A 57671-nucleotide genomic window follows, 5' to 3' on the forward strand; every position below is an offset into this window, starting at 1 on the left:
CCCCCCCCCCTACCCCCAAAATGCAGTTATCCACAGGGGGCGAGGGACCCCCACAGCTTACGCTCACAGATTCTGACCCCTTAAAAGTACCTGGAGGCCGCCCACACCCGCATGTCAACCATGGAGAAGGCTAGAGGTGCTCCCCATCAATATGTTCAGTGTGGGCCTATATTAATCAATCAAATATGATTTATAATAGCTACATAACTTAACTGAAGGAGAAGTATTTATGCGTCTCATCACTGCGAAAGAATACATGAAACTAGACCGGTCACCGGGTTCACCCCTGCACAACAAACCGTTTGAACCGTATTGGAAACTGGTCAAAGGCTGTTTGAGTAAACGGGACCACTTAAAAGAGGTCGTGGTGGATGCGATGTTAAATGGCATCCCGCTCAACGATCCGGCCAAGCTTCGTAGGGCGGGGGAGTGGGAGGTCCGAGGATGGCTTACGTCTGAGGCCGTGCGTGAGTACTGCCGAGTGAACGGGTTCAGGCGTGTGTTCCCACAAGCGAAGGACACCTGGCATGTCACAGGCCAGATCGAATCCCCGTCCGTAAGGTCCTTGAACCCTTGCACGCATGGGGAGAGGCGTGGAGCGAGCAAAGACTGCACCGCTACCACTGTCGCCGAATAGGAGAAGGTACAGGGTGCCACCTTGAAGACGAATTATGATCCAGCTACTTGCTGCCGGTGCTTTTGCATGACCGGTGATCCTCTCCCGTGATCCTGCCCTGGACTACGAGCAGACCTAGGGTGAGCCGAACCCTGATCTGTGTCTAGGCCGACCACTCCCTGCACGCCGGTGCACCGTCACCGAACGATATGACGACATCTGCGCCAGAATGCGCTTCTTTGCTGGACCTGGTTCTGTGAATCAGCGCGACCGTAGCGGGCTTCAAGACGCGTTGTGACCCCGCAAGACGGCCTAGGCCAGCCAATCCCCCGCGAGAATACTCCCCCCCTTACTTCGTCCGGTTCGTTGGGTAAGGGAGGGCGTTGCATTGTCACGCCCCAGGAGGCCCACCGTCAGCCGTGATAGGGCAGTGCCCGGCACGTTGCATCACCAAGTGAATCAACGGTAATAGCGCATTTGTGATAAGTAAAAACCCTAAGACCTGTATAATGCTTGGGAGAGACGATTAGACGAAGCCTCCTGGGCAAGACGTGGACGCCTGGTTAAGGCTGAGCTTGGGGCAGGGGGGGGAAGGACACATGACTCGTGAGGCAATTCAATGACTTCCGATGATGCCGAGGTGGCCCACACAGGTTCCCCTGAAGGCCGCCAAGGTATGAGGAAAGGAGGGGAGATCTAGCTATGTCATACGCTGATCCGACATGTCCGAAGTGCGGGGCAACGCTTACGGGGGTTGGGGGTTCCGTAGACCCGCTGTTTGATTTGAAGGTAGCCGCAGCCTTGATTCCGATGCGGTACGCCTCGCTGAAGAAGTTCCTCTGTCGGCACAAGGCCATGTTCCCCGCCCGCTACCGGCTGGCAGGGGACCGGCGCCGTCGGCGGTTGTTGTCGGTGACGGGGATCAACAAGATCCGCGAGACGGTTATCCGAGGGCCGGACCGTCCGACGTTTGATGAGCTACTGGCACAATTCGACGCGACCCTGAAGTTTCAGGCGGGTGGGGGGCCTGCCGTGACAGGCGACCCCTGGTCCCTGCCTGAGTAGGCACGAGACGAGAGCACAACCTTTAACTATGAGGAGGCGATTCGATGCCAGTGTAAGAGTCCACATTCGATGAGCCGGTTGAACTCGGTGTGTCTGCGTCATATGTGACGCGCATTGTTGGCATAAACCATCAACCCCTTTACGAAAGGAGGAGCATCATGGAGTCATTCAGCAGTGGGAATGAGGTGCAGTCGGGATCTACGAACGGGACTGGTGGCAACACAGCGATTGCAGTCCCCGATCTGAAAACAGTCCGTCGCACGGTTCAGAAGCACTTCCCAAGCCTATGGGCAGCCGTGGAAGTATCGCTTTCCGCATGTGCCACGTTACTACTCAAGGACAATGTGAACCCTGTCACGATGATTATTGTGGGGCCTCCCTCAGCAGGCAAAACAACGGTGACGAATATGTTTGAGGAGGCCCAATGGAACGGTCAAACGCTCTGTTATCGCTCTGACGGGTTCACGCCTGCCTCATTTGTCAGCCACTCGGCCAAGGCTTCGAGAGGTGAACTGGAGAAAATTGATCTTCTTCCTAAGATCAAGAATCGAGTCTTGCTGACGCCGGAGTTGGCGCCGATTTTTCGAGGCGACCAGGATGAACTTACGAGGCGGTTTGCTACTTTAACCCGTGTGCTGGATGGCCAAGGCTTGAAGACTGATAGTGGCACCCATGGAGAACGCGGGTACGAGGGTGAGTACGTGTTCGTATGGATCGGCGCCACGACGCCATTTGACGGGCAGGTATGGAAGGTGATGGCGCAATTGGGGAGCCGATTGTTTTTCCTGCTCTTGGACACTGGAGGCCACTCAACATCGAAGGAGACGCTAGACGACCTTATTGCCTCTCATCAGGGCATTTCATATGCAGTGAAATTACAAGAATGTAAAAGTGTCACCGGAGCGTTTCTGACTGCCCTCTTCACGCACCATAGAGGGCCTCGCCAGGTCGAGTGGGAATCAAGTCACAATCCTCAAGTTGTTCTGGAAGGCATCGGGCGGTTCGCGATGTTAATAGCACAAATGCGGACACCCTATGAACCAGATAGCAAACCGGAGAAGGAGGACCCTAAACGGGCTAATTCGGTTCTCTATAACTTAGCCTGTGGTCATGCCCTCGTTCACGGGCGGACTGTCCTGACAGAGGCCGACCTTCCCATGGTGTCTCAAGTGGCCTTGTCTTCGCTGCCGAGGCAACGGCGGGCATTGTGGATTGCATTCGCTCAGCAGAATGGCAAGCCATTAACTGTGCAGCAAGCCATGACTGCTCTGAAAGTCTGTCGCCACACGGCAGAGACTCGCATGAAGGAGATGGAGTGGCTGGGGGTGGCGACATTCACTACCCCAGGTAACGGGCAGGCCTCCACATTACTCGTACATCCAGACTGGTCCTGGTTCGTTTCTGGCACAGGGCGCGAGTTCGTGCTTGGGACAACCTGGCAAAATTCCGGGGATGCGTGCGAGCCTGGCACCATTTCACCTAGTACAAGTCCAGAAAGAGAAGAAAGAAGAGGAGACGCACACGCACCCCCTAAGAATTGCCAGGTTCATCTATTGGCAGTGGGAACCCCGTCAACCCGAGCCCGCCTTGAGTGGGCAGCTTTGGGGAGTGAGGCGGCGACCTCAGCTTCACGCAACAATGACGAGATACAGCCAGAGGGTGTGTAAGAGGGGGTGCACAATGGACAACACAGAACACGCACAGATAGACCGTTATATCAATGCACCTGAATTAGGCACCTGCTACGGTGATAGCTCGTTCACTATTCACCGCCTTCGGACGCGAGAGTTGCCCTGTGTGGGGAGTGAGCGAGGGCGACGGCATCACGTGGGTTCAGTAGTTATCCCTGAACACCTGAGCGAGTCACAGTAGGTCACATCATGGCTGAAGTCGTCTCTCATACCGAACGAGATAGGGACCCCGCAACTGTCTCGTTCGTTGAGATACAACAAGAAGCTCCGCCACAGGCCATGGTAAAGCCTAAGCGGGGGGCGTCTGTGAAGCACAGAGCAACCAGGCCAGAAGGCTATAAGCGGCTCTATTCCATTACTGAGGCCGGTCACTACCTTGGCCGGTCCTCGTGGTCTGTGAGGCGATTAGTATGGGCGGGGGCATTACCCCAGGTTCGTGCCGGAGGTCGCGTGCATCTGGATATCCGGGACTTGGATGAGTTCATCGAACAGAACAAAGTACGGGAGGAGTCAGGGTGATACGCTGATCGTCGGCTTGACAAGGGGACAGAGTAGGTGTTATCTGATACGATAACATGAAGATCAAAGCTATTCGAGAGGAGCAAGGGCTGTCGCTCCGAGCACTGGCGGCCAAGGCCAAGATGGGGTATCCGTACCTGTGCAATGTGGAGAACGGGAAGGCGGACCCCTCACTGAGTACGCTCAGACGTTTGGCCAAGGCCTTAAGGGTCACCGTAGGGGAGCTGATAGACGAGTAAGGAGGCACTATGGGCATGCTGTATCGGCGAAAGAAGCGTGATTCAGTCACCGGTCTTCTCGTAGCGCAGGGGCCCTGGTGGATCAAGTTTTATGACAATGGCCGCCCCATTCGTGAAAGCACTGGGACCACTGATAGAACAGAAGCTCGCCGCCGATTGAAGGAGAAGGAAGGCAAGGTTTCTGAGGGGCTCTATCAAGGGCCACAGGTCGAGCGGACGAAGTTTGAGGATCTTGTACAGGGAATCAAGCAAGACTATACGTTGAACGAACGGAAATCATCACGGCGGCTCAATGACTACATTACGCATTTGTCTACCTCGTTCGGCCAGATGAGAGCGAGGGCCATCACAACAGACAAGATTACGGCATACATCGCAAAGCGGCGAGAACAGGGGGCCGCAAACGGAACGATCAACCGTGAGCTTGGATGCTTGAAACGAATGTTCAAGCTGGCTCATCAGCAGACCCCGCCGAAGGTAGCGCGTATTCCCCATATTCCCATGCTTGAAGAACACAACGTTCGTTCAGGATTTCTGGAGCATGAGGACTTTCTGGCCTTGAGAGGTGCATTGCCCGACTATGCCAAGGTTGCCGTGACGTTGGCCTACTATAGCGGCATGCGGATGGGGGAAGTATGTTCACTCGAATGGAAGCAGATCAATTGGACTGAGGGGAAGCTGTACCTTCGGGCACAGGAGACAAAAACGAATACTCCAAGAATTCTATATCTCACTGGCGACTTGCTGAAGGTTCTATCCGCCTGGAAGGGGCACTGTGAGAAGAAATGGCCGTCCTGCCAGTGGATTTGCCATAGGGGAGGGATACGGCTTGAAAGCCTAAAGCATTCCTGGCGTAACGCTTGTCAGCGTGTCGGATTAGGTACGATGGTCAAGGATGAGGAGACAGGTGAACTGGTTTGGAAGGGGCCTATCCCTCACGACTTCCGCCGAACTGCGGTTCGGAACATGGTGAGGGCGGGGATACCTGAGAAGATTGCTATGGCTATCTCAGGACACAAGACCCGTTCGGTTTTTGATCGATACAACATCGTAAATGAAACTGACCTGGCGAGAGCCGCAAAAAGCCTGTCTGACTACTTCGAGCGAGAAAAACAAATGAGTATGGGCACACTGGCGGGCACACTCATCGAAGCCGCTCAATTACCGACTAGTGATGAAGACCCTGAACTTGTTGGAATGTCAGCGGGAAGTATGGAGCTGGCGAGAGGAATCGAACCTCCAACCTGCGGTTTACAAAACCGCTGCTCTGCCGATTGAGCTACGCCAGCCTGCTTGCGAATTGAGTCCACACGTCGCATCGCACAGTACCAATGGGCTGGAGAATCTGTCAAGAAGTCTCCCACCCATCAGATCGCAGCCAAGTAACTGATATAACTTGCATTAGATACCATGGGTCATTATTCTAACCCCGCATCGAGGTTCGTATTCCAAATGGTATCACCTATGAGTCAAGCCCACGTGCTCGTTGTCGATGACGACCCTGCCGTCCGGGATGTTCTGCAGGAAGTCCTGAGGCAGGAGGAGTATTGCGTCTCTACAGCCGAGGACGGTGCGGCGGCAATCCAGGCGGTGAAGGACTCGGTGATTCACATCGTGATCACTGATTTTCAGCTGCCCGATATCGATGGACTTGAGATCATCGATCGCCTGGCGAAGCTCGACGCAAAGATCATTCCCATCATGATGACCGGATTCGGTACGATTGAAACCGCGGTCCGGGCCATGAAGTCTGGCGCATTTGACTTCATCACCAAGCCGTTTGACCTTGAAACTGTGGCCGTGGTGGTTCGGAAGGCGGCAGAGTTCCTTCGGCTTCGACAAGAAAACCATCTCTTGCGGAAGGCCGTACGCGATCAATATCGACTTGAACATCTGGTGGGCGCCAGCGAGCCGATCCAACAGGTGATGGAGTTTGTCCACAAAGTCGCCGACAGCGATAGCACGGTGATGATTCAAGGCGAAAGCGGTACCGGCAAGGAGTTGGTGGCGCGGATGCTCCACTTCAATAGTCTTCGCAAGGATCGTCCGTTGGTCCCGGTGAACTGTGGCGCGATCCCTGAAAATTTGTTGGAGTCGGAACTCTTTGGGCATGAAAAAGGCGCGTTCACAGGAGCCACGCACTCGCGAATGGGACGTTTTGAACTGGCAAACGGGGGGACCATCTTCCTCGATGAAATCGGCGAAATGAGCTTGCCCTTACAAGTGAAAATTCTTCGAGTGTTACAAGAACGGGAATTTGAACGCGTCGGCGGAAATCGGACGATTCATGTGGATGTGCGGATTATTGCCGCGACGAATCAGGATTTGGAAACGCTGGTTGAAGAAAAGCGATTTCGTAAAGATCTATTCTATCGGCTCAATGTGATCCCTATCGTGATTCCCCCTCTACGAGAACGCCGGAGCGATATTCCGCTCCTGATCGACCATTTCCTGACTCGCTTCAATCAGACCAAGCACACGCAGGTGTCAGGCCTTGCTCCCGATGTGCTGCACATGTTGACCGAGTACGACTGGCCTGGCAACATTCGGGAATTAGAGAACATGATCGAGCGATTGGTCGTGCTGAAGAAGCAGGGCGTCCTGTCCGTTGGAGATTTACCTGAGAAAATCTGTCGGAGGCCGCCGGTCCCTGAGCTCAAGGAGCAGTTCATCCGGTTCAGTGAGGACGGCATCAATCTTTCCAGAGAGGTTGAACAGTACGAAAAACATCTCATCATGGAAGCCCTGCGGAAAGCTAATGGCGTCACCTCGCGGGCAGCGCAGTTGCTCCACTTGAACCGGACGACGTTGGTTGAAAAGCTGAAACGTAAAGGGGTGGATCCACGATCTCAATTGGAAACCCTCCCGCTCTGGCCACGCTCTTCCAGTCAAAAGATTGACGACCTATCGACCTAGCCGATGCCAATCCTGACGCGATCTATCCAAGTTCTCGATTTGCCTCGATAACTCATCTGATTTCATGAGAGTTTTCGAACTGTCTCCAGGGCATGAGCTTTGCTGATGCCCTATCGCCGTGTATCGATACTATTTACGATATTGCCAACTCATCTTCTCGATTGCCGCTTGGACCGCGTGCTCTTCGCTGGCAATTGGGGCGGTTCCCTCGCAGCCGACTCCCTCACCCACCGCGGTCACCGAACAAGCAACGTCGATACGGAACCCGGTACCGATTGAGGGACTTGTGCAACCTTTGCCTGATGACGGGCCTCGTCAAGAAGGCCAATCGTCGGGCATTGAGGGACTCGCTTGGCAAGAAGGCCAGTCTGCGTATCGGAAGAACGCCTGGCCGGAGGCGCAACGGTTCTTTGGGAAAATCGTCAAGGAACATCCTGAAAGCCCGCTTGCCCCATCGGCGAAAGCCTTCTTGGTCGAGCTCTTGTTGCAGGATGAGGTCTCGGGGAAAACCCGATCCGAGGCGATTCAGGAGTACAAAACGCTGCTTCGGGATTATCCGCAGTCGCCGAACGCTCGGAGGGCAGAATGGCGGATCGCGGATTTGTATTTCGAGCAAGGTGCGTTTCAAGAAGCACAAGCATTTTACGAGAACGCGATGGCCCATTCCGTCAATCTTCCCTTCGATAGTAATCGGGCGTTGCTCGGTCTTGGGTATACGTTCATGGCCATGGGGAAATGGAGTGATGCCGAGCACGCATTTGCCAATGTGCGAAAGCGAAGTGAGGACGAGCAGTTGCTCCAAGGAGCGACGTTGGGATTGGCCCATGCACTGTTCAGAGAGCAACGATTTTCTGAAGCGCAGCCGATCTACCACCTCAGTTATCAGCGATGGCCGCACCTCCTACGAGGCGACCCGCTGTCGCTTCAGCGGTATGCTGTCACGCAGGTGAAACTACACCAGGAGGTCTCTGCACGAGAACTCATGTTGCTCTTTTACAATCTCTATCCCCGCCATGAGTATGCGCCTGCGGCCCTGCTGCATGTGGCTGAAGGGTTGCGGGCAGGTGCCAAACCGATGCTCGCCGAGTTTGTCTATGCGCTGATCCCTGTGCTCTATCCGTACAACGAGTCGGGTACAACGGCCAAACTGCGGCTGGCCGCACTCCGCGCAGAGACCATGTTGCCGGCTGGAAGCAATGCGATCGGGCTCACAGTCAGCGCCATGATCCACGGCGTGCCGGTTCCGGACCAGACCGATGCCTCCTACCGATCGCTGCTGGAAGAGATTGCGACTCGAGAGGGGAGCAATCCAATGGGCAGCGAGGCCCGATATTACCTTGGGAAGGGGTATGAACACGCAGGAGACACGAATCGTGCGCTTCAAACCTACAAGGAGATTACGCTTCGCGCGACCAATAAGAACGACCTATGGGCCATGAAATCCGCAGAGCGCCTGTCTGCTCTGTTGACACCCTGGATCGAGGCGGCGATCGCATCGCGCGACGATCTGACGGTTGTCAGTCTCTTTCACAGGCAGGGAGCCATGGCCGAACAGCAGTATGGGCGTTCCCCTCTGTTGCTGAACATCGCGGAATCCCATCGGCGTCTTGGCTTTTCACCGGAAGCCGTGCGGCTGTATCAGCAGATTCTTAAATCACACAATGAATCGGTGTTACTCGAAACGGCTTTGATCGGACTTGGAGGGATCTATCTGGATCAGCGAGATCCTGAGGCCGCCAGAAAAGTGCTGGAGCGATACCGGTTTCAATTCCCTATCGGTAAATACAACGCGGAGGTGCTGCATCTTTTGATTGAGACCATGAGGCAACAGCGGGATCTGCAAGGGCTTCTCCACCTGTGCCGGATGTGGTTGTTGCGCCACCCGGTTCATCCAGAACGACCAGCGATGTATGTCGAGTTAGCCAAGACACTGGGAGAACTGGATAAGCTGGATGAGTCTGCCCTGGCCTATGAAGAGGCCTTCAAGGCCGGCGCGGTGCAAGCATCCACTACGCTTGTCTCCTATGCCGATACGTTATCTCGATTGAATCGACATGAGCGGGCTATTACAGCCTATCAATTAGTGCTGGCCAAGAAACCAAATGTGTCTCACGCCGATTGGGCACGGCTGCAAACAGCCAATCATTGGGCGGCATTGAAGCAATATGATCGCGCCATTGTGGCGCTGGCCGAGCTCGATGGCATGGACGATCCAATCATCAATCGCCTTTCAGCGTCCCTGAAAACAAGTGTGCGAGCGGTCAGTCATTCGAGGAAGCAGGAGGGGCTATGACGAGTGCTATGACCAAACATCCGGAAGAACAGGCGCTGCTGCAAGCCGCCTTCAGAAGTTTTGATGAGGCGGCTCACACGTTGCAGCAGTCATACAGTGCGTTGACGACACGTGTGGAGCAGATGGATCTGGAGTTGGCACAGAGCAACGAGGCGCTCCGCCGTCAGCTGTGTGACAACGAGGCCATGCGTGTCCATCTGGACGGGATTCTTGAGTCCTTGTCTATGGGGGTCTTGGTGATGGACGACTGCGAAATGATCACTCGCAGCAATCGCGCCGCCGAGGCGCTCCTTGGCGTGACAGATGACGAACTGCGGAACCGTCGTGCGTCTGACTTATTGGCGGGTGCTGGTCTTGGCGTGTGTGATCGGCCTCAACGCATCGGTCAGGCCGTCGTCTCCATTAGCCAGGTTCCACTTCACAACGATTCCGGAGCGCACTCCGGACACCTCATCCTGTTTCAGGACGTCACGCGTATTTATCAACTGGAAGAACAGTTGCAGCGCAAGGAACGACTGGCGGCCATGGGAGAGCTGATCGGTCGGATCGCCCATGAGATCAGAAATCCATTGGGCAGCGTCGAGCTCTTCGCGTCCATGCTGCAGCGAGATCTCGGCGAGCAGTCGTCCGGCAAACGCTACGCGCAACAAATCTCGGAGGCCGTCCAGTCGATGGATCGCTTACTGACCAATCTGTTGCTGTATACGCGGCCGGTTCACTTGGCTCGTGGCTGGCACTTAGCCGAAGCATTGATCGGCGAATCGATCAAGTTGGCGGCCCATGCGATTACCAAAGTGCCGGTGGACATCCGAGTGGAGATCAGTCCAGACATTCATTCGATGTGGTGTCACGATGGCCAGTTGAAACAAGTGCTCGTGAATCTGGTGGTGAACGCAGTGCAGGCGATGCCAAATGGAGGGGTTCTGGCGATCAGTCTTTGCCAGGAGCCGTCGCGGACACTTGGTCTACCCGCTGTTCGACTCACTGTCCTGGATTCTGGGATTGGCATCCCTCCGGCCCATCAGTCACGCATATTCGATCCGTTCTTCTCGACGAAAGATGACGGGACCGGCCTTGGTCTGGCGATTGTCTATTCAATTGTGGATGCGCACCAGGGACGGATTGATGTCGACAGTACAGTCGGGCAGGGCACCGCATGCTCCATTATTCTGCCTCATCCAGCAATCGGTGGAGATCCCCATGCGGTGCAGACTCCAATTCGGAACGAGCTGGAATCGAGTCAATCCTACCCGAGTGAGCACACGATGGCGTTAGTGGAGGAGTGGTCTCATGAATGACCCCGAGAAGAGTAACCCTCTTTCTGACACTGGTGACGAGCGCGAGCGCATTCTCATCGTCGATGATGACTCATCGATGCGAACGGCACTGATGGAGACGGTCAAGCGACTCGGCTATTCCGTACAAGGGGCAGTCGATGGCATGGATGCCATTGAACGGATTCCCCATTTTCGCCCATGGATGGTGCTGACCGATCTCAAGATGCCGCGTCTGAATGGGCTCGAATTGATTAAGGAAGTCAAGGCGCGCGCGCCTCATGCGACGATCGTTCTGATGACGGCGTATGGGGCCATAGAGACCGCTGTCGAGGCCATGAAGTTGGGCGCCAGCGAGTATCTCTTGAAACCGTTTTCCATGGACTTGCTGGAGCGAGTCATCGTGAATCTCAAGTCGGGACGAGACGTAAGGACCATCACGGGTCACCCTTCTCACCCAACGGAAAACCGGGCTCTGCTAAGCCAGGACCCAGGCATGATCAGGCTCTTAAGCACGATCGAAGGGGTCGCGTCTAGTCAGGCCACAGTCTTGATCCAAGGAGAGAGTGGCACCGGAAAAGAGCTATTAGCCAGGTTTATCCATAATCGAAGCCCGCGGGCGCATCGCCCGTTCATCGCGGTGAATTGTGCGGCACTACCGGATGGGCTCCTCGAGAGTGAGCTCTTTGGCCACGAGCGTGGTGCGTTCACTGGGGCGGTGATCAAAAAAATCGGCAAGTTTGAGATGGCGCATATGGGCACATTGCTCCTGGACGAAATCAGTGAAATGAACCTGAGTTTGCAGGCCAAGTTACTGCGTGTCTTACAGGAGCGCGAAGTCGATCGGATCGGGGGGCGCGACCCTGTGTCAGTCAATATACGGGTGATCGCGACGACCAATCGAGCGCTCTATCGGGAAGTTGAGCAAGGACGTTTCCGAGAGGATCTCTACTATCGTCTGAACGTCTTTCCGGTCACCGTTCCACCGCTCCGTGAACGTACGATCGATATTCCATTGCTCGCGCGTCATTTTGTGAGTCAGTCGGCCACGAGGAACGGTCTCACGCCACCGGCATTGTCTGATAGCGCGTGTGCGCACTTACAACGGCTGGCATGGAAGGGAAATGTCCGTGAATTAGAGAATGTCATGGAACGGGGGGTGTTGCTGGCAGGGCCTGGTCCTATCCTTCCCGAACACTGTCCGCCTGAACTGAACGGAGAACAGCGAGTCCAGTCTGCCCATCCGCAACAACCGGCTAATGGATCGTTGTGGGAAATGGAACGAGAGCTCATTTTTAAGACATTGGCACGTGTGAAGGAGAATCGTACGCATGCGGCGAAAGAGTTGGGGATCAGCATTCGTACGTTACGAAATAAGCTGCGAGAGTATCGAGAAGGTGAACGACCCTGTTCGATTACCGGAGGACCATAAGAGCGGCAAGAATTGCCGACCGGCAAGTTTGTGCGATGGCGGCAAGAATCAAACGGAGGATCATAGGCGAGGGGTGAGAAAACCAATGGGCGTTGTAGGAGGCTACGTCCCGGGCTCTCACTCCGGCATTCGGGCAGGCATTATGGTTGCAATGATACCGTGCCGGGGATGGAAAGGAGTCTAGAGGCATGACAATCTTTGACAAGACCATGCGACTGCTACAGCGGAGTTTGGATCTTCGCAGCGCACGACAGCGTGTGATCACCTCAAATCTAGCCAATGAAGAAACGCCGGGCTATCGCGCATCCGAATTGACCTTTCTGGACCAATTGCAGTCGGCCCACAAGGGGCGCCTGCCAATCGTCATGGCGGCGACTCAGTCTCGACATTTCGGCATGCATGGGCCGCAGGGTGTACAGGCCGTGGCGGGAAAAATCGGTGAAGTTCCTGCCGGCGATCTGCCGCTTGATGCCAACTCCGTCAATCTTGAACTGGAGATGGCCAAATTGTCCGAGAACGCCATGCAGTACAACACAGCGGCCACGCTACTGGCCAAGAAGTTTCACGGATTGTTGAATGTAATTCGAGAAGGGAGATAACGCTTAGCCCGCTCGAATCGCCGACATCGGCATGCGGTTGACGGTTGACGCTTGATAGAGGAGGTTCATCATGGAAATGTCCGACAGTATGGCTGTATCGGTATCCGGTTTAGACGCCCAACGGCGGCGACTCAATGTCATTGCGAGCAATCTTGCGAACGCCCAATCAACGAAAACACCGACTGGGGGTCCGTACAAGCGGCGGGATGTCGTCTTTCGCTCAACAGCGGTGCCAAGCGCATTTCATGGGACGTTTCGACAAATCGCCGTTGGGCCGTCGGCACATGCGCTCGAAGGGGTCTCCGTCGCTCGAGTGGTGGAAGATTCCAAACCAGGTCAACTCATCTATGACCCTCATCATCCGGATGCCGATTCCAAAGGGTTTGTGCGTCTTCCCAATGTGAATGTCATGGAAGAAATGGTGAATATGATGGGCGCGTCACGTGCGTACGAAGCGAACGTTCAAGCCATCAACGCAACACGTGCCATGTGGAACAAGGCACTGGAAATTGGGAGGTAATGATGAATCCGATTTACGGTCCAACATCAGGTATCACTCCGATTCCCGATGTGGCCTCAGGCGGGTCGGCCGGAACGGCAGGTGCCTCGGGGTTCATGGATTCGCTCAAATCCGCAATCGGAAAGGTCAACGACACGCAAATGGAAGCCGGCCGAGCGGTAGGTGATCTTATGACAGGCGAGACGCAGGACCTTCACCGTACGATGGTCGCGTTGCAGCAAGCAGACGTGTCGTTCCAATTGATGATGCAAATCCGGAACAAACTGGTCACGGCCTATGAAGAGATTCAACGGATGCAAGTGTAAGCGGTCAGGCCCGATGAAGGAGCGTGGGTAGAATGTTTTCCAAGTTTTCCATCAATCAACGGATGATCATTCTCATTGCCCTGGCGGGGTCGGTGGCGGGCCTCATCGCGCTCACACTCTGGACGCAGCAGCCTGATATGCAGGTGTTGTTCACCAATCTTGGCGGCGAAGACGCGGCTGCGATCATCGATAAGTTGAAAGAGACGAAAGTACCATATGAAACAACCGGTGGTGGAGCGACGGTGCTGGTTCCTAGCGCCCAAGTCCACGATCTCCGATTGCAACTTGCGACTCAAGGGCTTCCCCATGGAGGTGGGGTCGGCTTCGAGATTTTCGATCGTACGTCGATCGGCATGTCCGAATTCGTGCAGAAGCTCAACTATCGGCGCGCCTTACAGGGCGAGTTGGCAAGAACCATCGCGCAGCTGCCGGAAGTCGAACGGGCGCGGGTTCATCTGGCGCTTCCTGAACGGCGACTCTTCGCCAACGAACAGGAGAAAGCGCGTGCGTCCGTGATCGTGTCACTGCGCAATGGCCAACAGCTCGCTCAGGCGCAGGTGCAAGGGGTCATCCATTTGGTGTCCAGCAGCGTGGAGGGCTTGCAGGCTCGCGATGTGACCGTGGTAGATGGGCATGGCCGTATGCTGTCGTCCACCATGACGGAGGAGACCGCCGGGTTATCGAATACCCAGCTCGAATATCAGCGGAGCATTGAAAAAGATGTCGAAACGCGTATCCAGACGATGCTCGAGCGGATTGTCGGTTCCAATAAAGCCGTGGTGCGTGTGTCCAGCGTCGTGGACTTTCGCAAGGTGGAAACCACCGAAGAGCGCTATGATCCGAACAGCCAGGTCGTGAGGAGCGAACAACGCGGGCAAGAAAAGGCGAATGGCACCAACGGCGTCAGCGGCGGTGTACCGGGTGTCCAGTCAAACGTTCCGCCTGGAACAGATCAGGAGCTCCCGCAAACTAGTTCGAACAATAGTCAGACGAAAAATGAAACAGTCAACTACGAGATCAGTCGAACCGTGTCAAAAATTACTGAGCCCGTAGGCGTCATCAAACAATTATCCGTGGCTGTGCTGGTCGATGGGATCTATGAAACTGCTAAAACCGGTGATGGGCAGTCGACGGAGACGCCGGCTGCCGCACGCAAATACATCCCACGTTCGGAAGAAGATCTCAAGCGGATTGAGGACATCGTCAAGAAAGCGATGGGCTTTTCGCCCGAGCGGCAGGATCAGGTTCAGGTCGTGAACGTGCAATTCGGCACCGAACCGGAAGAGCTGCAAGGTGCAACAGCAGACGTCGTGGCCGAGGGGCCAAAGCCATGGTTGCCGTATCTTCGTTATGGTGTCGGGATCTTATTGTTTGCGGTGATTCTCTTGTTCGTGGTCCGTCCGCTATTGGCCATGTTGGGTTCAACGACGGAGCAGATGCAGACCGACGCGATGGTCTCGGGGTTACCTGGGGCTCAGGCCATGGCGCAAGGCTCATTGACGCATGCACCGGATCGAGCTCAAATCATCGACATGGCGAGAAAGAATCCCGACACGACGGCGGTGGTCGTGAAGCAGTGGCTCAAGAATCCTTCATAATATGTGACTATGGCAAAGACTCTGACGGGCGAACAAAAGGCAGCCATTCTCCTTCGTGCGATTGGAGAAGAATCAGCTGCCCAGGTTATGAAACAACTTGACCCCAAAGAAATTAAGCGGCTGGGAACATTTATGAGTGGCACGGCTCAGATTTCGCGGGATGAGGAAGATGCCGTCATCTCGGATTTCCAGACTGCCAGCGCGTCCGGCGACGTTCAGTTCCAGGGAAAAGAGTTTATCAGGAGCGTCCTTATCAAGGCGTTGGGCCCAGAAAAGGCGGCGCGGGTCATCGAATCGATGACTCGGAAAAGCTATCCGGGGCTGGACGCGATGAAGTGGGTCGATGTGAAAACGCTTGTCCAAATGTTGAAGATCGAGCATGCACAAACCGTGGCGGTCGTGCTGGCGCATCTTGAGAGCGAACAAGCTGGGCAAGTGCTTGCAGGATTTCCTGAGGCGCTACGTGGAGACGTGGCGATTCGGTTGGCCACCATGGAGGAGGTGCAGCCAGATGTCTTGGAAGAGCTCAGCCTGAGCATACAAGAGACACTCTTGGCCAGTACGGGACTGGGGTCGCAGAGCCTCGGTGGGGCTGAGGTGATGGCCAACATCTTGACGCGCATGGATAAGACCAATGAGGGGGGCATTATGGCCAAGATCGCGGAGAAGAGCCAGCCGTTGGCGGACGCGATTCGGGCGCTCATGTTTGTCTTCGATGACCTGGGGAAGATCGATGATCGCGGCTTGCAGGAATTGATGAAAGAGATCAGCAAGGACGACCTTCCGCTCGCTCTTCGTGGTGCCAATCCTGAGCTGAAGGAGAAATTCTTCAAGAATATGTCGAGCCGTGCCGCAGAAATGTTGAAGGAAGATATGGAGGCAAAAGGGCCGGTGAAGGTGTCCGATGTCGAGAGAGCCCAGCAGAATATTCTGAAAGTCTGCCGCAAGCTGGAAGAAGAGAACCGCATCGTCATCTCAGGCGCAGGGGAGGAGATGCTGTAGTGACGAGGGGAACCATGCCGGCAGTGGCCAGTTCCGAGCGAAGCGTGTCGCGCTTTCAAGCGACGGTCCTGATTGTTGATGCCGACGAAGGGGTCCGAAACGTGTTTCACGAACTCCTTCAGCCGGAACGAGTGTCGATTCGATTCTCGGGCTCAGGACTGGAGGCGCTTGCAATGGTCAAGCAGAAGGCTCCCGCACTGCTGATCGTTGACGCCTCCTTGCCGGATCGAGATGGTATCGCAGTTCTGGAAGATGCACAGCGGATCGACAATCGCATGATTGGAGTTGTGATGACTGAGGCCGCCTCGGTGGAACTTGCCGCCCGTGCGATGAGAGCCGGTTCCAGCGATTTATTGACGAAACCTTTTCAACCGGACATTGTTCTCGCTACGGTTCGCCGACTACTAGAACTCCACCGGCTGCGCGCCGACCAGACGGTCTTGAAACATGCTGCGGTGCGGTCCGGCGCGGTACAAATCCAGAGTGTGCCTTTCCAAACATTTGGGGATGAGGGCGAACGGAAAGGCGTTGATGGGCCGACGGAATATGAGCGAGGGCTGGAAGAAGGCCGGCGATATTCGGACACGCAACGTCAACAAGATCTTGTGGTCTTGACCGAGGCTGTTGGAAGATTTGATGCCGCTCGCTCCGTGCTTCAGCAGACGATCGACGATGAAGTCATCGCGCTCGCGCTGCAGATCGTGTCTAAGATCCTGCATGAATCGGCCGAGTCCCGGCGTGAACAGATCGTCATGCAGGTCAAGGCAGCACTCGGCACCGTTCAAGCGTCGGATGGCGTGGTGATACAAGTGCATCCGGCTGACGCGGCCGTTCTTGAAGCCGTTCGAGCGGAGCTGATCGGACGGCAACAGGTCGCACTGACACTCACCATTGAGCCGGTCGCTTCTCTTCAGCGAGGAAGCTGCCTGCTGCACACCGCGACGCGATTAGTCGATGCCTCCCTCGATACACAGTTATTCCGCTTGGGCGATGCCCTAAGGAACAGGGCGCAGCATGAGTCTTAGCCAGCTAATCGAGCGCGTCGACCCCATCGAAGTTTCCGGAAGGGTGGCGCAAGCAGTTGGGATCGTCGTGGAAGGGTATGGGCCGATGACGACGGTCGGAGAGCTCTGCCGCATCACGCGAGAGGTGGCTGGAGGGCCGATCGCGGCGGAGGTTGTGGGATTTCGGGGGGATCGTGTTCTCCTGATGCCACTGGGCGATATGCATGGGATCGGGCCACGAAGTCGAATTACCATGTCTGGCCACGTGGCCAATCTTGCTGTCGGGCCAGGCTTGTTAGGACGAGTGCTCGACGGCTGTGGCAATCCAATGGATGGCAAAGGGCCGTTGACGGCTACGGAGCGGTATCCACTCTATGCTGGCGCACCGAATCCGTTACAACGAGCTCGTCTACGCGTCCCACTTGATCTCGGCGTGCGTGCCATCAACGGGTTTTTGACCTGTGGACGCGGACAGAAGATGGGCATCTTTTCCGGTTCCGGGGTTGGCAAGAGTGTGTTGCTGGGAATGATCAGCCGATACACGAAAGCGGATGTCAATGTCATTGCGCTCATCGGAGAACGAGGCCGTGAGGTCAACGAATTCCTGGAACGCGATCTGGGTGCAGAGGCACTCAGACGCTCAGTGGTGGTGGTAGCGACGTCCGACCAAGCCCCGCTCATACGGCTGCGCGCGGCGTTAGTCGCGACAACCATTGCTGAATACTTCCGTGACGGGGGAAAACAGGTGTTGCTGTTGATGGATTCACTCACGCGATTGGCCTATAGCCAGAGGGAGGTGGGGTTAGCGATTGGAGAGCCTCCGACGACCAAAGGCTATACCCCCTCCGTGTTTACGCTCTTGCCGAAGTTGCTGGAACGTGTTGGGACTGGACCAGGTCCAGGAACCATTACCGGATTGTATACCGTGCTGGTCGATGGCGATGATCTCAGTGACCCCATCGCCGATACGGTGCGCTCGATTCTGGACGGCCATATTGTCTTGTCTCGCACATTGGCCGCCCGCAATCACTTTCCTGCGATCGATCTCCTCCAGAGTACCAGCCGTGTGATGCGGGATATCGTCGGGCGACCACATTACGATGCCTCCAGAAAGGTCCTTGAGTTGGTGGCACGATATCGCCAATCCGAGGATCTTGTTGTGTTGGGAGCCTATAAACCAGGAATGAACGTAGCGCTCGACCGTGCCGTTCAAGCGCAGGACGCGATCAATGATTATTTGCGGCAAGACGTTGACCAGCCGGCAGGGCTGCCTTCGTCGGCGCAGCTACTTGAGACGCTGGCCCAGCAGGCAGCATGAGCCTCGAGTCCTTGCGGAAACTGCGTGCTCAGACCGTAGAGGCGTTGATGATGGAGTTGGCACAGATCGCCCGCACGTTGGCTCAGAGCGAGGAACGGTATCACGACCTTGAATCTATAATTCAGGAGGAGGTCGTTACCTACGATCGACAATCTGCGCAAGGACTTACCATTGAAGCGTGGTTGGAACGGCAGGGGCGGATAGATTCGCAACAGGCAGCGTTGTGCCGAGTGCGTCGAGAGATTACTCAAGCTGTCGAGGCGTGGCAGCAGACCAAGGCGCGTCTCGTTGAAGCCAGTCAGGAACGCAAGCTCCTTGACCTTGTCGCCGACAAGCGCCAGGAAGCGCAACGTGCCGATGCGGCGCGTCAGGAACAACGGACGATGGATGAGGCTGCGAGTCGCCAACATTTCACGCGACGAGAGAGTCACTCATGAGGACCGGATCCATGAGAGGTTGGGCAGAGCGTTTCCGTGTCGACAGTCTTGGGCGTACCGTGAAAATAGAGTCGAGAAAAAACCGGCACTCCCAGTTTGTGACGATGATTGGTGGGATCGTCGGCTCGACTGTCCTCTTCTGGGTCATGGTGCAATTGGGACAAGCCTCCTCCGAACCGAAGGCCAAAACGGAGGCGGTGACGACGAGTGGGCTGACACAGGGTATGCCATCGGAAGCACAGGAGGCAGAGAGTTCAAGAGCGGAGTCTGATGACGGTGCGAAGCTGTTGGCTCCACCAGCGGTCCGGGGGCCCGCGATAGATGTGCCTCGTGAAGTGCTGGATATGCTGGCACAGCGAAAGCGCGATCTTGACCGGCGCGAGCAAGCGCTGCGCCAGAACGAAGAACGACTGATGATGGTGAGGGGGCAGATCGAGGAGCTCTTGGACCAGAACGAAGCCTTGGAAAAGAAGATCCAGAGCGCGCAAGCCAAAGCTTCAGCAGCACAAGCCAAAACCCCTGTGGAAAAGAAGGGGGCAGTACAGGACCAACGGACACAGCTCGCAAAGATCTACGAATCCATGCCGTCTGAGGACGCCGCCTTGCGTCTTGAACATATGCCCGATCGAAAAGCGATTGAAATCCTCAAGCTGGTGAAAGCCAAGACGGCCGGCGCGATCCTCGCGCAAGTCAAAGCCGACCGAGCTGCGAAGCTCACGGAGCAGTTGTTGACACACACGCCGTAGAACTTCTCCGGTGCCCTCAGAAATTCTCGTTTGCCAGACAGTCTGTGTGCCTGTTATCTTGCGACCATCCTGTCCTCGGCCTAGCACTCACGCCTCGCTGGAAGATGCTCTTGCCATTAGCATGTTTGGAGCAAGTGCGCGAAGACTACGCTCGAAATGTTCCTCACCATTGGAAAGATCCTTCTCCTTCAAAAATAGCCATTCATGTATTTGACTCGGCCAGTTTTGCCGAGCACGCTGTAAAGTTTTCCTCTCTCCGGACAACACCGTCAAGGCGCTCATAAAAACTAGCCTGATTATCCGCGATGTTGCACGCGGCTCACCTGGCATGAGGCTTGTATTCCCCTTTGCTCGAATCACACGAGGACTGGTGTATATGGATTTCACTCTGGCTGACATGATTCCCCATCCATCCGGAGCTCCTGCTGATACGGGAGTCAGACCGTCTCGAGCCTCGACGGCTTCCAGTTCCAGCGGTAGCCGGAAAAGCTTTTCTGCTGAGCTCCAAGGGGCTCGTGCGGACGAACGGAGGATGGAGGCTCGTGAAGCAGCAGAGGCGCGATCAGCGAGCATGGCTGAGCGTCAGGCTCGATCGAGGGAAGTAAAAGATCAGAATGCTGCATCATCTCAGGCTGAGCGTGCTGAGGTGAGATCAACGGACAAGTCTGAACGTGAGGCCCAATCGAGGGAAACACAAGCCCAGAATGCGTCTGCTACTCCGGCCGAGCGTGCTGAGGCGCGATCGACGAACAAGTCTGAACGTGGGGCTCACTCGACGGAAAGAAGTGAGGAGAATCCATCGTTAACTCCGGCCGAGCGTGCGAACGGATCATCGTCTGAGGCTCAGGTCCAAGATGGAAATGGATCCAGTAGTGATGTACGGAGGGGCGCTGAAGATTCCAGGACTACTTTGGACGTCGCAGCTCACCCGGGCCAGTCTGGTCTTGATGCTCAAGGACAAGCGCTGGTGATGTTCGTCTCCCCGGTTCCACCTCAGGAAGTGGATCCGGCGAATGATCAGAGGAATGTTGATACGGAAGGCGAGGGAGATTTAGCTGAGCAGGATCACGGGGCTGAGCGGAACGCCAAGTCAGGCGACGGTGGTTCACCGTCTCCGCTGATAGCGCCGAGGGCTACGAATTCTGCTGTGGCGGTATCTGATCTGCCGGCAGGCCATGCTCGGCCTGAGCATGAACGGAACTCTCCGCTTGATCGATCTGCTCCTGAACCAGACACTCAGGTGGTTGCTCGTAGCAGTGATTCGCACAAGGCTCAAGTCGTCAAGCCCGCTTCCTCTATGGTTGCGGATGATGTCGGTCTTGAGACAGCGAATCGTGTGGACACTCGTCCAGCGTCTGTGGAGTTGCAGCCCAGTTCGGCTCTTCCTCAGCCCGAGACGATTGTGCGTCAGGTTTCCCCTACCTCTCTGGGGGTGCGGTTGCCGGATGGCAAGTTGGAATCCCCTAAGCCTAATCCCATGATGCGCGATGAGGTCTCGGCCGATCGCTCCAATCCAGTTCAGATGCACGGGTATGCGCAATCTCTTCAGGATGCTCAGGATAGCGGAGTGAGGACGTCGGGGGGGGGCCAACAGGGACAGCGTGCGAGTGTTGATGGGACCGAGGGGTTCCGTGAGCTCTGGGGTGATCGACAGGAGCTTCAGCGCGATCAGAGCGAGATTAAGTTACCACAGGCAACCGTCAGTGATCGCCCAGTCTCTGATGGACAGGCGACAGAGTCGATGATGGCTGGTGCTCATGGGCGTGTCGTCTCCAGTCCACTCTCTCCCCCCCCTCCCACTGCGATGAGTCCGGCGCAACCAGCCATACCTTCTCAGGAGACGGCTGAGTCGTCGATGCGGTTCATGACACGATCGGTCGTGCTTGATGTGGCACAGCCTGACTTGGGGCATGTGAATATACGCGTGGCGATGACGAACGATATGGTGCATACCTATTTGTCAGCTGACAGACTTGAGGTGGGACAAGTGTTCGTCAACGGACAAGATCGCCTGCAAGCTGCGTTGCAGGCCAACGGGTTGGACATGGGACAATTCCGTGTGGACATCGATCGGCAGAGTGCCGGTCGTTCGTTCCAGCAGGACTCGTCTCCGGAACAGGGACACAGTCGGCATCAGGGATCGACGGGAACGCCGTGGGGGCAGAGTCCAGACCGACAGGATGCTCCACGCACATCGCCCCATGGCCTCTTGAATGTCGTGGCGTAGCTCAGAAGGGAGAGACCGGACATGATCGATGTATCGACACTGAACTCGGCAGGAACTCCAGCGACCGCGCGCAAAACCGGACCTCAACAACTAGGGCAGGAAGATTTTCTCAAATTGCTCGTCACGCAATTAAAGAACCAGGACCCTTTAAAACCAACCGACAATGCCGAATTTGTTTCGCAACTCACTCAATTCAGTCAGTTGGAACAAACCGCGAAGCAGTCACAGCTCCTTCAGAAGAGTCTTGATGCGCAGAGCGCCTCCTTGCAGTTCACGCTGCTGCCCATGGTTGGTCGCCGCATCAGCATTGATCATACGCTCACGCAGTTGGAGAATGGTCAGGCCTCGCTGACCTATGCACTCGAAAAGAATGCGGCTCGCGTGCAGATTACGATTTTAGATGAGAATCGTCAGGTCGTGCGAACGTTGGACTCCACGGGACTTCAAGCGGGGCTCAACAAGGTGCAATGGGACGGGAAGGATAATAAAGGTGTCGCGATGACGGCCGGTGTGTACGAGTATGCCCTCGCTGCCGTCGATCGCCAGGGTGTATCAGTTGTCGCCAAGGGCCGCGCACAACTCACAGTGACGGGTGTGCGTATGGAGGAGGGAGAACCAAAGCTGGCTGTCGGAGCGTTATCCGTGGATCCGTCTGATATTGAGGAAGTGCAATAGGAGAGACCTATCCGAACTGGTTGAAGAGGGAGGGGGGCATCCATGGGAATTCTGTCGTCATTGTTTGCCGGAGTCAGTGGGCTCAATGCGAATGGTACGGCGCTCTCCGTCATCGGTAACAATATTGCCAATCTCAGTACCGTTGGCTTTAAAGCGAGTAAGGCGTCATTTGCCGACTTGATCAGTTCCTCGATTTCCGGTGGATCGGGCGCGATTCAGACGGGCATCGGTGTCGCGCTCACTTCGGTACAAGGGAACTTCTCTCAAGGGTCACTATCCACATCGAGCAACGTGCTGGATCTGGCCATCGACGGCAACGGATTTTTCATTGTCAAAGATGCACAGAATGCCACGTTCTATTCTCGTGCTGGTCTGTTCCGGCTCGACAAGGACAATAATGTCGTTGATCCGACAGGGTTCAAGTTACAGGGCTTTCTTGCAGACACCACTGGTGCAATTACAGGGAACATCGGTGACGTTGCGTTACCCTCGACGACGGCCTCGCCACGTGCCACGACGACGGCGCAGGTCGCTACTAATTTGAGATCCAACACAACCATCGGGCCCACCTTTCTGCTGAGCGATCCTTCGGGTACCTCCAATTTCTCCACGTCCATCACGGTGTTTGACTCGCTTGGTAACAGTCACTTGCTGACCACCTATTTCACGAAGACTGCGGCCAATACGTGGGACTATAATGTTGTTGCGGCTTTGCCAGACATTGACACATCTGGTTACAATGCTGCCAATCAGGACTCGACGCTCGGCATCGTTCGCGTGGGGACTGGGACCTTGACCTTCGGGACGAATGGCACTTTGCTCAACGAGAGCGTGGTCACTCGGTACGACGATGGTACCGCGGCGGGGACCGCTGGAGCTGCGCCGGGACAGTTGCAGATTGATTTTGTCGGTGCCACAGCAAACCAGCTCATGACCATGGACTTTGGGTCGAATACCACGAGTGGGGGAAACGGGCTTGATGGAACAACGCAATTCGGGGCCGAATCAGCACTGGTACAGCAGACCCAAGATGGGTATGCTGCCGGCTCACTCCAGGCCTTTTCCGTCGATGCGAATGGTATCATCAGCGGACGATTCTCCAATGGGCAACTCCGCGCTCTGGCACAGGTCGTCCTCGCCCGTTTCCCCGATCCGATTGGCTTGACCAGGACGGGAAAAAATACCTTTGCCCAGTCCGGCAACTCCGGTCAGCCGGTCAATGGAACTCCGGACAGCGCCGGGTTGGGACGTGTCTTGTCCAACTCACTGGAGTTGTCAAATGTCGATCTTGGTGAAAGTTTTATCGATATGATCGCGGCGCAGCGAGGGTTCCAGGCAAACTCGCGTGTAATCACCACGTCCGACGAAATCTTACAGGAATTGGTTAATCTAAAACGGTAGATCTGCTCTTTCGCGGTAGGGCTGGGAGCGATAAGGACTCCCAGCCCCTCCCTCCTTCACTCCGCCCTCTCATCCGGTGTCAAGTTCTACTCGTGGCCATTATCCAGCGCCCTGTCAGCTTCTTGACGGTGTCAAGAGGTTGCTTGACAGCAGCGCTGCTGCGCCCAGTCGTGCGTGGTGTATGTCGTATGGAAGCATGCGCCAGATATAGGGATTCATGATTCTTGCTGCCGATGAGTCGCAACGTGTAGTGGCATATGCATTGCAGTCTCCGCTCCGGGCCAACGAGTTAATGGAGGAGGAGTTATGGCAGATGCAGCCGCAGGTGACGAAAAAGCTTCCGCAGCGGCCCCCGCTCCGGCGTTCCCCATCAAACTGCTCATTATTGTCTCAGTCATTGCCTTGGTATTCGGGGTTGGTGGGGCATTCGTCGTCGTCAAATTCCTTGGAGGGAGCAGCAAAGGGGCTGAAAGTTCAGCGGATCACAAAGGTGAGGCCGAGGAAAAGGTCGAGTCTAAGGGCGAGGCTGGTGGAAAACATGGTCAGGCCTCGTCGTCTGGTGTCATGTTCGATGTGGATCCTTTCATCGTCAATCTCGCAGACACCCAGGAAGTGCGGTATTTGAAGTTGACTCTCAAGCTCGAGGTGGACAGCGAAGCGGTCTCTACTGAACTGTCCACACGAATTCCTCAGCTACGGGATGCAGTCCTGGTCTTGCTTAGCAGCAAGGACGTCAATGCAGTCAGAACGACGCAGGGGAAATTCCAGCTCCGTGATGAAATTACTCAGCGCATCAACGGGCTCCTGAAGAAGCCGGGAGTACGATCGGCCTATTTTACTGAATTTGTCCTTCAGTAACCGCAGACACCATGGAAAAGATTCTATCGCAGGACGAAATCGATGCGCTCTTGAAGGGCGTGGTGTCTGGCGAAGTGGACACGGCTCCGAAGGAATCTGCTCAGGAAGCCACAGGGGTCAAGGGCTATGATCTGTTCAGTCAGGAGCGAATCATCCGTGGGCGGATGCCAACCCTGGAGATGATCAACGATCGCTTTATTCGTCGTCAAACCGTTGTCTGGACCAGCATGTTTCGGGAGGCCATTGATTTTGCCATCGTTGGGACCCAGGTGATCAAATTCGGGGAGTTTCTGAAAAAGGTTCCGATGCCCTCATCGTTGAATGTCTTTCATATGACTCCGCTGCGAGGGAGTGGCCTCTTCGTGATGGATGCGTTCCTTGTGTACCTGATCGTGGACTATTTTTTTGGAGGGAAAGGTCAGACCCATGTGAAGCCCGAGGGGCGAGAATTCACATCCGTCCAACTGCGGATTATTAAGAAGTTGTTACTCCAATCGCTTGTCGATCTCGAAAAGGCCTGGCATGCCGTTGTGCCGATCAAGGTCGAGTATGTGCGGTCTGAGAGTAACCCTCAGTTCGCGATGGTGGTGACCGCATCTGAAATCGTCGTCGTCGTGACCTTACAGGTCATCTTAGGGGAAACCGCCAGGGATCTATACATTGTGTATCCCTACAGCATGCTCGAACCGATCAAAGAGAAGCTCTATTCCGGTCTCATCTCCGATCAACTCGATCAAACCGGCGAGTGGGGCCAGCGATTCCAAGAGCGATTGCACGAGTGTCCGCTGCCGATTACGGTGCGGATGGGAACCGCCACGGTCACGGTGAAGGATGTGATGAATTTTGCACCGGGTGATGTGATCTTACTTGACCAGCATCCAGGAGATCCGCTCGACTGCTATATCGAGGGACATCACAAATTTCAGGGCAGTCCTGGCATTTACAAGGGCAATCACGCATGCCGCGTGACCAAAGTATTGAACGAGTCGTGACACCATCGAGAGAGTAACTATGGCTGAATCAGACTCCGCAACGCATTTCGATTCTCAGACGACCGGGAACCCATCCCCGCAGCCGGCTTCGTTTCCGTCTGTCCAAAGCGCAGAGACGGGTGGAACTCCCAAGAATATTGATTTCATTTTGGATATTCCCATGAGCGTGACCGTGTTTGTCGGATCCACGAAGATGGCCATTCGAGATTTGTTGCAACTCGCGCAAGGCTCCGTCATTGAGCTGGATAAAGTCGCGGGCGAGCCGATGGAAGTGATGGTGAACAACAAGCTGGTGGCGCGCGGTGAAGTCGTGGTCGTCAACGAGAAGTTTGGTATTCGCTTGACGGATGTGGTGAGCGCGGCGGAACGCGTGCAGCACTTGCGCTGAATGATCCGAAGGAGAGGCCGTGATTGATCTGTGGGAAAGTCTGTTCCGTACCGTCGCAGCCCTGGCCATCGTGCTGGTGTTGATGGGGCTTGTCGCGGTGGCGGTCCGGCGAGTGATGGGGCAACGACTGGGAGTTGCCGGCGGGCGTCCGCTCGTACGGGTCTTGGCCAGTGGCTATATCGCTCCACGCAAGACCATTTCCGTCGTGTCGGTTGCGGGAGAATATTTGATTGTGGGGACGACCGCGACCGATCTTGTGCCGCTCGGACGCATCAGCGATTCAGCCGAATTGCGGGATATGCTCTCTCTCAACAGCGAGAACGCCTCCACTGAAGCGGCGCCGGCCTCTCAGGAAAGGTTTGCGTCCTGGCTGCGGCGTTTCCCGTTCGGTGCGTTGCATCATAACAAGGGACTTCATGGCCGATAAGCACAAGTCGCACGCGCACAGATTCTTGGGGATTCTCCTCGGAGGGATCATGTTGCTTGTGATGCCGCTGTCAGAAGCGGTCGCGGCCGGCCCATCGGTGAGCATCGACTTTGGCGCGGATGGTCCAAAACAAACCGCGGTGGTGATCCAGATTCTCGTTTTGCTCACGGTGCTCTCCTTGGCACCGGCCTTGTTCATCATGGTGACGTCCTTTACCAGGATCGTGATCGTGTTGGCTTTTCTTCGACAAGCGCTCGGAACGCAGTCCGTTCCTCCCAATCAAGTCTTGCTGTCCTTGGCGTTGTTTCTGACGATGTTCATCATGGCTCCGGTGGGGCAGGCCGTCTATAACAACGCGCTCCAACCATTGATGGCTGAGCAGATCTCCTATGAAGAGGCGTGGAAGAAGGGCATCGAGCCGGTGCGAGGCTTTATGCTGCGTCAGGTACGGGAAAAGGATCTCGAACTGTTCATCACGCTGAGTCACGTGCCAAAGCCAGATCGGGTTGAGGACGTGCCAACCCAGGCGATCATCCCGGCTTTCATTCTGAGCGAGCTGCGGATTGCCTTTCAAATTGGATTCTTAATCTATATCCCTTTTCTCATCGTCGATATGGTTGTGGCCAGTATTCTCATGTCGATGGGCATGATGCTTCTTCCGCCTGTCGTGATCTCGCTGCCGTTTAAGCTGATCTTGTTCGTTTTGGCCGATGGGTGGTACTTGGTCGTGGGGTCAATGGTGAGAAGTTTTCACTAGGGCTGAGCGGTTTGTTGATAGACGACATCGGATGGTCAAGTGCCGAGAAGAGGGATGATCACGTGACACCAGAAATGGTAACGGAACTGGCCAGACAAGCGTTAGAAACGACGTTGTTGGTGTCGTCACCGATTCTGGGGCTGAGTTTGTTCATCGGTCTGGCTATTAGTGCGCTCCAAGCCATGACGCAACTGAACGAAGCCACGCTCACGTTTGTTCCGAAAGTGGTGGTCTTGTTTGTGGCGTTGCTGCTCTTTCTCCCCTGGATGCTGAGCACCATGACCACGTATATGGCCAATCTCCTCATGAATATTCCCAACTATGTGCATTAACAGGATGTTGAAAAAGTCTTCCAGCTTCGTTCTCGCATCGCTCAGAGGCTCAACGTACCGAAGCGTACGCCTCGCCTCTTCGCTCGCTGTGGCCTTGCTGGAAGGCCTTTTTGAACATCCTGCGGGCTATGGGCATCCGGTCTATGACATCCAAGCTGTGTGGAGTTGCGGATATCAGAATAGTTCTTCAATGACCTGCTAGTACGAGGCGAATGGCGTTGACGCAGACCATCCAGATTCTCCTTCCAGAATTCCAAGGATTCTTGGTCCTTATTTCCCGTATCGGTGGGCTGTTGGCTGCGTTGCCGGTGTTGAGCGGGCGGGCTGTTCCGGCGAAAATCAAACTGGCGCTCGTCTTGGCGTTGGGCGTGTTGTTGGCTCCCATCGTTCCACTCCCAGCCGTGCCCTATGACCCTGTTGTCATGGCCGCCGGACTCATCAATGAAATGGTCATCGGTTTGGCGATCGGACTGGCCGTGCGATTATTTTTTGGGGCGCTGGAATTGGCCGGAGAGGTGATTGGCGTGCAGATGGGCTTCGGCGTGGTGCAACTGTTCGATCCCACGACAGCCGAACAGACCCCCATCATCGGCCAATACTTCACCCTTCTCGCGACTCTCATCTTCCTCTCGCTGAACGGACATCTGTTGCTGGTGGCGACGATTATCTCAAGCTATGAATCCATTCCGGCATTTGGCGCCTCTCTCACAGGAGGCATGGGGGAGGCGATTCTCCGCCTCGCTCAGAACATGTTTGTGGTGGGGTTGAAGTTGGCCGTGCCGGTACTTGTCATCATCCTCCTGATCAATCTTCTTCTCGCGTTGCTGGGACGGGCGGTCAGTCAGATCAACGTATTTGTGTTGAGTTTCCCTGTCACGATCGCCGGCGGGTTGGCGGTGATGTCGCTGTCCGCGCCGTTTGTGACGGAACTGTTAGTTCGAGAAATGGAGCGACTGCAATTCACGATTGATGAGCTTCTGAGGGCGTTGGGACATGGCTGAGGATCGAAGTAATAAGACCGAACCCGCGACGCCGAAACGGAAAGAGGACGCGCGCAAGAAAGGACAGATCGCGATCAGTCGCGATCTGTCGACGGCCGTGATCCTCTTGAGTGGCGTCGGGCTGCTGGCGGCCATGTTGCCGGTTGGTCTTCAGAAAATGACGGAGATGACTCGTCAAGGGCTTACGCTCTCGTTTCCCTTAGCGTTCTATAAAGACATGTCTATCGAACAGGTGTACGAAGTCGTCATCCATGCCGGCCTCACCGTGGTGATGCTGAGTCTTCCGGTCGTGCTGGGCATTCTGGTCATGGGGAGCGGTGCGTCGTTGCTGCAATCAGGGTTGTTATGGCGTGCTGATGCGATTCAACTGGATGCCACACGCATCAGTCCGATCAAAGGGTTATCTCGATTATTCTCATTGCGGTCTGTGATCGAGCTGGTCAAGGGGCTCCTCAAAATCGCGATTGTGACGGGTGTCGGTGTGTGGGTTGCGCGGTATGACGTACTCCAGATTCCAGGGTTAATCGGGTTCGATATGGGTACCGCCCTGGGTGTTACTGGACGGCTCGCCTTGAAGGTTGGATTGGCTGTCGCTGGGGCGATCGCGGTCCTAGCCGGGTTTGACTATTTCTACCAGCGCTATGAGTGGGAACGCAGTCTGCGGATGTCGAAGGAAGAGGTCAAGGAGGAACACAAGTCCGCGGAAGGCGATCCGCTCATTAAGGGTCGCGTGCGGACACTCCAACGAGAGCTGACCAGGAAACGCATGATGGCCGCCGTGAAAACGGCGGACGTGGTGGTGACCAATCCGACACATCTGGCTGTCGCGCTGAAGTATGACACCACCACGATGGGAGCTCCTGTGGTGGTTGCTAAAGGAGCTGGCTTTGTCGCTGAGCGTATCCGTGAGTTGGCTCGACATCACGGGGTGCCAGTGATCGAACAGAAGTTCGTGGCGAGAACACTCTATAAACTCGTCGAGATTGGCAAGGAGATTCCAAACGATCTGTATCGTGCGGTTGCGGAGATTCTCGCGTTTGTGTATCGCGCCAGAGGTGTGACTCCATGAACAGGATGCTGAGAAAGTCCGCCAGCGGTGTTCTCGCGTCGCTCAGAGTCTTAACGTACCGAAGCGTAGGCCTCGCCTCTTCGCTCGCTACGGCCTTGCTGGACAGCTATTGTGAGCATCCTGAAGTTGTTCCGACGTCAGCAGGTACGGAAACATTCCGTCATGGTGTGTGCATCACCCGAATGTGTTCTTAGACTTCTAGGAGATTATGGCAACGGCAATCGAACCGATAGAACAACCTCAGTTCATCAAGCATCCGGACATTGTCATCTCCCTTGGGGTGGTGGCTATTCTCATGGTGATGCTGTTGCCATTGCCGCGCTTTGTACTCGATCTGTTGTTAAGTTTCGATATCACGCTGTCGGTGATTATCTTGCTCGTAGGACTTCAAGTGCGGCGCCCCATTGAGTTCTCGGTATTTCCATCGATTTTGCTAGTGATTACATTGTTCCGGCTGTCCCTCAACATTGCCTCCACGCGACTGATATTGCTGCATGGCAACGAAGGGGCAGGAGCTGCCGGCGAGGTGATTCGGGCGTTCGGCAACTTCATCGTCGGGGGTAATTACACGGTTGGTCTGGTCGTCTTCTCGATTCTCGTGATCATTAATTTCGTCGTGGTGACAAAGGGAGCCGGACGTGTCGCCGAGGTTGCCGCCCGCTTCACCTTGGATGCCATGCCCGGAAAGCAGATGAGTATTGATGCGGATCTGAATGCTGGTGTGATCAATGAGGCAGACGCACGCCGCCGTCGCCGAGAAATAGCGGAAGAAGCGGACTTTTACGGATCGATGGACGGAGCCAGCAAGTTTGTTCGTGGCGATGCCATTGCCGCCGTCATTATCGTCTTCGTCAACATCATCGGCGGATTGGCGATCGGGATTCTGCAACAGGGTATGAGTCCGGGACTGGCGGCTCAAACCTATACCGTGCTGACGGTTGGTGAGGGATTGGTCGCGCAGATCCCTGCTCTGATCGTGTCGACTGCCGCCGGTATCGTGGTGACTCGCGCCGCCTCGGACACGGATTTAGGCGGGGAGATGACGCGGCAACTCTTGACCTCCCCCAAACCCGTGGGCATGGCTGCGGGTATCCTCATTGCGCTTGGATTGGTACCTGGGCTTCCGCATGTGGCGTTCTTAGCATTAGGGAGTGCCCTTGCGTGGGTCGCCTATCACCTCCATCTGCGCGAGCAGGTTCAAGCCGTTCCCACCCCCACTCCCAGCATGCCCAAGACCGAGGACGGTCAGACCCGAGTGATCCCGCTCGATCTTATGGAGGTGCAGGTGGGGTACGGCTTGATCGGTCTTGTCGAGGGAACGCAGGGCACCGCCTTGCTCGATCGGATTAAAGCGCTCCGGCGGCAATTTGCGGAATCGATGGGCTTTGTCGTCCCTCCCATTCATATCCGTGACAATCTCCAGCTGCGTCCGAACGAATACGCCATCATGTTGAAGGGCGTGGAGGTGGCCAAGGCTGATGTCTTACCTGGGCATTTGTTAGCGATCGATCCAGGGACCGGTCAACGCGGCTTGGTGCAGGGCATTGCAACCAAGGAGCCTGCATTTGGGTTGCCTGCACTCTGGGTGCCTGAAGATGCGAGGGAGCAGGCTCAAATGGCGGGGTATACCGTGGTGGATGCAGGCTCGGCCATCGCCACACATCTATCCGAGTTGATCAAACGCCATAGTGCTGAACTGTTGGGACGGCAGGAGGTGCAAACGCTTTTGGATGAAGTGGGACAATCACATCCGAAGTTGGTGGAGGAACTCATTCCCACGCTGCTGCCCCTCGGAACAGTCGTCAGGGTTCTCGGAAACTTGCTCAAGGAGGGCATTCCGATTCGGGATCTCCGGTCGATCCTCGAGGCAATTTCTGATCATGCCACCACCACCAAAGATGCAGAAGTCCTGACCGAGTATGCACGGCAGGCGCTGGCTCGCACAATTACCAAGCAGTATCTCGCATCTGACGGTAGTCTGCAGGTCATTACCCTGGATCCTCGGCTAGACCGGTCATTGGCCGAACAAGCCGCGGCATTGCCGCCTGGGGCCATGTTGAACCTTGACCCCACGCTCTCTCACAAGCTGTTAACTGGTCTCAAACAGGCTGCCGAACGGGTTGCGGCTCGCGGGCAGCAGCCGATCGTACTCTGTTCGCAGGTTGTTCGCCGCCATCTCCGTCGACACAGCGATCGTCAGTTGCATGCCGTTCCCGTCATGGGACTCAATGAAGTGGATGCGTTTGTCCGCCTGCAGTCGTTAGATACGGTGCGGATCGATTTTGAATTGGCGTAGCTCATCGTCAGGTAAGCCATGAAGGTCAAAACATTTCACGCGCTCACAATGCAGGATGCCATGCGCGCCATCAAGGAAGAACTCGGGCCGGATGCCATCATCTTGTCTACTAAAGAGGTGCGTGAGGGAGGGCGAGTCGTCCAGGCATTCAATCGACCGGTTCTGGAAGTGATGGCCGCATCCGATCAAGATGCCCAACGGCCCTCTCAGGTGGCAGACAACGTGTCACGCGGTGCTGCGCCGGGGAGACCGTCTCATGAAGGGTCGGAGGCCCTGCCGACGTTTCAACAGACCTTGCACGGGATGCTGAAGCCGAATCGCGAGGCGACGACACCACCCGCCGGTCGGTCCGCCTCGTCGAAGCCATCTCGAGTGCACGTGAAGCTGAATCGTCGTCGACAGTTCCGCACCGTCGTGAACGAATTGGGGCGCCTATTGGAGGACTTATCGCGGGAAAATGTCCGGTCAATCGGAAGTCAACCGGTGCCGATGCTGGCCTGGCTGCGCCACTCGCTGATCGAGCAGGGGATGAAGGCTTCCACCGTGGAGTTCCTGATACATGAGGCGTGCAAGACGGACCAAGTATCCGATCCAGGCGACGATGAATCGATTCGGCGTGCACTACAGCGTGAGATCTCCACTCGTGTGCGAACGAGCGAGTCGCTCCAGAATGGAGAGGGATCGCCCTCAATCGGTCTTCTGATCGGACCTAGTGGAGCCGGGAAGACCGCGGCTGTGGCCAAGCTGGCTTCCTATTATCGGCTTGAGCAGCGGAGATCCGTTGCCCTCATTACCTTTGATACGTATCGGGACACTGCAGTGGAGCAGCTGCGTCGGTATGCCAAGGTCGTGGGGGTGCCATTCGCTTGCGCCGTGTCAGCTCGACAAGTCCATCAAGGGCTCCGTCGTCATACGCGAGTAGATCGTGTGCTGATCGACATGCCTGGGATCGGACCAGGTGACCTGGCATTGGCGAAAGAACTGCAACGGCTGCTTCCACAGGGGGCCGTCACCACTCATCTAGTCCTTCCGGCTTCCACCAGGGAGCAGGAGCTCTGTCGGATTACGAGACGCCTCAGTGATCTACCCCAGCTGCGTCTTCTGTTCACGAAGCTCGATGAGACGGAATCGTTTGGCACCATTTTTGAAGTTGCGCATCAAACCGGGGTGCCGCTTTCCTATTGGAGCATCGGACGGCGAGTTCCTGGGGATATCGAGGTTGCCTCATCGGAACGTTTGGCGGCGTTGTTGACTGCAGAACCCTCGACCAATTCTCAGGAGGTTGTCAATCGGGTCGGTCAATCATCCGGCGCAATTCCTGCATTAGTGGAAGCCGCAATTCACCACGGATAATCTGGTTGGAGGTCTCGCTATGCCGTTTGGAACAAGAAGGTCTGTCCTTATGTCGGAGGATCTGAGTCGTGGAGATGGGTCATCCACTCGCGTCATCGCGGTGTCCAGCGGCAAGGGAGGAGTCGGCAAGTCTAATGTGGTTGCGAACCTTGCGGTGTCACTCACGAAGGTTGGGAAGCGGGTGCTGATTTTGGATGCCGACCTCGGCTTAGGTAATCTGGATGTCCTCCTGGGGCTCGTTCCGCAGCATACGATCGAAGACGTATTGAGAGGCACACATACGCTTGATGAGATCGTGCTCAGCGGCCCAGCGGGCATCCATGTGCTTCCGGCCAGTTCCGGCGTTGCCCGTCTGACGGCGCTGACAGAAGCCCAACAGGTGATGATCCAGGAACAGTTGGCCCAGCTCACGTCAGAGATGGATGTGCTCTTGATCGATACCGGGGCGGGCATCTCGCCAAACGTCACTTTTTTTGCCTCTGCGGCAGATGAGACGATCATCGTCGTCTCGCCGGAGCCGACATCGCTCACGGATGCCTATGCGCTGATCAAAGTCTTGGCCCGTCAGTATCGAGAACGCCGTTTCAAAGTACTGGTGAATCAGGCGAAGAGTCCCCGTGAAGCGGCTGAAGTATTCGGGAAGTTGGATGTGGCGGTGGATCATTTTCTTCATGTGGCCGTCGAATTAGTCGGGGCAATCCCTTATGACGACTATGTGCATTTGGCCGTCATGCAACAGAAGGCGCTCTGTGAGTTATTCCCAGATGCACCAGCAGCCCAAGCATTCCGGAGGTTGGCACATCAAGTTATCCAATGGCCGAGGCCTGATCTCCCTAAAAGTTCCGTCCAGCTTGTATGGCAACGGGCGGTGACGCCGGCGAGTAACTGACCAACGATCGGACATGGGAAGATCATGAGCAAGACTGCATTACCACACGAGCGAAAAGCATTTGCGGCCCAGGCAGCCAGACGTGAAGAGCTGATCAAGGAGTTTGCTCATGTTATTCGCGCGATGGCCCATCGACTGGCCTTCCGCCTCCCGGCGTACCTCGACGCGGAGGATCTGATTTCGGTTGGCACCATTGGACTCATGGATGCCATGGATAAGTATGACCCCACACGAGAAGCGAAGTTTAAGACGTATGCGGAGTTCAGAATTCGTGGCGCCATGCTTGATGAGATTCGATCGATGGATTGGATCCCGAGATCGGTTCATGAACGCATCGGCTTGCTCCAAAAGACGCACACGATGCTGATGAGCCGATTGGGTCGGCCGCCCCATGATGAAGAGGTGGCGACGGAACTGAAGATGTCCCTGGAAGAGCTAGATGATTTCATTACGCGGGCCAGAGGGGCGGTGATGATTAGTGTGGACGATTTAGGCCTTCATGAACCAGACGGGCATAAAGTGGTCAAGATGTTGGCCGATACGCACACGCCGGATCCCTTGTCCTCATTGGTCAACGAGCGTGAACGTGCATTGATTGCCGATGCTATCCACAAGTTGCCGGAAAAAGAGCGCCTTGTTCTGAGCTTGTATTACTACGAGGAGCTTACGATGAAGGAAATCGGAGAGTTACTAAAGGTCACTGAATCACGGGTTTGCCAAATCCATACGAAGGCTATCATCCAGCTCAAGGCACTCTTGCATAAACCGAGTTGATGCTATCCGCCGACCGACTCGGCAGGGTGCTCGATTCTCAACGTGGCTCGGCTTCAGTTCTGAGTCCTAGAACCCCGTACCACTCTAGACGAGATCTCGACTAGCACCTGCTATAGCCAGGTCCTCAATCAGCAATCAAGATTATGCATATGCACATGAAGGTCTCACATCATACGTTCCCACGATTGGTGCAACGATCGCTTGTATGGTGGTCTGCCTCAGCAACGGTGTGTGGCAGAAACATAGGGTGGATGGGGACGACACTGGCTGATTCTGGGAGCTTGGCTGACGTCCTAGCGAATGGTCGAGTACACGAAGCGAGGCACCCACGAATCGTGGCTGTTCCATTGCTATGGTTGACACGACCAGCCGTACATCCCTTCCCTACAGTTTTGGGTTGGCATGAGGCGTCCCTCACCAGTCAGTACTGGGAATAATTTTCACCTCAGTGGGTAGAATCCACCCTCGCAGTATGGCAGAGGGATTCCATACCAGCCTGTTGTTCCACAGCGGAAGTCAGTTCATGCCTGCATTTGGCTGAGTTCGCATTCGATATACAGTAATCTCTGTTCGGAACGAATCTGGCATAAGGGTTGCTGTCTCTCGAAGAGAAAAGGAGTCGGCAATATGAATCGAGGTATCTATTCCATCTTGTCTGGCGCACTCGCCCATGAGCGGCGCATGCAAGTGTTTGCGAACAATATGGCTAATGTGAATACCGCTGGCTTCAAGCAGGATGAGCAGGCCTTCAAAGCCATATTCCCACGGTACCATTCGGTCGCTCCCACTGGAGGCCGAACTGTGGGATTGGCTCAGCAGATCACGGCCAGACCATTCGGACCATCTGAGCGTGTGTTTGTCGCACCACATCAGATCAAGACCACATTTGAGCCAGGCCGCATCCGATTGACCGGCAATCCGCTGGACGTTGCCATTCAAGGGCAAGGGTTCTTTGAGGTACAGACGCCACAAGGGTCTCGATACACCCGCAACGGCATGCTGTCACTGGATAATCAACGCCGGCTGGTGACAGGACTTGGCTATCCCGTGATGGGGACGAGGGGTGAGATCAAGATTCCTCCAGGAAAATTAGAGATTACGTCACAGGGAGACATCAAAGTCGATGCTAAACCTGTGGCGACAATCAAAGTCATGGAATTTGCGGCTGAAAACATGCCGCAGAAGTCGTCGGAAGGGCTGTTCTTCTCGGAGAAAGGCACGGTGAGCAAGAATCCGGAGATTCAGGTTGGGCACATCGAAGAGTCCAACGTCAATTCCATTGGCGAGATGGTGAAGATGCTTGCGGGTATGCGCAACTATGAATCAACGCAAAAGCTGATTCAATCGCTTGATCGTATGACTGAGGTCACGATTCAAGATGTAGGACGAGTGCTCTAAGACTGTGAAGTGTCGTTGGTCGTCGGTCATTCGTACACATCAGCTCGTGCGTGTCAGGTTTTACGAACGGCAAGATACGTAGGAGGATTCCATGATTCGTGCCATGTGGACCGCAGCGACCGGAATGACGGCTCAGCAGATCAATGTTGACACGGTCGCCCATAACCTTGCCAACGTCAACACCAACTCCTTTAAACGCAGCCGAGCTGAGTTTGCGGACCTGCTGTATCAGATTCAACGACTCCCCGGTACCAGCGCCTCCAATGTCGGGGTCTTTCCAGTCGGCATCCAGGTTGGGGCAGGGGTACGCCCAACGACTGTTGCGAAAGAATGGATTCAGGGGAATATGCGCCAAACGAACAACGAGACGGATTTGGCGATCGATGGAGCAGGGTTTTTTCAAGTCTCCCGTCCTGATGGGACGATCATGTATACCCGCAATGGATCGTTTAAGCGTGACAATGTGGGCAATCTCGTGACCGGCGACGGTGATCTTCTCAATCCCGTGATTACGATCCCGTCCGGCGCGCTCAAGTTGGATATCGGGCAGGACGGCACGGTCTCCGTTTTGCTGCCAGGTGTGACGCAGTCGTCGCAAGTGGGGCAAATTCAATTGACTCGGTTCGACAATCCTTCCGGGTTGGTCGCGATGGGGGGCAATCTCTTTATTGATAGCTTTGCTTCCGGTCCTCCGACGCAGGGGACCGGCGGCTTCACCACCGGATTCGGGACGATCCAGCAAGGATTCTTGGAGAGTTCGAATGTTAATCTCGCCGAAGAAATGGTCAATATGATCATTGCGCAGCGAAGTTACGAGATTAATTCCAAGACGATTCAGGCGTCCGACGAAATGATGGCCATTGCAAACAATCTCAGACGATAAGGAGCGGCTCATGTCTAGGATTTGGCTGACCATGATCATGCTCCTTTCATCTGTAGTCTTCGACGTGACGACATCACGTGCAGGACCTAGTGGTGGGTCTCGGCCCATCCTATCTGAGTCCCGAGGTCCGATTCATCAGGCGACCGACACCGTTGTGGACCGACCGGCTGTCAGTGAGGTCAGTCCTGATCTCATTCGGAAGGCCATTCAGAAACATCTGGAGAGCGACTGGGGGCACAAGGTTAAGACGGTACATGTGACGGTGTTGGATCCCGCGGATTCTGTGATGCTCCCCGGCGGGACGGTGGAGTTGCAAGTTACTCCCAACTCGCTGGAAGAAGGTCTAGGACGGCGGATGTTTCATGTGGAGGCGGTCGCAAACGGGAAATCTCGGAAAACGATCCAGGTTGTTGCTGATATTGCGGCGATGATCGACGCGGTTGTTGTCACCCGTTTTCTGAAGGCCGATGAACTGATTGATATGAGCGATCTCAAGACGGTCGGATTGCGGGTTCATCAGGTGAACCATTCCTTCATCACCGATCAAGCAGAGGTCATCGGAAAGAGCGCATCACGGCCTCTTCCGCCCGAGACACCGCTACGCCCAGCCTTTGTGAAGCCTCCGTTGGTGATGAAGAAGGGTGATCGAGTCCTCATCGAGGCGCGGCGTGGAGGCCTGTCGATTCGGGCGAGTGGCGTAACGAAAGCAAACGGACAAGTCGGACAGACCGTCATGGTCACCAATCTGGAGTCCGGTCGGGAGCTAAGAGCCAAAGTGGTGGCTCCAAATCTTGTTGAGGTGGAGTTCTAGCTGAATCGTGGCAGAGAACACCATGCATTTTCACTGTAATCTGCTTTTTCATATGGCCGTACGTAGCCTGGTCATCACCATCGCCCTGCACGGATGTTCAAGCCCGCCGAGCCCGTCGAGCAAGGTGACTGTGCCGCTGCTCCCTCCTCCAAAGACGCTTGGCTCGCTCTGGCAGGAAGAAAACGGACGAGCCTATCTCTATGAAGATATGCGTGCTATGCGGATCGGGGATATTCTGACTGTGAAAATCTCCGAAGTTCATAAAGGGTCCAAGTCAGCCGATACGGCGGTTCAACGGGATTCGACGATTAAGAACGGCATGGTCGGCAGTGGTATGGGATATATCGGGCTTCCAGGGATCCGCTTCAGCGATGAAACAAAGCGTGGCTTCGGAATCAATGCGAACGCTAATAACAAGTTCGATGGGAAAGGTTCCACCAATCGTGAAGGCACATTGACAGGGACCATCTCTGCGATCGTGACAGAGGTGCTTCCCAACGGGGATCTTCGGATCGAGGGACGACGTGAGGTGAGTGTCAACAGTGAAAAGCAGCTGATGACGATTGGTGGGATTGTCCGGCGTGTCGATGTGGATACCAAGAATACAGTGGCTTCAAGTGCCATTGCGGACGCTAAAATCGAATACTCAGGCTTGGGTGTGCTGGACGATGTGCAGCGACCCGGGTGGTTGATCCGTATTCTCAATTGGGTCTATCCGTTCTGAGGGGAAGAGGGGCTATGACGGTTCAGCCGAGACGAAAACCGACTCCGAGAAGCATGCTCAAGCGGCGTCCGTTGAATCTTCGTACGCTTCAAATGATGGTGCAGAGTGGGGTTGTCCGACGGGCAGATTTTGATCCTCCCACGTTTGGGAGCAGAACGCGATTCCATGCGTTAGATGATGCTGATCACGCTTCGAGGAAAGATTCGGCTTCTGAACAAGGATGGCTGTCGCGCATCATACTTGGTCCTCGGTTACAGGTCTCTGTTCCCAAATGTTCATGGAGAGGATAGGTGCCGCATACATGTTCATACGGTGGATCGCTCTAGTCAATGTGCTGGTCCTGACCAGTGGTGTGTTGACACCTTCCGGCGCCGATGCGGTGAGGATCAAGGATATTGGCATGATTGAAGGAGTCCGTGAAAACCAGTTGCTTGGTTACGGTTTGGTGGTTGGTCTGGACAGTACCGGCGACCGAGTCATCGGTGGACAGTTCACGATTCAGGCAATGATGTCCATGTTGAATAAGATGGGCGTCAACCTGGTGATCGATCCCATCCAGTTATTAACGAGAAACATCGCCTCGGTGATGGTGACCGCCAAGCTGCCTCCATTCTCCAAACCAGGGATGACACTGGATGCCTTGGTGTCGTCGATGGCGAATGCAAAAAGCCTGCAAGGCGGGACGCTCTTGCTCACGCCGTTAAAAGCAGCCAATCAGCAAGTATTTGCCGTCGCGCAGGGACCAGTCTCAATCGGTGGTTTTCTCGGCGGGACGGGAGGGGCTGGCGGCGCCACAGTGACGAAGAATCATCAGGCGGCTGGTGTGGTTCCTGGTGGCGCCATTATCGAGAAGGAGCTTCCTGTCGACATTGACTCATGGGCGACCGTTTCTGTGCTTCTCCGCCAACCCGATTTTACGACTGCCATCAGGACTGCCGAGGCCATCGAGAGTGCCTTTGGGAAAGGCAGTGCATCAGCCACGAATGCCGGATCTGTGAAGGCGACAATCCCTCAAGTGTTTCAGGGGCGCGTCGTCGAATATATCGCATCGATCGAGGGACTTGATGTGACCGTCGATTCTATAGCCAAAGTCGTGGTGAATGAACGGACCGGCACGGTGGTATTGGGAGAACATGTACGGATTTCCACATGTGCGATTTCTCACGGCAATCTCACGATCTCGGTCAAGAACACGTTGAACGTGTCACAGCCGACGGCGCCACTCATTGGTTCGTCCGCAGGACAGACGACTGTCACACCGGATGTGCAGACAGAGATTAAGGAGCAGGAGTCGAGGCTCCTGGTGGTGGATGAGACGGTAACATTGGGGGACGTCGTACGGGCTCTCAATGCAGTAGGAGTGACGCCGCGTGACCTTGTCGCAATACTCTCGGCTCTGAGGTCGGCAGGAGCGCTGCAAGCGAACCTTGAAATCATTTAGATGGACGAGTGCTACCTATGAACACGCTAGAACAATACGGAATCCATTCCGGGCCCTCTTCACCAGCATACGTGGATCCTGGATTGACCAGACGCGCGAGTCATCTTGTGTCTCAGATGAGTGCCTCGACATCGCAGGACCCTGCGGCGGCACGTCAACAAATGGTCCAAGCTGGCCAACAGTTCGAGGCCTATTTTGTCTCCTATTTACTGAAGGTAATGAGGGAAACGGTTCCTGAGGGAAGCATCACCAACAAGCAAGGGGCGTATTTCTACTCATTTTATGACGAGGAAATTGGGAAACGGGCAGCCGAGTCTGGGGGGATAGGCATTGCCAAGATGGTTCAGGAGTATGCGCAACAATATTTTTCCTCATCCCCCCCGAAACGCTCAAGTTCTTCTGGGTAAGAACCGATAAGAAGCTCGACCGGGGTAAAGTCAATAATTCTCTCGGATTGAGAGCTGAGAGGCGAGAGCCGGGGAAGGAGCGATAACATGCAGATTTCAGGCCATGGGAAGGTAGATCATCTTGCCAAACTGTTACTTGGGGTTCAGGACATCGAGGGGATAGGTAATCGGCAAGCGGCTGCCCGCACCCAGGTGGGTAAAGATGAGGTTCAGATCTCGGCCCAAGCGAAGGAACTTCAACGGATTCGGGAGCTGGCGAATCAGCCTGACCCTGAACGGAATGAACAGGTGGAGCGCATCAGGCGCGCGCTTGACAGCGGAACATACGATATCAGTGGCCGCGCGGTTGGCGATGCCATCGTGAAGCAGGTTCTAACCGACGCCGTACTCTGAGCCTCTTCGATCCAGTATAGCTGGCAAGCGACGAACGAGTCTCCGATATGGCCCATGGATGGGCAGGTTGTCGATTGTGAATACATTAATTTCTCTCGATCAGTTGACCCATATTCTCACCCGCGAATCCGTACAGTGTGATCTCCTGTCACAAAACATCACCCAAGAGCGGGAAGCCATCAAGTGCATGGCGCTTCAGGAGTTCGTCTCGATCAATCAATCAAGGATTTCAATTCTTGAGTGCTTGCACAGCCTGAAGGAAGAACTGGATGGTCTGCTGGAAGGCTTGGCAGTTGCCTACTACGTACCAGAAGCGGGGCGAACGCTGACAGAAATTCTACGCCGGACTCACAGTCCACAGGCAGGGTTCATTCTAGAACAGTATGAGCGGCTTGCGGAGAAGGTCCGTGTGGTGAAGCACGATATCGCGGTCAATCAGGTGCTGATCAAGAATGTTCAATCGTTTCTTATTCGAGCCATGGAGGCTCACCACCAACTGCTTCCGGGGGAGGCCCTCTATACCGTGTCGGGCTCTCAAAGCAATCGCGGCGTGTCGGCGGCGTTGATCAAGCGGCAGGGGTAAAAATCGATGGGAATTACCGGTATATTCGATATTGCAAAGACGGCTCTCTTCACAGCTCAACAAGCATTGACGGTCACTGCTCATAATATCAGCAACGTCAATACTCCTGGATTTTCTCGACAGGAGGTCATCCTGACTGAAAGTCATCCTATCCAAGGCCGTCCCGGACAAGTCGGCACAGGAGTGAGCGTTGAGGCAATCCGCCGAGTGGTGGATAAATATCTGAATCGAGAATTGACGAACGCTGAGGAAGGCGTGGGCCAATTCACCGTCACCAGTGATGAACTGCGGAGATTGGAGAGCTTGTTTGCTGACACGCGCGGGCGAGGCTTGGCGGGGCAACTGGATGAGTTTTTTAAGGCTCTGCAGGATGCAACAACGACACCTTCCCAGACTACCCCTCGCTCAGTGGTATTAGCAAAAGCCTCGACGCTGGCGAGCTCCTTCCATCAGATCAATGCGGACTTAGGCGAAACTCGTCGTGCCATCAACGTGCAAATCGGTGTGACGATCAGTGAGACCAATGGTTTCACCAGAATCATCGCGGAACTGAACGGGAAGATTAAATCAGCTGAGATCAGTGGTCAAAATGCCAATGACCTTCGCGATCAGCGTGATCTGGCTATTAATCAGTTGGCTACACGAGTAGATGTGTCGACACTTGAGCGATCTGACGGCACCGTCTCTGTCTTCACGGCTCGTGGGCTGGTCTTGGTCGAGCAGGAAACGACACGCAATCTCGTTGGGGTTGAGTCATCTGATAATCAGGGCCTTCTGGACATTGGGTACGACATTGGAGGAACCCAGCCGAGCATCATCAGTGATTTCATTTCTAGTGGAAAACTCCGTGGGCTTCTTGACGTGCGAGATGGAACGATTCCTTCGGTTCAACGAGACATTGATGCGCTGGCGGGATCGATATTGAATGAGGTGAATCAAATTCATCGCAGAGGATATGGTCTTGATGGCACTACTGGGCAAGACTTCTTTTCCGGATTATCCGTTACCACCAAAGCGTCAATCAAAAATAGTGGGTCTGGCCTGATCGGCAATGGAATAGTCACGGCACCGAGTGTCCTGACCTTCCATGACTATGAGATTAAGTTTAGCGGAACTAGCGGGTATACGATCCTCGATGCAACGACTGGGACTGGCATCAAAGGCAATTACACGGGAACGGCGATCGTTCCTCCGACCGTCGATGCTCCGTTCAACATTACTGGAGGGGTAAACGATACGTTGGTTGTCTCGGTAGATGGAACGACATCGGGAACCATTACGCTGAGTGGGGCAGTCTCTCCTGGACAACCCTATACCTCAGGCGAAGCATTGGCAGCTGAACTCCAGAGCAAAATCAACGCGGACGCCACGCTTGTTTCTGCTGGTCGGCAGGTCGCGGTGGTGTTTGAGAGTACGACGAATCGATTGGTGCTGCGGTCCAACTCTGTCGGTGGAACGAGTTCAGTTGATGTGACCGGAGGAACCGCAAGGGGGGGGCTTGGATTATCTGCCGGGACCAGCACCGCCGCATCCGGTACCTATAGCGGCCCACAAACATTTCACATTGATGGGATCTCCGTTACGGTGACTGGAGCGCCAGCTGCCACTGATGTCTTGAGCGTGAACACTCGTGAGAACGCTGCAAGAGATCTGACTGTTGCCCTGTCAGACCCCGCCAAGATCGCTCTATCATCGACGCGCGCTGGCGTTCCTGGGAACAACCAAAATGGACTGGCGCTTGTTAGTCTCCAGTCGAAAGCCGTTGCCGGGATTGGGAAGACGACGTTTGTGGATGCGTATCGCAAGACCGCAACGAATCTCGGAATTGCCTCGCAGGCGGCGAGTCAGCGCCTCGATGCGGAAGAAGTTCGTCATGAGCAATTACAGAGCTTCCATGCGCAAGTGTCCGGTGTGTCGCTCGATGAAGAGCTTGTAAATCTCCTCAAGTATCAGCGGGCGTTTGAAGCCGCTTCGCGCATGATCGTTGCTGCCGATGAAATGATGTCGACGTTAATCTCGCTGAAACGATAGGCGAAGGAGCATGCTATGCGCGTGACGGAACAACAGACGTTGGGATTCTTGCTCAACAACTATCAACGAGCTCGCTCCAGAGCGTTGAAGTTGCAGGAGCATCTCGCCACTGGCAAGCAGGTGTTGCAACCTTCCGATGATCCCGGCCGTTTCCACCGGATCGTTGGAGAAAAAGCGATTTTGGGAAAACTAGAACAGTATCTTCGCAATGTGAAAGCGGCAACCACGCGGGTTGATTTAGCCGATACCTCGCTCCAAGGGACGACGACGACTCTCTCTCGCATTAGACAACTGGCGGTTCAATATGCGTCCGATACCAATGGAGCGGCGGATCGGGCCACTGGTGGACATGAAATCAAAGAGTTACTGCAACATCTGCTCCAACTAGGAAACACCGAGTTTGATGAGAACCAACCGGTGTTTGGAGGTACGAGCCGCCACGGGTTCGCTGCGGGTTTGGCGCTGGCTACGCCTGTGACCGTGACGAACGCCGTGACAGATACCTTGACGGTCAAGGTTGACGGGATTACGTCGGGCACGATCGATCTCACCGGCGGTACCGAGACGCTTGGCGGTTCTGAATTAGCCGCACGAGTGCAGAGCCGTATCAATGCTGATTCAGCCTTAGTTGCCGCGGGGAAAAATGTCTCTGTCACCTATGCAGAGGGTCGTCTTGCCATTTCTTCGAGTTCTGACGGACCGACTTCGAAAGTAGAAGTGGTAGGCGGTTCGGCACGAGCCCTGCTTGGGTTCAATGGTGGCAGTGCCGGCGTCGGTACGACAACTTTTGTGACAACCGTGGCGACAGATGCGGCAGCTACGAACAGTGGAGGAGCATTGGTCTCGCAAGGGGAAATCGTGAGTGCGAGTGCGAACTCTTTCGATAACTATGCCATAAGATTCACAGGGTCGGGATCTTTCGATGTCCTCAATATTTCAGCGCCAGTGACGGTGACGGCTAATTCTTCCAATGTTGGTCGCGTGGGCAGAATTGATGCTGGTATCGCGGATCCTCAGCGAACTACTCTTAACGCGTATGAAGTACAGTTTACTTCAGCGGCACAGTATTCGGTCCTGAACACGACAACGGCAACGACCATTTCAACTGGGAACTCCTACGTGTCGGGTGGTGCCATCGAATTTGATGGTCTCCGCGTGGTGCTTGCAAATGGGAACCAGGGAGGACCCACCACTGGAGATCGATTCTCGGTCGCGGTTGCTCCGAAAACAGTCCTTTCCAATCAGCCATACACATCGGGTGGTCCGATCGTCTTTGATGGAATTCAATTGAGCATCACCAACGGTGCTTCAGCGCCGGCTGCGGGAGATCTGTTCCGGGTCGTGGCACACACGAAGTATGCGGGAGATTCCGGGAGCCATCTCATTGAAGTAGCGGACGGGCAGGTGATTCCCACCAACGTGCCAGGCGATAAAGCGTTCAGCGGATCCACCGTCAATCTCTTCGATACCGTGCAACGTCTCATCGCGGCGCTACGAGGAAATCACAAAGCCGGAATTGTTGAGAGCTTGGGTGATCTTGACCGAGCCATCGGTCAAGTGTCTGCTGCGTTGGGTACCATCGGTGCCGTGACGAACCGATTGGAATCGACGTCTGTGGCCTTGCAGGAGTCCAAAGATTTGGCGACAAACCAGTTGTCGTCATTCGAAGACATCGATCTGGCACGAACGATCTCAGATTTGACACTGCAAGAGTATGCGATTCAGGCGGCGGGTGCTACGCTTGGTCGCTTGTTTGATAACTCTCTCCTCAAGCATCTGCGGTGAGTCCGCCTCTCAAGTTTGTTCCGCGTATGGCCGATAGTTCAATGTGCCATTGTCAAACTAAGGACGTCTTGTATGTTAGTGCTCACACGACGACGTGGCGAAGGGGTGACGATTGGTCCCGATATTCGTGTGATCATCCTTGGCGTGAAGGGCGGGCAAGTGAGACTTGGAATCGAAGCTCCATCAACCGTGGCCGTTCATCGAGAAGAAGTGTATGCACGGATTCAGGATGAGAATCGATTGGCCGCGAAGACCCAGGCTGTGCCTCTGGATGCCTTTCGCCGATTAATCCCTCTGAAACAGCGCATTGCTCAATGAGGTTGCATCAGTGAAATGTATGTCGACCCGATTTGGTTCATTTGAGGTTCGCAGTGAAAGTCTCATTACATTTCCGTCAGGGGTTCTTGGGTTTCCTGAGCAGCATCGGTATGTGATGTTGGATCATGATGCCGAGGCTCCTATCAAGTGGCTTCAATCGGTTGAAGAGCCAGAACTGGCCTTTGTCATTCTGGACCCAAACACGTTTCATTCTGACTATCATGTTGAGGTACCCGCTGATGCGTTAGTAGAGATCAAGGCGCAAGTGGGAGAGGAGTTAGCCATTGCGGTGATCTTGACCATTCCCTCAGATGATCCGGATCGGATCACTGCGAATCTGCGAGGTCCGCTACTCATCAGTCACAAAACAAAACTGGGAAAGCAGCTGGTCCTTTCCGATGATTTCCCTACCAGGCACCCGTTGTTTCCGATCTCCGAGTCCCAACCGCCAACGCCGGAACAGGTTTCTCCTCCTGTAGAATGTCAAATCTAGCCAATAGATGTTGCGACTATTCTGGTACTCTGGATGGTTTGCTGGCCTTGTGGTACCGACCGTTTGATCTGACTTAGCCTGCCTGGCTCAGACCTGAGGGATCCTCAAAAAATAGGAAAGCTATTGTGTCGGCCTTGATCAGGCCGCTGCCTGAGTGATCGGCTGATAACCCTGCCGGTGGGATTCAAGTACACGGACGAGTCGTGCGACTTCGAGTTCGAGCTGCGCGTAGACGGGCGGGGCGTCGTGGAGCGTATTAAGGCGGCCAACTGCTTCGAGCCGACCGGCAGTCAGTGCGACTTCTGAGGCGCACAGGTTTCCGGCGGTCCCTTTGAAAGTGTGTGCCAGTCGTTCAACGGTGATCGAATCTGCATCGGCCAAGGCTGTTCTAATGTCAGTGAGCATAGTGTGGTAGCGATCAAGAAATAGGCAGACGAGTTGAGCAAACAACTCACTGTCGCCACCGATGTTCTGATACATTTGTTCAGGATCAAAGATCCCTCTGGTCGGGTCGATCCTGATAGGAGTTGGCTTCTGGTTGCCGGTTACGACCACATTGGGTGGCGTGGATACCCAACGAGCCAGGGCGCTCCGCAGTTCATTGAGTTTGATCGGTTTGGCGAGATAATCGTCCATCCCTGTCGCCAAACAGCGTTCGCGATCGCCTTGCATCGCATTGGCGGTGACCGCAATGATCGGAATATGCGGAGTCGATTGTGGTGCCTTGTCTGAACCGTTTGGGCTTTCACCGGGCGAGTCATGCGATGCGACTGCAGCTTCATCGTTGCGAATGCTTCGGGTTGTCTCAAACCCATCCATAACGGGCATCTGACAATCCATCAGGATGGCGGCATAGTCTCCCTTGGCGAGCGCCGTCAGCGCTTCTTGACCGTTTCCAACGACGTCTGGTTGGTAGCCAAGTTTTTCCACCATCCGCACCGCGAGCTTCTGGTTGACAATGTTGTCTTCCACGACTAACACGCGCTGATGGTGCACATGCTCCGCGACCATATGCCTGGTGACGAGTTGCGGCACGACTGATCGCGTGTGAGTTGTTTGTGGCTCTTGGCTCTCGAGCAGACCCAGAACCGTCCGAAGGCAGTCGCGTAATTCATCATGGCGGATGGGTTTCGGCAGGTAGCCCATCGCGCCCGCCTGGCGGGCCTGTTCTGCATGGCCACGCTGCAGCATTGAGGTCATGACGACGAGACGAATGCTGGATCCAGCCGGGTGACTTTGCAGCTCTCGTGCAAGTTGCAACCCATCCTTTCCGGGCATGATGACGTCCAAGATCGCGAGATCGTACGGCGTTCCCCGCTGTGCCGCCTCCGCGATGCGGTGCAAAGCCGATTCGGCATCTTCTGCAAGGTCGTCCACCATTCCCCAACCGGATACCAGATGGTGGAGGATCACGCGATTCGATTCATTGTCATCAACGATCAAGACACGCTTTCCGGTGAGATCTCCGGTCGGGAGAATTGCACATGGAGAATCGACTTGTTTCTGGAGGCGCGCGGTGCACCAGAAGGTGCTCCCCTTTCCCTCGGTGCTGCGCACTCCGATCTGCCCACCCATTAATTCCACGAGTTGCTTTGATATGGACAGGCCAAGGCCGGTGCCGCCATATTTTCTGGTCGTGGAACTGTCCGCCTGCACAAACGGACGGAACAGTTTGTCTTGAGTGTTGGGATTGATTCCAATGCCGCTGTCCGTGACTTCGAAGCGAATGACGGTTGTGTCGAGGAGGTCTTCTTCGAGATAGGCCTGCAGGGTCACCTCGCCCTTGTCCGTAAACTTCACCGCGTTGGCAACCAGATTGGTGAGGATCTGACGTAGGCGGCCTGGGTCACCTTTGAGTCCCGTCGGAACTGCGGCGTGTACCAGTCCGGTTAGCTCCAGCCCTTTCGTCTCTGCCCGCTCAGCGAATTGTGCCAACACCTGCTCCACTGTGGTTCTCAGATTGAAGTCGAGGCGTTCCAGTTCCAGCTTTCCTGCCTCAATCTTACTGCATTCGAGTACGTCGTTGATCAGCTGCAACAGTGCTTCGCCGCACTGCCGAATGGTCTCTGCGTAGGATTGTTGTTCGGACGTCAAGGACGTCTCCATCAACAGGCTTGTCATGCCGATCACCCCGTTCATGGGGGTGCGTAGTTCATGACTGACGGTTGCGAGAAATGCTGTCTTGACGCGTGCCGATTCCTTCGCCACCTCCAGGGCTTGGTCCAGGCAGCGGTTGCTCTGGAGAAGTTGGTCGGCGGAGAGTTGGAGCGCCTGCTGCGTTTTATGGACGCTCGTCATGTCGATGGCATAGCCACGCACGACGTCATGCGTGAGAACCGGGCAGAAGGTCCATGAAAAACTGGCTTCTGGAAGTACGATTGCCTCATCATGAAGCACATAGCCTGTGGTGAGACAGCGTTGCACGATGTCCGGAAGGCTACGCGGGGCGACGTTGGGAAATCCTTCGAGGCTGTATCCGAATTGAGTGAGCAGGGAGATCATCGCTGGATTGGCATACAACAGGCTCATCTGCCGGTCCAGTTCGATCATCGGTAAGGGACTTTCCTCAGCGATCGCGGCCAACCGATTGCAATCCTGCTCCAATTCTCGTTCATGAGACAAGTCTCGGATGCTGAGAATCAGTACGGCCTTTCCATTGAATGTGCCGGGTGCGCAGGCCCATTCTACGGGAACGGGAGGGGTTGCTTTCCGCAAGAGGAGCTGTTGCATGACAGAAGTTGGCCGGCGGCTTTTAAGGACTCCGTTCAGTTGTGCTGTTATAGTGGTTGCGTCGGATCGAGTGAGTCTCGACCACAGGGATGGAAAGAAGCGGACCGTAGAGGAAGGAAACCGTGGCCCAAGCAACCGATGGCTCTCCCGATTAACGGACAATACGGTGAGATCAGCATCAAGAATGACGGTGGCCAGCGGAAGCCCTTCGAGCAGATCGAAGCCTGTCGACGCTGTAGGAAGTGAAGCAGCTAGACGACGTCCGACGCGTCTTCGTTTCCGTCCAAATGGCTTCATCATGCAGCTCGCGAAAGGCCTTGGTCTAGGTGTATGCCGATGTTGACTCGTTCTTTGCTGGGGTCTAGGACACGCAACACCGTTCGGATTGTGTGGTCGGAGGATGGTGTCGCTAGGTCGATGTCAATTGGCGTGGCATACGAGCCTCCTTGCGGGTCGGTCGTGACTTTGACCAGGGGTTTGAGTCGTTGCTGAGGGTTGACTCCGATGACCACCGCCTGTTCGCCGGTATTGAGTCTGACGAGGCTTCCGACTGGGTAGACTCCGATGCTTCGAATCAGGAGCTCCACGAGAGATTTTTCAAATAGCCCTTGTTCTCCAGCCAAGAAGAGTTGCCGAACGGCATCGTGTGGAATCATGGCCTGTCGTGTGCCGCGCCGACTCACCATGCCGTCATAAAAATCGACGATGCCGACGATCTGCGCTAAGTGAAAAATCTGATCATTGCATGACTTGGCTGGAAATCCACCTCCATTGAAGCGCTCATGATGCTCTCTGACGATGCGTAGGACGTCCTCGTGCATGCCTGGTTGCTCGGAGAGGAGTGTGACGCCAAGCTTACAATGCTGTTCGAGCAAGGTCTTATCTTGTCCGCTACATTCCTCCCGCTTGCGAACAAGATTGCGTGGGAGGCGGACATATCCCGCGTCATGGAGTAAGGCGCCCATGCCGATTTGTTCTTGTGCTGTGTGATCCAATCCGCTTTCCACAGCCACCACGAGCGACAAGATGCAGGTGTCGAGTGCATGAGTTGTCAGTGAGCGGTCGAACTGTTTAATTTTCTGAATGGCGAGCTGAGTCGCCATCTCGGCACGATGGTTGAGAACTTGGCCTAACACGCTTGATACGATGGCTTTGGTGGCTTCGGGAGACGGTGGAATGCCACGCTCAAGATCCTCGAAAATGCGCTCAACCGCTTCTTGAGCCTGGGCGTAAATTGCCGTGGCAGAATGATCGTGAGGTTGAATCTCCGGCGTACATTCGGGCGTTTGATCCGGAGGGGCTGGGACATCGACGCTGGGAGATTGCTGGTTTGCAGCATGTTGTGTAGTCGCTGAAGGCTCCGATGGGAGGTCGGACCCTTTACTGGTATCGATGCTCACCATCCTGATCCCATGTTGCTTCATGAGTTGGATGGTCTGTTGATCCTTGATCAGGCGTTTATGGGAGAGGAAGGGGGTTCGGTACCACGGGACATCCATCTCTGTGATGAACATGCCGGGAATCAGCTGCTCGATGGCGATACGTTTTACTGTCATAAGTCGTCGGACTCCTAGTCAGAAAGGTCTCTGGTCGGACATGGCAATAGAGGAAAGATCCCACGGGCGTTATCGGCGGGGCAGGCCTCGAACTTGATTGCATCATGCCGTATGGTTATTGGTTTGATGTCACTGCTCGCGACCGACCGCGTTGTGGCTCAAGATTGACCGATAGTTACCGATAGAGGTCATCAGAGTTGGTTGGTGTCAGGTGATTGTGTTGGAGTGAGGGTTATGAACGATATCGTCGTATCCGTCCCCCCTGCAGCGTCCTTTTTATCGGTCGGACTGGCACTGAAGCTATCCTTCGCACGTGATCAGCAGAAGGTCATGTACGGTACGACGCTTCTTGGATGGAAGGATCATGCGTGGCTTGTCTGCGAATGGCCGCTTCAGCTCGGCCATGACCAGCAGATTGCCGCCGGTACCCCATGTACCATCAGCTATTTGCATGGCGGGAAGTTGGTCGGGTATCGCAGTGAAATACGCGAGCTGATTACGATGCCGGTTCCGTTGCTCTTTGTAGCATATCCCAAATCGGTGGAAGAGATGCATCTGCGGAAACATATCCGTGTATCTGCCAACGAACCGACCTTGATGATGCGAGCGACTCATGACAATCCATCAGTATCCGCGCTACCTACCACAGACTATTTTGGTGGTCTGTTACAGGATCTCAGTGAGGGAGGGTGCAGTGTGCTCGTGGTTCGAACACCGGCCTGGCTTCGACCAGGCACAACCGTGCACATGGAATTTGAATTGCCAGGCTTGGGGCATATCACCAACCTAGCCGGTATCGTGAAGAATACCGACACGCGAGGAGGCGAGGACATCATCGGGATCGAGTTTCACTTCAATCACCTCGAGTACATTGAATATCGTGGGTGGGGCGGATCAGTTCGAAACGCCATAGAACAATGGACGGCACAGAAAGCCATCGCCTTACCGCCCTTGTGACAGCTGGCACTCCCATCCTTCCTGAGAACATTCTTTCCATATTGATCGGTAAAATTTTCCTACTCCTTCCCATTTGAGAATCGTAATCCTGGCTTTATGTCGGAAATCCAGACGATTACAGTGGCATGTATTTTGAAAGTAGTTGTTTCAGCTGCTCGAAGCAAAAAAAGTTGGAGTGAATGCCATGGATGGCCTCAGCTCAACTCAACGTAACCAACGCTCAATCCGCGATGATGTCTTGCATACGACACGATCGATCGTCACCACAGTAATTGCCTGATCCAGTGGCTTCGCACGTATCCCCGATTGATGAAGGAAGACGTCATTGAGGAATATCGCTACTTCGATTGACAGATGTCATGGATAACATGTGTCCTCTGCCTGCGAAGAGTGTTGGAAGAATCTATGAGTCGTACTGGTGGAGGGGTGGGGCAAGTCAGAAATGCTGGGTGTGATACGAATGCAACAGCCGTAAGCAGGGCACAATGAACACTGGTGGTAGAACGATGAAGTCCATTTATATTCCATGGACACTTGCGCAGTACCTGAACGGTGCACACCCATTGCTTGTCAGTGTGCTGGATGGCTTGGCTGGCCAGGTCAGGATTGTAGGGCCTCAAGTCAATGCCACGGTGGATCATACTGAGTTTGCTGCCAACTATGGCCGTCTAGGTGATGAATTGCGTGTGTTGACGGGTGTGGATGGTGACACCGTCCAGCGTTTTATCGCGACCAGGTATCATTTGTCCGATGCCTTAGCGCCACCGAATAGCATAGCATTTCACCACACCATCCTTCCGTCTCTCCGGCATAGCAGCATCGTGCATTTGGAAACTCCTATTCTGTTCTTTTGGCCTGAGGTGTCTCATGGGAAATTTTCCAGGGGCTCCTCACTGGTAGACCATCCGTTTTATCCCATGATCAGCGCATCGCTCGCACATTCAAATATTAAGAAGATTGTGTCGCATTCGGCTACCGGACTTCGGTATTTGCGAGGCTTGTTCCCTGATCCTGCGATTCAGGGTAAGACTGCGCATATTCCGCTCATGCCATTCGTGCAGCGGAGTGTCAAGCGGGCCAGGCAACTGCCAGGTGGGCAGCCGGTCCCACTCACAACGGGCCGGCGGCGGCTTCTGTTCACAAATTCGTTTCATGGCGAGCCGTCCAGCTTTTGGGTGCGGGGTGGTGTTACTACCCTGCTGGCCTTTCAGCAGGTGGGCGAAGAGATCCCACTGGAGTTGGTCATTGTCGGATCGATTCCCGATGATTTGACCGAAGAGGTTGCAGATATCTTGCGCTCCCCCTACGTGCTGCACGTTCCAAGGACTGCAGAGTCCGAGTTGCAAGCATATTATGATAGCGCGGATGTGATGCTCTTGCCTTCAGTCGGGCTTCACTCCATGTCTATCACGCGAGCAATCTGCAGCGGGTGCTATGTGCTGTGTTCCGACGTGCCAGGGGTAGAGGAATATGTGACGGATCAGGCAGTCGGCCTGATCCTGAACGGCACAGCAGGGAAACGTGTGTACTTCGATGACACCAAAGTCGATCTCTTGCTAGATGATTATGAGTCGGTGAAGCAAATCAACTTTGACAATGTGAATACGGTGGCGGAAGCCTTGTACGGCAGGCTCATGGCTGTACCCTGCCGGAATCAGATTCCCTCCGCCTCTCAATATGATGATCCGCATATGCTGATGAGGGCAGCAGAACTGTTTCGGGCGGCATGTGCGGCATGAGAGTGGTTGTTCCGCACGGCGTTGCCTCGATGCGTGGGATGGCAAGTGGGTCGCCGCATTCATTGTGGCTTTGGGTTCTGGGACGTGTACGGAAGGCAATTCAAGTCGGGTCAGGAATGGTGGCGTGTGTCTGGTTAGTCGTTATGCTCCCGCAAAAACTGGTTAGGTAAGAGCATGTTACTCAATCGAGGATACACAAAGCCTATGGGGAAGCCGAGAGTCCTGCTTCTGCAACTGGAGTTTTCAACATGGAAACAGGCGAAAGCTTGGTCCTACTTGGGGAACTTCGCGGTGGAGGATGGTCTCCGTGCCAACGGTTGTGAGTGCGTGACGATTCCGGCACTCTGCGACATACCGGACACTTCACCGTCATCCTGGTTGCATCATGCGAAAAATCTATTGGCTGGCCAACGATTTGATCAGGTCTGGCTATGGCTGGTTCACAATCGATACTCGGATGCATTTCTTGAATGGGTTGACACGTTGGCACCGGTGAGGGTCGGCCTAATCATGGAGTCCTTGGAGTATAGCGAGGAAGACTGTCGCCGCTGGCCGCATTTGCGGGAGCGGGCAGAGTTCGTCGAACGGCAGGTGCGACATATGACGCATGTGTTAGCAGCGGACGAGCATGATGCCGAAGTACTCAATCGTTCAGGCCTGGTTCAGGCTGTCTTCTGGCCCTCTGCGGTTCCGACTCGCTTCATAACCTCGACCATCGAGTGTCCATCGCATCGTGAGGCAGCATTTTATGGAGAACTCTATGGAGAACGGAAGTCGTGGCTGGCACTTCCCGGTCTGACGGACTTGCTGGTTCATCCGCCTTCTGCTGAAGCTGCGACCGACTATCCTCGGTTATTCGATACACTCCATCAGCAGATGCAGGAGCGCTTGGGGTCTGGGTGGCGACCTGATTTTTCCGCACTTGTGGAATATGTGGGAGTGTGGCGCCGCTTGCGTGAAGCTATCTTTGCCAATTGGTTGACAAGCCTGAAAACCTGGAGTGCCATCGTCAATCTCCCTAGCTTGTTTCAATCCTATGCAGGACGTGTGGTGGAAGCGATGGCTGCGGGTCGTCCCGCGATCTCCTGGGAGATTCCCAATCGGCCTCGTACGCATCAGCTATTCAAGGATGGTCGGGAAATTCTGCTTTACCCCAAGGATCGTCCCGCAGGCTTGAGAGAACATGTGGAACGGATTTCTCGCGACGCTACCTACGCGAGGGACATTGCCACGGCTGCTCGCGCAGCACTGCTCCGATCTCATACGGCAGAAGCTCGCGCACGGCAGTGGTTGGATTGGATTATGACCGGGCAGCCGACCCGCAATTGTAAGGAACCAGCGGAAGGGCCGGCAGTTCTGCAGACAGGCTTGTCTCGGCAGGTGGTTCAGGCCTCGACGACGGTCTTCGTGCTAACGGTGGATGATCCTGTCTTGGAAGCTTGCCTGGAGGCTTTGCACAAACAGGAAGGGCTACCTTTCAAGCTGGATATCATCAGAAATGTTTATCCCTTCAGTGCTGCGGCACAACGGATGATCACCGATTGTGCAACCGAATTCTTTCTCCAGGTCGATGAGGACATGATTCTCCATCCGGATGCAGTGATGACGATGGAAGCCACGATCAGGCAGGCGCCGGATGATGTGGGGATGATCTGTTTCCATTTGTTCGACGAGGATCGTGGTGTGCCGATCCAAGGGGTAAAAATCTATCGAACGGCGCTCATGAAGTCGCTGGTGTTTCAAGATGTCAAAGCCAGCGAGATGGATCTTCTGGAGCAGATGGGCCATCACGGCATCAAATGGATCCTCCATCCTGACGTCAAGGGCCGCCATGGCACGTCCTATACGGTCGACACCATCTATCGTCGTTACAAGACCATGTACGAGAAGGATATTCGGCAATGGAACGTCCTGACGTCCGATATCTGCCGCAAGGCGGACTCATTTCGCCAAACAGGCGATCCGCTCCAGCTTTTTGCGTTGCTGGGCGCGGCGCACGGTATTATTAATGCCCCCCTAGCGGTCGACAGCGAGAAGGACGCCCGTCTCTACAACCTCGTGGAACTTGATGTGTTCAGGCGGTTGCTTCTAGGGAATCCACCGGTGCCCCAACCCTATACCGCGGGGAGGCAAGCGCCGCCACCAACGCATGAGCCGATTCCGTTTGAGCATGTGCAGTGGAAGCCGGAGGGTGATCAGAATCCGGCGCGCATGATTGTGGACTGTGCCACGAAGCAGGAGAACGGAGCGCGAACCAAATCAGTACTGATTGTGACGCCGCATTTTTGGCCATCGGTCGGAGGTGTGGAGCGTGTCGCGGAAGAGCTTGGAGTCGGATTGTTGGGTTACGGGTACCACGTCGATATTGCCACCTATCCAAATCCCACGCGTCACCTCACGACGCACAGGGGACTCTCGATCATTACCCTGTCTCCTCATGATCGTCAAGAAGGGACGGTTCACGTCTGTGCTCTGGAAGTGGAGCGGCTCATCAGTTCAGGAGAATACGACACCTGTGTGATGTTGGGCGCACCGGTCAATGGTCTGTTCTACGGAGCGATGACAGGATTGTTATCAAATAAGACCCGACTGATCTTTCAGCCGACGATGAATAAAGAAATCTGCGAACTGTTGTCGTCCAGCATGAGTCACGCCAAAGACCTTGTGGTTCGACTCGCGGCTTGTGCCCATCACCTCGTGGTGTTGTCGGAGCAAGGCTGCGATGCCTTCTTCTTCGGGCAATATGGTCTCAAGACGACCTATTTGCCTAACGGCATCCCGGCCCAGCAGTCCCACACCGAGTTTCGCAAAGAGTACGGAATCTCATCTGACGCATTTCTCATCCTTCATATTGCAAACCTCTACCCGGTTAAAAATCACCTGGGTTTGCTCGATGTGTTTGCGTCTGTCCCGCAAGGCGCGAAACTCGTTTTGGTCGGCCACCTGACAGATAACGCGGAGTATGTCGCCCAAGTTCGGCGGGTGCTGGCAAGCAGGTCGGAGGTGCTTTATATTCCAGGACTTTCATCCGAGGGCGTCGCCGCAGCCATGCGAGCGGCGGATGTCCTGGTGGTGCCCTCGCATGCGGAGGCTTCTCCGCTGTGCATCCTTGAAGCGATGAGCCATCAATTGCCGTGGATGGCAACGCCCGAATGCGACGCCGCGCATGAACAAGCTGGCGGCGTGGTGATTCCCTTAGTCGACTTCAGACGGGCTGTCAAACTGCTGATGCGAGAACCGGCATTGCGCCGAACACTCGGTGAAACGGGCTACGCGCACTGGGAAGCCTGCCGTCAATGGTCTGCGGTGTTGGAGGGATGGATAGAACTGATCAAAACGGATCGCTTGACCAGATCATATATGATGCCACCAGACTTGGTTGAGCGTACGACTGCGCAACGACAGGCATTCGCGACACAATTAGGTCGCGCCGAGCCAGAATTCGGCGGGATGACATCCGTCGGCAGTAAGCCGTCGATACGCGACGTGGCAAAGCAGACCAACGGAGGGAGCATGAAGTCGGACGCGTTTTATGTGAACCTGTTTGTCAATGCTCCGGCATGGTCTACACCCAATCCGAACGCTGACGAAGCGGCACGGTGGAGCAAGATCGCGGCCTTCCTGGAGTACATCCTTCGCCGCGAACGCCAGCAGGAGCCGAACAAACAGCTCAGAATGTTGGATGTTGGGTGTGGTCGAGGCTGGTTGACCAATCTCGCCACAATGTACGGGACCTGTGAAGGCATTGAGCCGGTTGCCGGCGTCGTCGAGCACGCGCACAAGCTGTTCCCTCACCTCAAGTTCGAAGCGGGCATGGCGGATAGTGTCTTGACCCGTTCAGATTTTGCTCCCTATGACGTGGTGCTTACGTCCGAAGTCATCGAGCATGTCCCGCATGGGCAAAAGGAAAAGTTTCTGGCGCAGCTAGCCCAGCTCCTCAAGCCTGAGGGCTATCTCATTCTCACGACTCCGCGGGGTGAAATGTGGGAACAGTGGAAGACGATTGCGCCGCCGAATCAGCCGGTTGAAGACTGGGTTACCGAAGAGCAACTACGCACATTGCTTAGAGGAGAGGGGTTCACAGAATCGGGGCTTGAGCGCATTCATGTCGAAGTACCGAATCTTCGGTATATACCGGCTCCGACTCCGGCCGACGTACGTTCCATGAATCTGATACCGATCTATCAAGTGTGGGCTTGCCAGCGGACCGCCGACCCAGCGGCTATTCCTTTTACACGCGTTCCGAAAGTGTCCGTCATCGTGCCGACATACAACCGGCCGGAGCGTCTGAGGGCAGCGCTCGCCAGTCTGGCCGCGCAAACATATCAGGACTTCGAGGTTATCGTGGTGAACGACTTCGGCTCCGAGGTGGAGTCCATCATCGCCGCCTGCGCTGATCGATCTCGCAT

General features: G+C 55.1%; 50 protein-coding genes, 1 tRNA gene and 1 pseudogene (1 of these 52 running past the window's edge). 49 read left to right on the top strand and 3 right to left on the bottom strand.

Features of this window, described 5'->3' with window-relative positions; genetic code table 11:
* Window positions 1–229: 229 nt before the first annotated feature.
* From E8D52_14805 to E8D52_14830, 6 genes and pseudogenes are all read left to right on the top strand, one after another.
* Window positions 230–637 (top strand): hypothetical protein, encoded by a 408-nt coding sequence (locus tag E8D52_14805; protein TKB65671.1) that lies wholly within the window; start codon window positions 230–232, stop codon window positions 635–637.
* 681 nt (window positions 638–1318) lie between these two features.
* Window positions 1319–1681 carry a hypothetical protein gene (locus E8D52_14810; protein ID TKB65672.1) on the top strand — a complete coding sequence of 121 codons (363 nt, stop codon included), beginning with the start codon at window positions 1319–1321 and terminating at the stop codon, window positions 1679–1681.
* A gap of 158 nt (window positions 1682–1839) precedes the next feature.
* Complete coding sequence (locus tag E8D52_14815) at window positions 1840–3348, top strand: hypothetical protein (GenBank protein TKB65673.1); 1509 nt, start codon at window positions 1840–1842, stop codon at window positions 3346–3348.
* A gap of 213 nt (window positions 3349–3561) precedes the next feature.
* On the top strand, window positions 3562–3891 hold the full coding sequence (locus E8D52_14820) for a helix-turn-helix domain-containing protein (GenBank protein TKB65674.1): 330 nt from the start codon (window positions 3562–3564) through the stop codon (window positions 3889–3891).
* 56 nt (window positions 3892–3947) lie between these two features.
* Window positions 3948–4130: a helix-turn-helix transcriptional regulator gene (locus E8D52_14825; GenBank protein ID TKB65675.1), complete on the top strand. Its 183-nt coding sequence runs from the start codon at window positions 3948–3950 to the stop codon at window positions 4128–4130.
* 9 nt (window positions 4131–4139) lie between these two features.
* A pseudogene (locus E8D52_14830) lies at window positions 4140–5186 on the top strand (site-specific integrase).
* A 157-nt stretch (window positions 5187–5343) separates the two neighbouring features.
* On the opposite strand, the gene E8D52_14835 reads toward E8D52_14830, so the two are convergent.
* Window positions 5344–5419: transfer RNA gene (locus tag E8D52_14835), tRNA-Thr, on the bottom strand.
* Between the two features lie 175 nt (window positions 5420–5594).
* Here E8D52_14835 and E8D52_14840 point away from each other — a divergent pair.
* From E8D52_14840 to E8D52_15035, 40 genes are all read left to right on the top strand, one after another.
* A complete protein-coding gene (locus tag E8D52_14840) occupies window positions 5595–7046 on the top strand; it encodes a sigma-54-dependent Fis family transcriptional regulator (protein TKB65676.1) in 1452 nt (483 codons plus the stop codon).
* Between the two features lie 286 nt (window positions 7047–7332).
* Entirely contained in the window at window positions 7333–9339 is a 2007-nt protein-coding gene (locus E8D52_14845; GenBank protein ID TKB65677.1) for a tetratricopeptide repeat protein, read from the top strand.
* On the top strand, window positions 9336–10637 hold the full coding sequence (locus E8D52_14850) for a PAS domain-containing protein (protein ID TKB65678.1): 1302 nt from the start codon (window positions 9336–9338) through the stop codon (window positions 10635–10637). Before E8D52_14845 ends, E8D52_14850 begins: the two co-directional genes overlap by 4 nt.
* On the top strand, window positions 10630–12045 hold the full coding sequence (locus tag E8D52_14855) for a sigma-54-dependent Fis family transcriptional regulator (GenBank protein TKB65679.1): 1416 nt from the start codon (window positions 10630–10632) through the stop codon (window positions 12043–12045). Before E8D52_14850 ends, E8D52_14855 begins: the two co-directional genes overlap by 8 nt.
* A gap of 188 nt (window positions 12046–12233) precedes the next feature.
* A complete protein-coding gene (gene flgB / locus E8D52_14860; GenBank protein TKB65680.1) occupies window positions 12234–12644 on the top strand; it encodes a flagellar basal body rod protein FlgB in 411 nt (136 codons plus the stop codon).
* A gap of 70 nt (window positions 12645–12714) precedes the next feature.
* Window positions 12715–13164 carry a flagellar basal body rod protein FlgC gene (gene flgC, locus E8D52_14865; GenBank protein ID TKB65681.1) on the top strand — a complete coding sequence of 150 codons (450 nt, stop codon included), beginning with the start codon at window positions 12715–12717 and terminating at the stop codon, window positions 13162–13164.
* Entirely contained in the window at window positions 13164–13469 is a 306-nt protein-coding gene (gene fliE, locus E8D52_14870; GenBank protein TKB65682.1) for a flagellar hook-basal body complex protein FliE, read from the top strand. The genes flgC and fliE overlap by 1 nt, the downstream gene beginning before the upstream one ends.
* 32 nt (window positions 13470–13501) lie before the next feature.
* Window positions 13502–15067: a flagellar M-ring protein FliF gene (gene fliF, locus E8D52_14875; GenBank protein TKB65683.1), complete on the top strand. Its 1566-nt coding sequence runs from the start codon at window positions 13502–13504 to the stop codon at window positions 15065–15067.
* A 9-nt stretch (window positions 15068–15076) separates the two neighbouring features.
* Entirely contained in the window at window positions 15077–16069 is a 993-nt protein-coding gene (gene fliG / locus E8D52_14880; GenBank protein ID TKB65684.1) for a flagellar motor switch protein FliG, read from the top strand.
* A 14-nt stretch (window positions 16070–16083) separates the two neighbouring features.
* The gene (locus tag E8D52_14885; GenBank protein TKB65685.1) at window positions 16084–17094 is read left to right on the top strand and encodes a response regulator; all 1011 of its coding nucleotides are present in this window, start codon (window positions 16084–16086) and stop codon (window positions 17092–17094) included.
* Complete coding sequence (locus E8D52_14890; protein TKB65686.1) at window positions 17084–18391, top strand: FliI/YscN family ATPase; 1308 nt, start codon at window positions 17084–17086, stop codon at window positions 18389–18391. The genes E8D52_14885 and E8D52_14890 overlap by 11 nt, the downstream gene beginning before the upstream one ends.
* Window positions 18388–18828, top strand: a complete 441-nt coding sequence (fliJ, locus tag E8D52_14895; GenBank protein TKB65687.1) for a flagellar export protein FliJ — start codon at window positions 18388–18390, stop codon at window positions 18826–18828. The genes E8D52_14890 and fliJ overlap by 4 nt, the downstream gene beginning before the upstream one ends.
* An 11-nt stretch (window positions 18829–18839) precedes the next feature.
* Complete coding sequence (locus E8D52_14900; protein ID TKB65688.1) at window positions 18840–19574, top strand: hypothetical protein; 735 nt, start codon at window positions 18840–18842, stop codon at window positions 19572–19574.
* A 328-nt stretch (window positions 19575–19902) separates the two neighbouring features.
* Window positions 19903–21801: a hypothetical protein gene (locus tag E8D52_14905; GenBank protein ID TKB65689.1), complete on the top strand. Its 1899-nt coding sequence runs from the start codon at window positions 19903–19905 to the stop codon at window positions 21799–21801.
* 21 nt (window positions 21802–21822) lie between these two features.
* Window positions 21823–22476 carry a flagellar hook assembly protein FlgD gene (locus E8D52_14910; protein TKB65690.1) on the top strand — a complete coding sequence of 218 codons (654 nt, stop codon included), beginning with the start codon at window positions 21823–21825 and terminating at the stop codon, window positions 22474–22476.
* A gap of 48 nt (window positions 22477–22524) precedes the next feature.
* Window positions 22525–23877, top strand: a complete 1353-nt coding sequence (locus tag E8D52_14915) for a flagellar hook protein FlgE (protein ID TKB66353.1) — start codon at window positions 22525–22527, stop codon at window positions 23875–23877.
* 306 nt (window positions 23878–24183) lie between these two features.
* Window positions 24184–24735, top strand: coding sequence for a flagellar basal body protein FliL (locus tag E8D52_14920; GenBank protein TKB65691.1), 552 nt, complete (start codon window positions 24184–24186; stop codon window positions 24733–24735).
* 11 nt (window positions 24736–24746) lie between these two features.
* The gene (gene fliM / locus E8D52_14925; protein ID TKB65692.1) at window positions 24747–25727 is read left to right on the top strand and encodes a flagellar motor switch protein FliM; all 981 of its coding nucleotides are present in this window, start codon (window positions 24747–24749) and stop codon (window positions 25725–25727) included.
* A 19-nt stretch (window positions 25728–25746) separates the two neighbouring features.
* The gene (gene fliN, locus E8D52_14930) at window positions 25747–26115 is read left to right on the top strand and encodes a flagellar motor switch protein FliN (GenBank protein ID TKB65693.1); all 369 of its coding nucleotides are present in this window, start codon (window positions 25747–25749) and stop codon (window positions 26113–26115) included.
* 19 nt (window positions 26116–26134) lie between these two features.
* Window positions 26135–26542 carry a hypothetical protein gene (locus tag E8D52_14935; protein ID TKB65694.1) on the top strand — a complete coding sequence of 136 codons (408 nt, stop codon included), beginning with the start codon at window positions 26135–26137 and terminating at the stop codon, window positions 26540–26542.
* Window positions 26532–27299 (top strand): flagellar type III secretion system pore protein FliP, encoded by a 768-nt coding sequence (gene fliP, locus E8D52_14940; GenBank protein TKB65695.1) that lies wholly within the window; start codon window positions 26532–26534, stop codon window positions 27297–27299. The genes E8D52_14935 and fliP overlap by 11 nt, the downstream gene beginning before the upstream one ends.
* A gap of 62 nt (window positions 27300–27361) precedes the next feature.
* Window positions 27362–27631 carry a flagellar biosynthesis protein FliQ gene (gene fliQ / locus E8D52_14945; GenBank protein TKB65696.1) on the top strand — a complete coding sequence of 90 codons (270 nt, stop codon included), beginning with the start codon at window positions 27362–27364 and terminating at the stop codon, window positions 27629–27631.
* A gap of 212 nt (window positions 27632–27843) precedes the next feature.
* A complete protein-coding gene (fliR, locus tag E8D52_14950) occupies window positions 27844–28632 on the top strand; it encodes a flagellar biosynthetic protein FliR (GenBank protein TKB65697.1) in 789 nt (262 codons plus the stop codon).
* A complete protein-coding gene (gene flhB / locus E8D52_14955) occupies window positions 28625–29701 on the top strand; it encodes a flagellar biosynthesis protein FlhB (GenBank protein TKB65698.1) in 1077 nt (358 codons plus the stop codon). Before fliR ends, flhB begins: the two co-directional genes overlap by 8 nt.
* A 208-nt stretch (window positions 29702–29909) precedes the next feature.
* Window positions 29910–31997: a flagellar biosynthesis protein FlhA gene (gene flhA / locus E8D52_14960; GenBank protein TKB65699.1), complete on the top strand. Its 2088-nt coding sequence runs from the start codon at window positions 29910–29912 to the stop codon at window positions 31995–31997.
* Window positions 31998–32015: 18 nt separating this feature from the next.
* Complete coding sequence (gene flhF / locus E8D52_14965; protein TKB65700.1) at window positions 32016–33350, top strand: flagellar biosynthesis protein FlhF; 1335 nt, start codon at window positions 32016–32018, stop codon at window positions 33348–33350.
* A 19-nt stretch (window positions 33351–33369) separates the two neighbouring features.
* On the top strand, window positions 33370–34239 hold the full coding sequence (locus E8D52_14970; GenBank protein TKB65701.1) for a MinD/ParA family protein: 870 nt from the start codon (window positions 33370–33372) through the stop codon (window positions 34237–34239).
* Between the two features lie 24 nt (window positions 34240–34263).
* Window positions 34264–35013: a FliA/WhiG family RNA polymerase sigma factor gene (locus E8D52_14975; GenBank protein ID TKB65702.1), complete on the top strand. Its 750-nt coding sequence runs from the start codon at window positions 34264–34266 to the stop codon at window positions 35011–35013.
* Window positions 35014–35640: 627 nt separating this feature from the next.
* Complete coding sequence (gene flgF / locus E8D52_14980) at window positions 35641–36411, top strand: flagellar basal-body rod protein FlgF (GenBank protein ID TKB65703.1); 771 nt, start codon at window positions 35641–35643, stop codon at window positions 36409–36411.
* Between the two features lie 91 nt (window positions 36412–36502).
* Window positions 36503–37294, top strand: a complete 792-nt coding sequence (gene flgG, locus E8D52_14985) for a flagellar basal-body rod protein FlgG (GenBank protein TKB65704.1) — start codon at window positions 36503–36505, stop codon at window positions 37292–37294.
* Window positions 37295–37304: 10 nt separating this feature from the next.
* On the top strand, window positions 37305–38105 hold the full coding sequence (gene flgA / locus E8D52_14990) for a flagellar basal body P-ring formation protein FlgA (protein TKB65705.1): 801 nt from the start codon (window positions 37305–37307) through the stop codon (window positions 38103–38105).
* A 7-nt stretch (window positions 38106–38112) separates the two neighbouring features.
* The gene (locus E8D52_14995) at window positions 38113–38829 is read left to right on the top strand and encodes a flagellar basal body L-ring protein FlgH (protein TKB65706.1); all 717 of its coding nucleotides are present in this window, start codon (window positions 38113–38115) and stop codon (window positions 38827–38829) included.
* Window positions 38830–39130: 301 nt separating this feature from the next.
* Window positions 39131–40270, top strand: a complete 1140-nt coding sequence (locus E8D52_15000) for a flagellar basal body P-ring protein FlgI (protein ID TKB65707.1) — start codon at window positions 39131–39133, stop codon at window positions 40268–40270.
* A gap of 17 nt (window positions 40271–40287) precedes the next feature.
* Complete coding sequence (locus tag E8D52_15005) at window positions 40288–40677, top strand: hypothetical protein (protein ID TKB65708.1); 390 nt, start codon at window positions 40288–40290, stop codon at window positions 40675–40677.
* An 87-nt stretch (window positions 40678–40764) separates the two neighbouring features.
* Complete coding sequence (gene flgM, locus E8D52_15010; protein ID TKB65709.1) at window positions 40765–41070, top strand: flagellar biosynthesis anti-sigma factor FlgM; 306 nt, start codon at window positions 40765–40767, stop codon at window positions 41068–41070.
* Window positions 41071–41128: 58 nt separating this feature from the next.
* Complete coding sequence (locus E8D52_15015; GenBank protein ID TKB65710.1) at window positions 41129–41653, top strand: hypothetical protein; 525 nt, start codon at window positions 41129–41131, stop codon at window positions 41651–41653.
* A 6-nt stretch (window positions 41654–41659) separates the two neighbouring features.
* On the top strand, window positions 41660–43684 hold the full coding sequence (gene flgK, locus E8D52_15020; GenBank protein ID TKB65711.1) for a flagellar hook-associated protein FlgK: 2025 nt from the start codon (window positions 41660–41662) through the stop codon (window positions 43682–43684).
* Window positions 43685–43699: 15 nt separating this feature from the next.
* Window positions 43700–45469 carry a hypothetical protein gene (locus E8D52_15025; protein TKB65712.1) on the top strand — a complete coding sequence of 590 codons (1770 nt, stop codon included), beginning with the start codon at window positions 43700–43702 and terminating at the stop codon, window positions 45467–45469.
* A 72-nt stretch (window positions 45470–45541) separates the two neighbouring features.
* Window positions 45542–45787 (top strand): carbon storage regulator CsrA, encoded by a 246-nt coding sequence (gene csrA / locus E8D52_15030; GenBank protein TKB65713.1) that lies wholly within the window; start codon window positions 45542–45544, stop codon window positions 45785–45787.
* A gap of 19 nt (window positions 45788–45806) precedes the next feature.
* Window positions 45807–46280, top strand: a complete 474-nt coding sequence (locus E8D52_15035) for a flagellar assembly protein FliW (GenBank protein ID TKB65714.1) — start codon at window positions 45807–45809, stop codon at window positions 46278–46280.
* 138 nt (window positions 46281–46418) lie between these two features.
* Here E8D52_15035 and E8D52_15040 read toward each other — a convergent pair whose 3' ends face one another.
* A complete protein-coding gene (locus E8D52_15040) occupies window positions 46419–49310 on the bottom strand; it encodes a response regulator (GenBank protein ID TKB65715.1) in 2892 nt (963 codons plus the stop codon).
* Entirely contained in the window at window positions 49307–50566 is a 1260-nt protein-coding gene (locus E8D52_15045; GenBank protein ID TKB65716.1) for a DUF3391 domain-containing protein, read from the bottom strand. Before E8D52_15045 ends, E8D52_15040 begins: the two co-directional genes overlap by 4 nt.
* Before the next feature lie 234 nt (window positions 50567–50800).
* Here E8D52_15045 and E8D52_15050 point away from each other — a divergent pair, with 234 nt between their 5' ends.
* From E8D52_15050 to E8D52_15060, 3 genes are all read left to right on the top strand, one after another.
* Entirely contained in the window at window positions 50801–51523 is a 723-nt protein-coding gene (locus E8D52_15050) for a flagellar brake protein (protein TKB65717.1), read from the top strand.
* Between the two features lie 485 nt (window positions 51524–52008).
* Window positions 52009–53262 (top strand): glycosyltransferase family 4 protein, encoded by a 1254-nt coding sequence (locus E8D52_15055; GenBank protein ID TKB65718.1) that lies wholly within the window; start codon window positions 52009–52011, stop codon window positions 53260–53262.
* A 174-nt stretch (window positions 53263–53436) separates the two neighbouring features.
* Window positions 53437–57671 carry the 5' portion of a glycosyltransferase gene (locus E8D52_15060; GenBank protein ID TKB65719.1) on the top strand. The gene runs 2230 nt beyond the window's last position, so only the first 4235 of its 6465 coding nucleotides appear in the window; it begins with the start codon at window positions 53437–53439; its stop codon lies off the right edge, out of view.

This window comes from Nitrospira sp., assembly GCA_005116745.1.
Lineage (GTDB): Bacteria > Nitrospirota > Nitrospiria > Nitrospirales > Nitrospiraceae > Nitrospira_D.

What these genes read in the sequence shown, in the direction of transcription:
- E8D52_14920 (TKB65691.1), top strand. Translation starts at nt 24,184, where the DNA reads ATGGCAGATGCAGCCGCAGGTGACGAAAAAGCTTCCGCAGCGGCCCCC.
- fliM (TKB65692.1), top strand. Translation starts at nt 24,747, where the DNA reads ATGGAAAAGATTCTATCGCAGGACGAAATCGATGCGCTCTTGAAGGGC.
- fliJ (TKB65687.1), top strand. Translation starts at nt 18,388, where the DNA reads ATGAGCCTCGAGTCCTTGCGGAAACTGCGTGCTCAGACCGTAGAGGCG.
- E8D52_14970 (TKB65701.1), top strand. Translation starts at nt 33,370, where the DNA reads ATGCCGTTTGGAACAAGAAGGTCTGTCCTTATGTCGGAGGATCTGAGT.
- flgF (TKB65703.1), top strand. Translation starts at nt 35,641, where the DNA reads ATGAATCGAGGTATCTATTCCATCTTGTCTGGCGCACTCGCCCATGAG.
- fliR (TKB65697.1), top strand. Translation starts at nt 27,844, where the DNA reads ATGGCGTTGACGCAGACCATCCAGATTCTCCTTCCAGAATTCCAAGGA.
- E8D52_14815 (TKB65673.1), top strand. Translation starts at nt 1,840, where the DNA reads ATGGAGTCATTCAGCAGTGGGAATGAGGTGCAGTCGGGATCTACGAAC.
- E8D52_14890 (TKB65686.1), top strand. Translation starts at nt 17,084, where the DNA reads ATGAGTCTTAGCCAGCTAATCGAGCGCGTCGACCCCATCGAAGTTTCC.
- fliE (TKB65682.1), top strand. Translation starts at nt 13,164, where the DNA reads ATGATGAATCCGATTTACGGTCCAACATCAGGTATCACTCCGATTCCC.
- flgC (TKB65681.1), top strand. Translation starts at nt 12,715, where the DNA reads ATGGAAATGTCCGACAGTATGGCTGTATCGGTATCCGGTTTAGACGCC.
- E8D52_14900 (TKB65688.1), top strand. Translation starts at nt 18,840, where the DNA reads ATGAGAGGTTGGGCAGAGCGTTTCCGTGTCGACAGTCTTGGGCGTACC.
- E8D52_15000 (TKB65707.1), top strand. Translation starts at nt 39,131, where the DNA reads ATGTTCATACGGTGGATCGCTCTAGTCAATGTGCTGGTCCTGACCAGT.
- E8D52_14810 (TKB65672.1), top strand. Translation starts at nt 1,319, where the DNA reads ATGTCATACGCTGATCCGACATGTCCGAAGTGCGGGGCAACGCTTACG.
- E8D52_14885 (TKB65685.1), top strand. Translation starts at nt 16,084, where the DNA reads ATGCCGGCAGTGGCCAGTTCCGAGCGAAGCGTGTCGCGCTTTCAAGCG.
- E8D52_15050 (TKB65717.1), top strand. Translation starts at nt 50,801, where the DNA reads ATGAACGATATCGTCGTATCCGTCCCCCCTGCAGCGTCCTTTTTATCG.
- flhA (TKB65699.1), top strand. Translation starts at nt 29,910, where the DNA reads ATGGCAACGGCAATCGAACCGATAGAACAACCTCAGTTCATCAAGCAT.
- E8D52_14905 (TKB65689.1), top strand. Translation starts at nt 19,903, where the DNA reads ATGAGGCTTGTATTCCCCTTTGCTCGAATCACACGAGGACTGGTGTAT.
- fliG (TKB65684.1), top strand. Translation starts at nt 15,077, where the DNA reads ATGGCAAAGACTCTGACGGGCGAACAAAAGGCAGCCATTCTCCTTCGT.
- E8D52_14805 (TKB65671.1), top strand. Translation starts at nt 230, where the DNA reads ATGCGTCTCATCACTGCGAAAGAATACATGAAACTAGACCGGTCACCG.
- E8D52_15040 (TKB65715.1), bottom strand. Translation starts at nt 49,310, where the DNA reads ATGATGAAGCCATTTGGACGGAAACGAAGACGCGTCGGACGTCGTCTA.
- E8D52_14820 (TKB65674.1), top strand. Translation starts at nt 3,562, where the DNA reads ATGGCTGAAGTCGTCTCTCATACCGAACGAGATAGGGACCCCGCAACT.
- E8D52_14825 (TKB65675.1), top strand. Translation starts at nt 3,948, where the DNA reads ATGAAGATCAAAGCTATTCGAGAGGAGCAAGGGCTGTCGCTCCGAGCA.
- flgA (TKB65705.1), top strand. Translation starts at nt 37,305, where the DNA reads ATGTCTAGGATTTGGCTGACCATGATCATGCTCCTTTCATCTGTAGTC.
- E8D52_15055 (TKB65718.1), top strand. Translation starts at nt 52,009, where the DNA reads ATGAACACTGGTGGTAGAACGATGAAGTCCATTTATATTCCATGGACA.
- E8D52_15035 (TKB65714.1), top strand. Translation starts at nt 45,807, where the DNA reads ATGTCGACCCGATTTGGTTCATTTGAGGTTCGCAGTGAAAGTCTCATT.
- fliN (TKB65693.1), top strand. Translation starts at nt 25,747, where the DNA reads ATGGCTGAATCAGACTCCGCAACGCATTTCGATTCTCAGACGACCGGG.
- flgB (TKB65680.1), top strand. Translation starts at nt 12,234, where the DNA reads ATGACAATCTTTGACAAGACCATGCGACTGCTACAGCGGAGTTTGGAT.
- E8D52_15045 (TKB65716.1), bottom strand. Translation starts at nt 50,566, where the DNA reads ATGACAGTAAAACGTATCGCCATCGAGCAGCTGATTCCCGGCATGTTC.
- E8D52_14975 (TKB65702.1), top strand. Translation starts at nt 34,264, where the DNA reads ATGAGCAAGACTGCATTACCACACGAGCGAAAAGCATTTGCGGCCCAG.
- E8D52_14855 (TKB65679.1), top strand. Translation starts at nt 10,630, where the DNA reads ATGAATGACCCCGAGAAGAGTAACCCTCTTTCTGACACTGGTGACGAG.
- E8D52_14840 (TKB65676.1), top strand. Translation starts at nt 5,595, where the DNA reads ATGAGTCAAGCCCACGTGCTCGTTGTCGATGACGACCCTGCCGTCCGG.
- E8D52_15005 (TKB65708.1), top strand. Translation starts at nt 40,288, where the DNA reads ATGAACACGCTAGAACAATACGGAATCCATTCCGGGCCCTCTTCACCA.
- flhB (TKB65698.1), top strand. Translation starts at nt 28,625, where the DNA reads ATGGCTGAGGATCGAAGTAATAAGACCGAACCCGCGACGCCGAAACGG.
- csrA (TKB65713.1), top strand. Translation starts at nt 45,542, where the DNA reads ATGTTAGTGCTCACACGACGACGTGGCGAAGGGGTGACGATTGGTCCC.
- fliF (TKB65683.1), top strand. Translation starts at nt 13,502, where the DNA reads ATGTTTTCCAAGTTTTCCATCAATCAACGGATGATCATTCTCATTGCC.
- fliP (TKB65695.1), top strand. Translation starts at nt 26,532, where the DNA reads ATGGCCGATAAGCACAAGTCGCACGCGCACAGATTCTTGGGGATTCTC.
- E8D52_14910 (TKB65690.1), top strand. Translation starts at nt 21,823, where the DNA reads ATGATCGATGTATCGACACTGAACTCGGCAGGAACTCCAGCGACCGCG.
- E8D52_14850 (TKB65678.1), top strand. Translation starts at nt 9,336, where the DNA reads ATGACGAGTGCTATGACCAAACATCCGGAAGAACAGGCGCTGCTGCAA.
- flgG (TKB65704.1), top strand. Translation starts at nt 36,503, where the DNA reads ATGATTCGTGCCATGTGGACCGCAGCGACCGGAATGACGGCTCAGCAG.
- E8D52_15025 (TKB65712.1), top strand. Translation starts at nt 43,700, where the DNA reads ATGCGCGTGACGGAACAACAGACGTTGGGATTCTTGCTCAACAACTAT.
- E8D52_15015 (TKB65710.1), top strand. Translation starts at nt 41,129, where the DNA reads ATGGGCAGGTTGTCGATTGTGAATACATTAATTTCTCTCGATCAGTTG.
- flhF (TKB65700.1), top strand. Translation starts at nt 32,016, where the DNA reads ATGAAGGTCAAAACATTTCACGCGCTCACAATGCAGGATGCCATGCGC.
- flgK (TKB65711.1), top strand. Translation starts at nt 41,660, where the DNA reads ATGGGAATTACCGGTATATTCGATATTGCAAAGACGGCTCTCTTCACA.
- flgM (TKB65709.1), top strand. Translation starts at nt 40,765, where the DNA reads ATGCAGATTTCAGGCCATGGGAAGGTAGATCATCTTGCCAAACTGTTA.